This is a genomic window from Rhizobium sp. PRIMUS64 (assembly GCF_023006465.1).
Taxonomy (GTDB): Bacteria; Pseudomonadota; Alphaproteobacteria; order Rhizobiales; family Rhizobiaceae; genus Rhizobium; species Rhizobium leguminosarum.
In genome coordinates, this window is sequence record NZ_JALBGX010000025.1 from 1 (window position 1) to 56,408 (window position 56,408).

A 56,408-nucleotide genomic window follows, 5' to 3' on the forward strand; every position below is an offset into this window, starting at 1 on the left:
GAGCACGCCGCGGGGGTTGGCGCGCAGCGGAAAAATGTGGCCGGGGCGGGCGAATTCATCTGGCTTTGCGCGATCGTCGACGAGGGCGCGGACGGTGGCGGCGCGGTCGGCAGCCGAGATGCCCGTCGTCGTGCCCTTGAGATAATCGACGGAGACCGTAAAGGCGGTTTTGTGCGATTCCGTGTTGTTGGGCACCATCAGCGGAATATCGAGCGCATCGAGGCGCTCGCCTTCCATGGCAATGCAGACGAGGCCGCGGGCGTGGGTCATCATGAAGGCGATTGCCTCAGGGGTGACGGCATCGGCCGCGACCACGATATCGCCTTCGTTTTCCCGGTTCTGGTCGTCGACGACGACGACCATCTTGCCGCTGGCAATGGCTGATATGGCATCTTCAATTGTTGCAATAGTCATGCTGTCTGGCCTTTCAAGGGTTATGTCAGCGTACTGACATGGTCTGCTCGGCTCAATCCGTGAGCGAGCCTTCTGCCCTTGGGCGAACAAACGTCAGCCGACTCCAGGATGGAGTGCGACTGCCCGTGTTGTCCTCTTCCATCCGGACTATACCGTCGGCTCCGGCATCTCACCGGATCTGCTGACCTTCCAGCAATTCAAAGTGCTACAGCGTCGTTTGCGCGTCTGAAAGACGCGCGGCGCTGTGGTGCCGGAAGCGCTCGCGGGCTCCAGGATCACTCCTGATACCGCCGGTGGGGAATTACACCCCGCCCTGAGAACATTTCAAAGATAGGATCAAAAATAGGCAGATGGCAAGGTCAGTCGACCGGGCAAAAATGCAAAGCTGCCCTAACGCCGATGGACACACTGTTCACATGGAGGCGACGACCGGCTCGCCTTCAGTGCTTGGTTAGTGGTTTGGTCCTTCCATGCATGTCGTTGTCCCAAACCACTGCGCACTTTTAGGCGACATGCATCAGGACATGATCAGGCCGCCGTCGACATTGATCGTCTGGCCGGTGATATAGGCGGCGTCATCGCTGGCGAGGAAGGTGACCAGGCCGGCGACATCCTCTCCGGAGCCGGCCCGTTTCATCGGGATGCCCTCGACCCATTCCTTCATCAGTTCGCCGGGGGCGTAGTTGCCGAGCAGCTTGCCCCAGGCCTGGTCGTTATAGGCCCACATGTCGGTCTCGATGATGCCGGGGCAGAAGGCGTTGACGGTGATCTTCTCGGTCGCGACTTCTTTGGCCAGGCTCTGGGTGATGCCGACGACGCCCATTTTCGAGGCGGCATAATGCGGCGTGTAGATGAAGCCGTCGCGGGCCTGGCCGGAGGCGGTGTTGATGATGCGGCCGCCGCGCTTGTGCTTGCGCATTCTTGATATCGCCTCCTGGGCGCAGAGGAAAACGCCTTTGGTGTTGACGGCCATCACCTTGTCCCACTCGTTTTCGGTCAGGTCCTCGACCCGGGCGATGGTAATGACGCCGGCATTCTGGATCGAGACGTCGACCGAGCCGAATTCCTTCTCGGCGGCATCGTAGAGGGCCTTGACGCTTGCCTTGTCGGTAACGTCGCCGATGAAGGAGATCGCCTTGCCGCCTTCGGCCCGGATCTGTTCGGCAACGCCGTGGACCAGCTCCTCGTTGGCCGAAACGACGAGATTGGCGCCTTCGCGCGCAAAGCGTCTGGCGATGGCAGCGCCGATGCCGCGGCTGCCTCCCGTGATCACGACCGTCTTATCTTCGAAGCGTTTCATGCTCTTTCCGTCCCGGTAAACAGCAAATCTGGGCGTGACCTGCCCTGCGATGATTATTGGAGCTCAAGCGGTTGCCGAGATAATCTTGGCGAATTCAGGCAGTCTTGGGCGCCGTTCGTTCGACAGCCCGTTCGATCGGCGTGAAGGGCGGGCAGACGACGATATCGCACGCCGTCTTGCCCGTTATTCCCTTCAGCGCCTCGATCTCAGCTAGGGAGGAAGCGAGACCGTTCATTATCCAGTTGCCGGCAATGAGCTTTCGCCTCGCCATCACCAGCAGCAGAAACCGCCGTCGACGAGAAGATCGACGCCGGTCACGAAGCTTGCCGCATTCGACAGCAAGAACACTGCCGGGCCTACCATCTCGTCCACCGCTGCCATTCGCTGCATTGGCGTTTGCTCTTCGAAGAGCTTGGTCTGATGAACCATCTCCGGACGGGTGTTCATGGGCGTTGCCGTGTATCCGGGGGAGATGGTGTTGACGCGAATGCCGCGGTCGACCCATTCCATCGCCATAGACTTCGACATATGGATCACGCCCGCCTTGGAGGCGTTATAGTGCGCTTGGCTCAGCCCTCGGTTTACGATCACACCCGACATGGAAGCGATGTTGACGATGGAGCCGCGTCCATTCTTCAGCATGGCGCGAGCCTCGGCCTGGCAGGAAAGAAAGACGCCTTTCAGGTTGATATCCATCAACGTCTGATATTGGTCCTCCTCCATCTCTTCCGCCGCGTTCGCGTTAGCGATGCCCGCCGCGTTGACTGCAAGTGTCAATGCGCCGAGATCTGCCTCGGTCCGTGCTATTGCCTCTCCAAGGGAAGACTTGCTCGTGACATCCGCCGCGATCTGGATCGAACGGCGGCCAGCGGCGCGAATATGTTCAGCCGTCCTGGCCAGCCCGTCGTCGGTTCGACGGTCGAGTAACGCCACGTCGGCGCCGCACTGTGCAAGGCCGATGGCAATGCGCTGCCCGATGCCGCTTCCGGCTCCGGTAACGATGGCAACCTGGCCGCTGAGATCGAAAAGCTTCGGGGCGTTCAGAGTGATGTCGGACACCGCTCTTCCTTTCTCTGTCTGTTTAGATGGTGGCTAGCTCCATGACCGAAACGTCATTTGCCTGGTCACGATTGAGAATGCCTGCCTGTTTGCCTTGTGCAAGCACGAGAATGCGATTGGAGACTCCGAGAACTTCCTCGAGGTCCGAGCTTACGACGATGACCGCCACGCCCCGTTTGGCAAGATTGACGATGATGTCGTAGATGCCCGCTCGGGCGCCGACGTCGATGCCTCTCGTCGGTTCGTCGAGTACGACGACCTTAGGATCGCGCATCAGCCATTTCGCGATGACGACCTTCTGCTGGTTGCCGCCGGACAGGTCCGAGGCATATTGCTCCGCACGGCCCTTCACGCCGAACTTGGCAACCGCCTTCTCCGCAAACGAGCGCTTGACGCGCGGCGTAATCCAACGCCCGCCCAGCTTGTCAAGATTGGCGTATATAATGTTCTCGCCGATCCGGTGCCCGACAACCAAGCCCTGCTCCTTGCGGTCTTCCGGGACCATCACGATGCCCTTGGCGATCGCGTCCGCCGGATCGCGCAGCCTGAGTTCTTCGCCTTCCAGCTTGATCGAACCTGCACTGATTGGGTCCGCGCCCGAAATGGCGCGGACAAGTTCCGTGCGGCCGGCGCCGACCAATCCGGCGATCCCGAGAATTTCCCCGGCGCGCACATCGAAGGTAACGTCACGGAATGAGTTGTCCGGCGAGCTCAGCCCCGACACCTGGAGTACTGGATGGTCTGTCGGAACCGGCAGGGCAGGGAACAAGCGGTCAAGTGGGCGTCCAACCATGCTCTCGACGATCGTTCGCACCGGTGTCGCGCTGTCGGAGAATTCCTGCACGCGCTCGCCATCACGAAGAACAACGATCCGGTCGGTTATTCGCTTGATCTCTTCCATGCGGTGGGAAATGTAGACGATGCCGACACCCTCTGACCGAAGCTTTCTAACCTGTTGGAAAAGAGCTTCCGTCTCCGCGCCGCCAAGGGCGGCTGTCGGCTCATCGAGGATCAGGAGCTTTGCGTTGAGAGCCAGCGCCTTGGCGATCTCGATGAGTTGTTGATTTGCTGTGGAAAGGCCGGCGACCGTCCGCGTTGCGGGTATGTGAAGGTTCAAGCGAGCGAGCTGGTCCTGGGCCCGGCGAACCATTTGGGGACGATCGACGACGCCGTTCTTCATCGGCCAGCGTCCGATGAAGACATTTTCCGCGATCGACAGTTGCGGCAGAAGCTGCAGCTCCTGGTGGATCAGGACAACGCCCTTGTCGATCGCTTCCCTTGGGGTGGCTGGGGCATAAGGCTGCCCCAGCCATGTCATTGATCCTTCGGACGGTGTGCGGGACCCGGCGATGATGCCCGATAGCGTTGACTTGCCCGCTCCGTTTTCACCGAGAAGTGCAACCACTTCGCCCGGATAGACGTCCAAGCTGACATTCTTCAGAACCTGGAGCGGCCCATACCACTTGGATATGCCCCTCAGGGAAAGAACTGGATCAGTCATGGCACACCTCCTCAAGACCTCAACTTCATTACGGATGGTTGGCGATGAAGCCTGCGACGTTTTCTTTGGTTGTCAGCGTGGCATCCATGAGCTGGACCGGCGGCACCTTTTCTCCGGCGACAAGCTTGGCGGCGTTTTCAACCGCATCGCGGCCCATCTTCTGCGTCTGCTGGGTCGCAGTTACGTTGAAGACGCCTTTGCTGAGCGCTTCGAGAGCTGCGGTGTCACCATCGAAGCCGCCAACCACGATCTTCTGGGAAGGATTGGCGACCTTGATCGCCTGCGCGGCGCCAAGGGCGAGGCCGTCGGCCTGGGCGAACACGATCGAAACGTCCGGATTTGCCTGCAGCATATTCTGCATGATCTGGAATCCTTCGTCCTGGCTCCAGATGTTCGAGAACTGCTCGGCGACAACCTTGACGTCCGGATATGCCTTGAGAGATTCAGCGCAGCCCTTCGAACGATCGACTTCCGGCGTCGTGCCCTTCTGGCCGTGGATGATGACCATCTTCCCCTTGCCGCCGGCTTCCTTCAGGATGTAGTCGCACACGGCCTTGGCAGACGCGACGGAATCCGTTGCAAGGAATGTATCGCCGGGTGCTCCCTCGGCGTTGCGGTCAACGTTCACGACCGGAATACCAGCGTTCTTCGCGAGTTTGACCGGAACGGTCGCAGCGGCCGCACCTGCCGGAATGTAGATCAGCGCGTCGATTTTCTGGGTCAGGAGGTCCTGAATCTGATTGACCTGTGTCGGCCCGTCGCCCTTTGCGTCGACCGTGATGACTTCGATGCCGCGCTTCTTGGCTTCGGCTTCGACCGATTGCTTGATCTGGTTGAAGAAGTTTGCCTGAAGGTTGGCAACGGCCAAGCCGAGCTTCTTCAGTTCCGCCGCGTGTACGGGGCCGAGCATGAGACCCAGCAGTGCAGCAGACGCGAGCATGGTGCGCGCTATTTTCATTGTATTTCCTCCGTTGTTTGATGGAACCCTCGGGTATGTCCTCCCCCTCGGGGTATTGATCCGCCCCAAACCCTTGGAGCGGAATTCCAGGCCCGCCGACGCGGCGGACCCCGTTCGTCAGGCGCGACGCCGACGAATAGTCTCCGCGCCGACCGCAAGCACGATGACGATGCCGATGATCACTTGCTGCAGGAACGGCGAGACGTTGAGAAGATTGAGCCCGTTGCGAAGGACGCCGATGATAAGAACACCGATAAGTGTTCCTCCGATACCGCCCGCGCCCCCCGAGAGTGAAGTCCCGCCGATGACGACCGCAGCGATGGTGTCCAACTCATAGCCCAGACCGCTGGACGGCTGGACGGAATCCAGCCGGGCGGCGAGTACGATGCCCGCGAGCCCCGCAAGGACTGAACTTGCGACGTAGACGCCAATCGTCACGAGCGGGACGTTGATACCCGCCAGCCGAGCGACTTCCGGATTTCCTCCCACCGCGTAGAGCATGCGGCCTTCGGACCGGAAGTGCAGGAAAAGCCACGCCGCAAGAACAACCGCAAGCATGAGAAACACCGTGGCTGTCAACACACCGAAATGGCGATCGATTGCCAGCATCATGAACCAGTCGGGGAATCCGACGATCTGCTGGCCGTCCGTGATCATATTTGCGACGCCGCGAGCCGCGGACATCATTGCAAGAGTGGCAATAAACGCTGGAACCCTGAACTGCGTCACCAGTAGTCCGACGATCAGCCCCGAAACGCCCGATGCGACCAGAGCAAAAGCGATCCCGACCGGCAGCGGTAGGCCGGCGACATTCGCAGTCCAGCCCATGACCATCATCGCAAGAGCGAGTGCCGAGCCGACGGAGAGATCGATGCCGCCGATCAGAATGACAAAGGTCATTCCGACGGCCATGATGCCGAGAACCGTGATCTGATCGAGGATGTTGAGGCCGTTCCGAACCGACAGAAACGTGTCGGTGCTGACGCTCAGAAAGACGCAAAGCGCGAGCAGCCCCACGAGTGGGCCGGTGGCGCCCTTGAGCTTGCTCAACCAGGCGCCGGACGAAAGCCTGTGTTCATTGATATCAAGCGCCACCATTGTTCCTCCCTATGCGTAGGCTGATCGCTAATTCGTTCGTAGAATAAATATTCACCGATGCTGGAAAATTCATTAACAAGTTGCCTTCCGGCTGTCAATAGGATTTTCTGGGCCTGCAACTGCCGGTGCGCCGCTTAAGGGGCTTGACTAATCGGTGTCTTGTGCAAAAATATTGATAACTGAATATTTATGCATGAGAGGACTCCATGAATACGACAGAACTCGAGCGGGTCGCTCGCGAGATCCGATTGCGCGATCTCCAGGCGGTCTTTGAAGCGGGCGCCGGCCATATTGGCGGGGAGATGTCGGTTATCGACATTTTGACTGCCCTCTATTTTCGTGTGCTGAATGTTTGGCCCGATCAGCCGAAGCACCCCGACCGCGACAGGTTCGTTCTTTCGAAGGGACATACTGCATGCGCTCTGTATGTGACGCTCGCAAAACGTGGCTTCATCCCGGAGGAAGAGATTTCCACCTTTTTGCAGCCGCATTCGAGGCTGAACGGGCATCCAAATTGCAACAAGGTTCCTGGCGTCGAAACGAATACCGGGCCGCTCGGCCACGGTCTTCCAGTCGCAATAGGAATGGCAAAAGCCGCCAAGCTCTCAGGCGCGAAATATCACACCTATGTCGTCACCGGCGATGGTGAGATGCAGGAGGGCTCCAACTGGGAAGCGATCATGGCGGCCGCGCAGTTCAAGCTCGATAACTTGACGCTGGTCATCGACCACAACAGGTTCCAGCAGGGCGCGGCCCTGGCGGAAACCAACGATCTCGCCCCGCTTCGTCCGAAGCTTGAAGCTTTCGATTGGGAAGTCACCGAGATCAATGGGAACAATATGAGCGAAGTCGTTTCAGCTCTCGAACACCGAGGATCGGGACCGCATTGCATCGTCGCCCACACCAATAAGGGACATGGAATCTCGTTCATGCAAGACCGAGTCGACTGGCACCACAAGGTACCGAGCAAGGAACAATACGAAATCGCATTGGCAGAATTGTCGGAGGCACTGTAATGAACGCGCCAATAAACGCACCCAAGCTCTACGATTGCCGCGACGCATTTGCCACTACGCTTGAGCGGCTGGCAGCCGAAAACGAAACGATCGTTGCCGTCTGCAACGACTCCGTGGGTTCCTCCAAGCTCGGCGGCTTCAAGGCGAAGTTTGCAGAGCGCCTCGTCAATGTCGGTATCGCTGAGCAGAACATGGTGGGGGTTGGAGCAGGCCTCGCCAATGGCGGACGCCTTCCGTTCGTGTGCGCCGCCGCTCCGTTTCTAACGGGACGGTCGCTGGAGCAGATCAAGGCCGATATTTCGTATTCGAATGCCAACGTCAAGCTGGTCGGCATTTCTTCTGGAATGGCGTATGGCGAACTCGGCCCGACCCATCACTCGATCGAGGACTTCGCCTGGACGCGGGTTCTGCCTAATCTCCCGGTCATTGCGCCTTGTGACCGCAGCGAAACAGCTGCTGCGGTTGAGTGGGCCGCGGCCTACAACGGCCCCTGTTTCCTGCGTCTGTCTCGCGTAGGTGTGCCTGATCTCCTTCCGGAGGGTCACAAGTTCGAACTTGGCAAGGCAAATCTCCTTCGCCAGGGTTACGACGTCACCCTTATCGCAAACGGCACTTTGACTCATCGAATCTTAAAGGCTGCCGAGATTCTCGCAGAACGCGGCATCAACGCCAGAGTGCTCAACCTTGCAACGGTTCGTCCGATCGACGAGGACGCCATCATCGCGGCGGCGAAGGAAACCGGAGCGATCGTCACAGCCGAAGAGCATTCGATCTTTGGCGGGCTCGGTTCCGCGGTCGCAGAAGTGGTGGTCGACAATGCTCCAGTCCCGATGAAACGTCTCGGAGTTCCCGGCGTCTACGCTCCGACCGGTTCGGCAGAGTTCCTGCTCGACGAATTCGGGATGGCGCCGTCCGCAATCGCCGACGCGGCGCAGTCGCTGATCAGGCGCAAGTAACTGGGATCACGTGATCAGCCCGGACGCTTTTTGTCGTCCCGGCTGCCGTCTGATCTGGGGAGGATAGAATGCGGGCAATTCTGGCAATTGACCAGGGCACGACCAATTCAAAGGCAGTTCTCGTTTCCGAAAAGGGAGAAATTGTTGGCAGAGGTTCGGCTCCGGTCGGCATCGCCTATCCGAAACCAGGCTGGGTCGAACAAGACCCACACCGGCTCTACGCATCCGTCTGCGAGGCGATCGACGCCTGCCTGAAGGCCGCCCCCGACGTGGCTGTCGAGGCCGTGGCGATTTCCAATCAGCGCGAGTCAGTCACGGCCTGGGACGCCGAAACGGGAGAAGCACTTGGACCGCTGGTAAGCTGGCAGTGCCGTCGAACGGCACAGGATTGCGAACGTCTCATTGTCGAAGGCCACCTTGACCGTGTGCAGGCGCTCACAGGCCTGCCACTGGATCCGATGTTCCCGGGTTCGAAATTTCGATGGCTGCTCGACCGTATGCCGGCCGGGCGATCGGTGCGGCTGGGAACGGTCGACAGTTGGCTCGTCCACTGCCTGACGGGCGGGCGCCGGCATGTCTGCGATGCTTCCAATGCCGCCAGGAGCCAGTTGTACGATCTCCAGGAGCAGAGATGGAGCAAGGAACTTGGCGAGATTTTCGGCGTGGATATCGCGCTCCTCCCCGAAGTACTCGACAGCTCTGCCGACTTCGGCAGGACGCAAGGGTTGCCAGGCGTGGCGGATGGAACTCCTATAATGGCCGCGATAGGAGACAGCCATGCTGCGCTGTTCGGCCATGGCGCATTCAAGCCGGGTGATGGCAAGGTAACCTTCGGAACCGGCTCTTCTATCATGACGACGCTTCCGCGATTCATTCCCCCACGCAACGGCGTCACAACGACCGTCGCATGGCGTCTCCATGGAAAGCCGACTTTCGCTTTCGAAGGCAATATTCTCGTTTGCGCCGCCAGTCTCCCCTGGATGGCAGGCATTCTCGGCCTTTCAGACGTGGCGGCTCTTGTCGAACTTGCGGCGAGCGCCGAACCGGGCGGACCGGGCTTCGTGCCAGCATTCGTGGGACTGGGCGCACCCTATTGGAACTCGGACGCCCGTGCCCTGTTCTCCCAGATCAACTTCAATACGACACGTGCGCAAATGGCGCGGTCGGTAACCGATTCGATCGCCTTCCAGGTGCACGACGTGATCGCCGCCATGCGTGCACAAAGCGGCGGCGAGCTCGGGGCGCTCTATGTAGACGGCGGACCGAGCCAAAACCGGTTCCTGATGCAGTGTGTCTCGAACCTCATCGAACATCCCGTGATCCAATGCGAAGCACCCGAGGCGTCGGCTTTGGGAGCTGCATATCTCGCGGGTCTCTCACTTGGCTTGTGGAGCGATCTTCATGTTATCGCTGAGTTGCCCCGGAGCTCGCATATCATTGACCCGGAACCCGTGGATCGAGCGGTGCTTCTGAATACATGGAATGATGCACTTGCCCGCTCGACGTCCCGCGAAACAATGGCTAATGATGAATAAAAATTCACCCTAGGATTAGCGATGACTCGCCTCAATGAACTCCGCCTCATCTCAAGGGTCGCCCAGATGTACCATTTGGAGGGACGGCGACAGGCGGAGATCGCAGAGCACCTTCGCCTGTCGCAGGCGACAGTGTCGCGCATGCTCAAGCGCGCCGAGGCTGAAGATATTGTCCGAACCAGCGTGACTCCCCCCGTTGGCACCTACAGCGAGCTTGAGGGCGCGCTTCGCGAGAAATATGATTTGCCGGAGGCGATCGTCGTTGAGTGCACGGAAGATCGGGACGGAGCCATCATGGCCCGTATCGGAGAGGCAGCGGCTCATCTCTTGGAGGTGACGCTTGCGCCAGGGGAGATCATCGGCGTTTCGAGTTGGAGCCAGACCATCTCCAAGATGGTCGAGAACATTCATCCGCTGAAGAGCGCTCAGGCGAAATACGTCGTCCAAACCCTTGGAGGCATGGGCGATCCTTCAGTCCAGACGCATGCGACGCAGCTTACTACGCGGCTTGCTCGGCTGACCGGCGCTGAGCCAAAACTGCTCGCTGTGCAGGGCGTTACGACGTCCAGAGAGGCAAAATTTCTTATGCAGGCCGATCCATACGTTCGGGAGACGATGGACTTGTTCGGCAGCATAACGCTTGCGATTGTCGGAATCGGAGCAGTCGAACCGTCGGAACTTCTCGCACGGTCCGGCAACATCTTTTCGTCTCGCGAACTCTCTGATCTCGCGGAAGCGGGAGCCGTCGGCGATATCTCACTTCGCTTCTTCGATAAAAACGGCAAGCCGGTCAAGACACCCCTGGACGACCGGGTCATAGGGCTTCCACTCGAGGATCTCGAACGGGTGGACCGGGTCATTGCTCTTGCCGGCGGGTCCAAAAAGACTGACGCTATCGCAGGGGCGCTCCGCGTGGGGGTCATCGACATGCTTGTTACCGACAAGTTTACCGCGCAGCGATTGATCAACTGATGAGGCAGACTGATTTTGGCAGCCTCAATGCGCTGTCCCATCCACAATCACATGATCGTGGTCCATCGAGCATTTCTCCACCCGGGCCTCGACCCGGTAGATCTCCCGTAACATCTCGGCAGTGACGACGTCGCGGGGGGTGCCGCAGGCGTGCATGCGACCGTTGGCGATGACCAGGACCTTGTCGGCGAAGCGTAGCGCCTGGTTGAGGTCGTGGATGGCGATCAGCACGATCATGCCCTTGGTGCGGGCCTGGCGGCGCATGAAGTCGAGAACCTCGACCTGGCGGTGAAGGTCGAGCGCGCTTGTTGGTTCGTCCATCAGCATGATCTCCGGTTCGCGCACCAGAGCCTGGGCGATCGAGACCAGCTGGCGCTGGCCGCCGGACAGCGCGCCGAGATCGCGGAAGGCGATGGCGGTGATATCAAGCGCCTTCATGATCTCGTCGATGAAGCGCAGGTCGCTGTCGCTGACCGCCCAGGACTGGCCCTGCTTGCGGGCGAGAAGGATGGATTCGTAGACCGTCAGCACCGCGTTTGCAGAGGTATCCTGCGGCATGTAGCTGATGGCGTTTTTCGTCTTCGAGCCTTCGACGACGACATGACCCGGCCCCTTGAGCAGGCCGGTGATGCGTTTGAACAGCGTCGACTTGCCGGCGGCGTTCGGGCCGATCACCGCCACGACCTCACCCGACTTCATCATCGGCGTGGTCACGTCTTCGACGAAGAGCTTGCGGCCGTGATAGGCGCCGACCGACTGCAACTGTAGTGCTACCACGACCGGCTCCTGTTCGAGAGGATGAGCGAGAAGAAGAAGGGCACGCCGACCAGCGCGGTGATGATGCCGATCGGGAAGACGACGCCGGGGATGATCGACTTCGAGACGATCGAGGTCAGCGAGAGCAGCAGCGCGCCCGACAAGATCGATCCCGGCAGGAAGAAGCGCTGATCCTCGCCGAGGATCATGCGCGCGATATGCGGCCCGACGAGGCCGACGAAGCCGATCGTGCCGACGAAGCTCACAGGCACAGCGGCAAGCAGCGAGACCACAAGCATGGTTTCGAGCCGGATGCGGCGGACATTGACGCCGAAGCTTGCAGCCTTGTCCTCGCCGAGGCGGATGGCGGTCAGCGCCCAGGCGTTGCGGGCAAAGAGCGGAAGTGCTGCCAACAGGACGGCAAGCGTCACCCAGATCTTCGGCCAGGTGGCCTTGGTGAGGCTGCCCATCGTCCAGAAGACGACGGCCGACAGCGCCTGTTCGGAGGCCAGATATTGCAGGAAGGCGAGAGCCGCATTGAAGGTGAAGACCAGCGCGATGCCGAGCAGCACCACCGTCTGCACCGAGACGCCACGGGCTTGCGAGATGAAATGGATGAAGAGTGTGGCGATCAGCGCCATGATGAAGGCATTGACCGGCACCAGCAGCCCGGCCGCTACAGGCAGAAGCGGAACGCTGGTGACGATGGCAAGTGCGGCACCGAAACTTGCTGCTGCCGAAATGCCGAGCGTGAAGGGGCTGGCGAGCGGATTGGCGAGGATCGTCTGCATCTGCGCACCGGCGACGGAGAGCGATGCACCGACGACGATCGCCATCACGGCAACCGGCATGCGGATGCCCCAGACGACGGCGCGCACCTGATCCGAAACCGAGGAGGGGTCGAGAAGGGCAGCGACGACTTCATTGAGACTATAGCGGGCCGGGCCCCAGGCGAGATCGACCGCAAAGGACAGGCAGAGCGCTGCCGTCATGGCGGCAAGGATCAGAAGCTTGCGCCGGGCGAGGGCGCGGTAGCGCTCCTTCCCGGCTTCGGCTTCGATCGATATGGCGGCGATCTCGGCCATGTCGGGTTACTGACCCGCCTTGGCGTCGACCCAGTAACCCGGCTGGTAAGCGACCGGCAGGAATTTTTCGTGGAATTCCTTGAAGGTGGCGTCGGGATCGAGATCGGCAAAGAGGTTCGGATGGAACCACTTGGCCAGCTGCTGGACGGCGACGAACTGGTAGGGGCTGGTATAGAACTGATGCCAGATCGCATGGACATTGCCGCCGGCAACCGCCCTGGAGCCGGTGAAGGCAGGGTTTTCCATCAGCATGTTCAGCGCTTTGCGGCTGTCGTCGAAGGTGGCGGCAGCATTGGGACCGACATTCACATAATCCTTGGCATTCTTGGTCTGGCTCCAGTTGGAGCCGGTGACGACGATGACGTCAGGATTGGAGGCGACGACCTGCTCGGCATTGATCGAGCCGGTATAGCCCGGCAGGAAATCGGAGCCGAGATTGTGGCCGCCGGCCCAATCGACCATCAGGCCGAAATTGTCGGGACCGAAGGTGCCGCAGCATTCGACCAGGCCTGCGGCGCGATACATGAAGACATTCGGCTTCGGCGGATTGGCGGCCTTCAGCTTGTCGGTGACGCGGGCCATCTGCTCTTTCCAGATGCTGGCGACGGCTTCGGCGCGATCCTCATGGCCGAAGATCTGGCCGAGGATCTTCAGGCTCGGCTCGGTGTTGGCGAGGATATGCTCGCGGAAATCGATGTAGACGATCTTCACGCCGATGCCGTTCAGCATGTCTTCGAGCTTCACCTCGTCAGCGGCCGCCTTGTTGCCGATCGGCAGCAGCAGCACATCGGGATGAAGCTTGACGACCGTCTCGGTCTGCAGCGTGCCATCTGTGAGGTTACCGAGGAAGGGCAGGTCCTTGCCCTTCGGAAACTTCTCGACATAGGCGTTGAAGCCGTCCTTGTCGGTGGTCCAGAGATCGTTGCGCCAGCCGACGATCTTGGCGAAGGGATCTTCCTTCTCGATGGGTGCTACGGCGTAGAGCATGCGGCCTTCCCCAAGGATCACACGCTCCACCGGCTTGTCGAAGGTCACTTCGCGGCCGGCGACATCCTTGACGGTGAAGGATTGCGCCCAGGCCGAAAGCGGCATCAGGCTCGCAATCGCCGCTGCGGAGACTGCGAGTATTTTCACGAAATTCATCTGGAAATTCCCCCGAGGTCTGAATAATGTCCGCAGGCATAAGAAATATGACTTTATGAATCAAGTTATATGTTTTAGAGCGTTTCCAAAGTGATCCGATGCCGGGGTGCCTCAGATGAATTCCATGAACACGAACTACTCCATCCGCGATGAAATCCGCGACTTCTGGTCGGAACGGGCGGCGACCTTCGACCAGAGCGTCGGCCATGAAATCTTTTCGGAAGCGGAGCGGAAAGGCTGGCAGCGGCTGATCAGAAAGCATCTGGGTGAGGGCCAAGGGCGCGCGGCACTCGATCTTGCCTGCGGCACCGCCGTCATCTCACATCTGATGCGTGGTGCCGGCTTTGCAGTCACCGGCCTCGACTGGTCGGATGCGATGCTGGCGCAGGCGCGCGCCAAGGCGAAGAAACGCGGCACCGATATCCGCTTCGTGTCCGGCGACGCCGAAAACACGATGGAACCACGGGGAAGCTACGACGTCATCACCAACCGGCATCTCGTCTGGACGCTGGTGGACCCGGCTTCTGCCTTCAAGGAATGGTTCGCGGTACTGAAGCCGGGCGGTAAGGTGCTGATCCTCGACGGCAATATGGGTAGGGAAACCTGGGTCAAGGGCCTGCAGAAGCTCTGGACAAAGGTGACCGGCAAGCCGGCGGCGAGCCACATGACGCCGGAGATGATGGCGCGGCACCAGAAGATCCGCTCACGCGTGCATTTCTCCAGCCAGATGCCGGCCGAAGCAGTCGTCGATCTTCTGCGTCAAGCCGGATTTACAGACATCGTCGTCGACCGCAAGCTTGGGGATATCCATTGGGCTCAGGCCCGCAAAATGCCGTTCCTGCGCGGGCTCGAGCGCATGGTGCAGGAGCGGTTTGCGATTTGTGCGCGTAAGCCTGGGTGATGGGGTTGGTGCCGGCGCTGCGGCTTGCTCCCTCTTCTCCCCTCGGGGAGAAGGTGGCCCGCAGGGTCGGATGAGGGGGCCGCACGGCACACCATTCATTGCCCTTCGCTTGCGCTCAGTGCATGCGCTCCTGTCGTCGCTTACCCCCTCATCGCCTCGCTATCGCTCCGGCACTTCTCCCCGCTGGGGAGAAGAGATATGCGGCACCGACGCGCGTCCTCTTTTGGGTCTTGGTGCGGCGGCTATGGTTAGGGGCCCTTCGCGGGGCTCAGGGCGTTCGGCGCTGCGATCGATTCACTGGATCGATCGCTCCCGCTTTGCGGGACCGCGCCTCACCCACCGGTGACACTCATATGCCGCGCCACGGCAGGACGGTTATGCGTGCGGTCGATGATGAAGTCGTGGCCTTTGGGTTTGCGGGTGATGGCCTCGTCGATGGCGGCCAGGAGGAGGGCATCGTCTTCAGTGGCGCGGAGTGCCGCGCGGAGATCGGCGGCGTCGTTCTGGCCAAGACACATGTAGAGCGTGCCGGTGCAGGTGAGGCGCACGCGGTTGCAGCTCTCGCAGAAATTATGGGTCATCGGCGTGATGAAGCCGAGGCGGCCGCCGGTTTCCTCCACCCTAACGTAACGCGCCGGGCCACCGGTCTGGTAATCGATGTCGACAAGGGTGAACTGGTCTTCGAGATCGGCGCGCAGTTTCGAGAGCGGCAGATACTGGTCGGTGCGGTCTTCTTCGATCTCGCCCATGGGCATAGTTTCGATGAGGGTCAAATCCATGCCGCGGCCATGGGCGAAGCGCAGGAGCTCCGGCATCTCGGCATCGTTGAAATCCTTCAGCGCCACAGCGTTGAGCTTGACCTTCAGCCCGGCTTTCTGAGCGGCATCGATGCCTTCCATGACCTTGGCGAAATCGCCCCAGCGGGTGATCTTGCGGAACTTGTCGGGATCGAGCGTGTCGAGCGAAACGTTGATGCGACGCACGCCGCAATCATAAAGCTCCTCGGCATGGCGGGAAAGCTGCGAACCGTTGGTCGTCAGCGTCAGCTCATCGAGGCCGGAACCAATCTTCTGGCCGAGCTGGCGCACCAGATACATGATGTTCTTGCGCACCAAGGGCTCGCCGCCGGTCAGCCTGATCTTGCTGACGCCCTTGGCAATGAAGGCGGAACAGAGCCGGTCGAGCTCTTCCAGCGTCAAGAGATCCTTCTTCGGCAGGAAGGTCATGTTCTCCGCCATGCAATAGGTGCAGCGGAAATCGCAGCGGTCGGTGACGGAGACACGGAGATAGGTGACCGCCCGCCCGAAGGGGTCGATCATCGGGTCCGCACCTGCCACCAGCGGCGATGCATTGCCTATCGTTCCAACTCTGCTGTTCACCTGTATCTCCGTACTCCAGTCAATGTGGGCATATGCTATTGTCGCGTCAAGGGAAACAGCCCGCTCGAGCGTGCCAATTTCAGCTTGCGCTGAAAAAGATCAGCGCCTACTCCTCGCATGAGAAGAGGACAAAATGATGAGCGATATCTGGCCGAGCGAACTTCGCGTCTCGAAAGACAGGCAGCGGCTGGTGGTGACCTTCAACGACGGCCAGAGCTTCGACCTGTCGGCAGAGCTCTTGCGTGTGCTGTCGCCCTCGGCCGAGGTGCAGGGCCACGGGCCAGGGCAGAAGGTGACGGTGCCAGGCAAACGCAATGTCGCGATCATCTCGATGATGCCGACCGGCAATTACGCCGTTCGGATCGGCTTCGACGACATGCACGATACCGGCATCTACACCTGGACCTATCTGCGCGAGCTCGGCGAACGCGGCGCTGAGCTGTTTTCCGCCTACGAGGACGAGCTCAGCGAAAAGGGCATGAACCGCGACACGGCGGAGAAGCCGCGCTGAGGGCCACGAGGGCGCCGCTATCGCTTTCAATCCACACATAATTCCAGCCATCGGGGGGCCATATGGCGAAAACGAACGGAAAGAACTGGCTGCGCGCCAAGGGCAGCGCCAGCGGCAGCAAGGTGACCTTCCTCGAACTGTTCTTCGACCTGGTCTTCGTCTTTTCGATCTCGCAGCTCTCGCATGCGCTCGCCGCCCATTATACGCCGCTTGGTGCTGCCGAAGCGGCGCTGATGACCTTCGCCGTCTGGTGGGTGTGGATCTTTACCGCCTGGGTGACGAACTGGCTCGATCCCGAGAAAATGCCGGTGCGCGGCATGCTGGTGGCGCTGATGATGCTCGGGTTGCTGCTGTCTGCCTCCATCCCCGAGGCCTTTGGCGACAAGGGGCTGCTGTTTGCCGGCGCCTATGTGGCGATGCAGGTCGGGCGCTCGCTGTTTACGACCTATGCGATGACGCGCGTCGACCGCCCCAACACGCTGAATTTCGTCCGCATCACCACCTGGCTCGTGGCAGCATCGGTTTTCTGGATTGCCGGCGGGCTGCTCGAGCATGAAGCCCGACTGATCGCCTGGGTGATTGCGCTGGCGATCGAATATGCCGGGCCGGCCGCGGGCTTTGCCGTGCCGGGGCTCGGCCGCTCGACGGCGCGGGACTGGGACGTTTCCGGCGCGCATATGGCCGAGCGCTGTGCGCTCTTCGTCATCATCTGCCTCGGCGAAGCGATCCTCGTTTCCGGCCGCACCTTTTCGGAGCTGCCGTTCTCCGGGCTGACCAGCGTCGTGTTCGTCACCGGCTTCATCGGCACGGTCGCCATGTGGTGGCTCTATTTCCGCTTCGGCCACGGGCGCGCCGCCCACCGCATCGAGCATGAAGAGACGCCGGGCAGCTTGGCGCGGCAGGCCTTCACCTATGGGCATATCCCGATTCTTGCCGGCATCATCGTCCATGCGGTGGCGGTCGAGTTCATGTTCTCGCATCCGCATGAGACCGGCAATCTCGGCATCGCCGCGGCCGTGCTCGGCGGCTCCGGCCTGTTCCTGATCGGCAATCTCTGGTTCAAGGGCGCGACCAGCGGCCAGCTGCCGCTATCACATCTGGCCGGCCTCGTGTTTCTGATCCTGCTCGCCTTCGCAGCACCCTTCATCGAGGTCTATTTGATGGGCATTCTGGCGACGCTCGTGCTGATCATCGTCGCCGCCTGGGAATATCGCTCGCTGACCGGCACGACGGCCGCGCCGACGCTGCATTGAACATCAGTCCTCGTCGCGCAGATCTTTCATCAGCACCGTGACGATCCGCTCCATCGAATCGGCGGTCGCCATGCATTGCTCGATCGGCTCGTCCGATAGCACGCGGTCGATGAGGCCGGTCTGGATGGCCATGGCTTCCTCACTGAGCTTTCGACCCTCTGGCGTCAAATAGAGGCGCAGCACGCGCTTGTCGCGCTCGTCATCGCGGCGAAGGAGCAGACCGCGCTTCTCCATCTGCGGCAAGAGCATGCTCATATTGGAGCGGCCGACCAGCAGCTTGCGCGCCAGCTCCTGCTGCGAGATGCCTTCGAAACGGTAGAGATTGACCAGGATATCGAGGTGCGGCGGCTTGATGTCGAGATCGGCAAGCGAGCGGGCCAATGACTGCTGCATCAGCTGGCAGGCGCGAGCCACCGCGATCCAACTGCGAAAACGCGGATGATCCCAGGGAAGGGATTGATTTTTGTTCATCGTTGTACTTTATTGTTCAGTGTTGAACAGTCTTTTGGAATCCCACTATGACAAACTTTGCGCTTGACGTCACCCGCCTCGGGTTTTCGGCTCTACAGGCGGTTTCGCCTGATCTGGCAGGCAGAGCGGCGTTCCAGCTGTTCTGCCGGACGCCGTCGACAAAGCCGAAGGGAGCAAAGGCGAAGGCGGCGCATGCAGCGGGTGCGGCCCGGCTTGCCGGCGCCGAACGCTTCACCCTCAGGCTTGCCGGCGGGCGCCAAGCGCATGCCTATCGGCTGAACGGCGGGGCGAGGGGCAAACGCAAGCGCTACCTGGTGACGCATGGCTGGGGCTCTAGCGCCGCATATATGGCCGAACTCGTCTCGATGCTTTCGGCAACGGGAGCGGAGGTCATGGCGCTCGATTTTCCCGGCCACGGCCGTTCCGGGGGGCGCTTCCTGCATATGGGGCTTGCGGTCGAGACGATTGCGGCGGCCGAAGCGCGGTTTGGCGCATTCGATGCGGCGATCGGTCATTCCTTCGGCGGTGCGGCGCTGATGGTCTCGGCAGCGGGGCTGCTGCCTGGCGTGGCGCCTGTCACCGGCGAGAGACTGGTGCTGATCGGCGCGCCGAGCGAGATGGGCTGGCTGTTTACCGATTTCGGCGGGATGATCGGCCTTCTCCCTGCAGCGCAAGCGGCGTTGGAGAATGAGGTTCATCGCGTCACTGGACGGAGACTGGAGGACTTCGACGCCGGCGAGGCGGCGGGCGAGATCGGCCGCCCCGTGCTCGTCATCCATGCCGAGGACGACAAGGAGGTGTCGTCTCTCCATGCCAGGCGCTACGGCGCGGCGGGAAAGGGCGTTCGGCTTCTCTGGGCGAACGGCTTCGGCCACCGTCGCATCATCGGCGCCGCACCGGTTCTTGCCGCGATCGCGGCATTTCTCGAAGGCGATCGGGGCGTGGGTGAAGCTCTTGATGAAAGCATCAAAAAAGATGCGGAGATCATTCCGTTTTTTGAGCTTCCGGCAAGGCGCGCGGCATTGTAGCGTCGCGAAGATCAAGCCGCGGCGGGACGCCTCATGAAAATCATCACCAGCATCGAAGAGCTCAACACGATCTATGGCGCCGGACTTTCGCCGGCCTCCGTTACCAAGGTGACGAAGCAATTGACCCCGCTCTATCGTGAGATGATTGAGATCTCACCGTTTGCCGCGCTTGCGACCGTCGGGCCGGAAGGACTCGACTGTTCGCCGCGCGGCGATCTCGGTGGCGTGGTGCGTGTCATCGACGACGAGACGCTGCATCTGCCGGACTGGCGCGGCAACAACCGGGTCGATTCGCTCTCCAACATCGTGCGCGATCCGCGCTTGGCGCTTATGTTCCTGATCCCCGGCTCGAACACGACGATGCGCATCAACGGCCGGGGCGTCGTTTCCGACGATGAGGCGCTGCTTTCAAGCTTCGAGATGGACGGCAAACATCCGCGCACCGTCGTCGTCATTTCTATCGACGAGGTCTATTTCCAATGCGCGCGGGCCGTGATGCGGGCCGAGCTCTGGAATGGAGAACACTTCGCCGATCCGGCGACGTTGCCGACGCCAGGACAGATGCTGAAGGCCGCGACCGGCGATTTCGACCAGGAAACCTACGACCGGGAATGGCCGGGGCGGGCTGCAAAGACGATGTGGTAAAGCATCGTCACCGGCGGCTCCTACTGAAAAAGTCGGCCAACTTCTCTTTCATGCTCGGCCCTGCGCCGAGGATGATGCCGAGTAACAACGAGGTTTGTCGACAACACTAAACCGTCACCTGCCAGTGACAGCGTGCGTGCGGCGCGGGACTGCGGTCAGGTCTTGTAGATCAGCCAGCTCTTGGTGAAATCCTTCTGCATGCCGTCCTGATAGAGGATGGTGCAGTTGCGGCCGGCATTTTTGGCGCCGTAAAGGGCGATGTCGGTTTTGCTATAGAGTTCGCCGGCATCCCCGGCGCTGGATGCCATGCAGATGCCGATCGAGACGGTGACCGGACCGTAATTCACCCGTGTACGGGAGTTCTTGAAGGGCGTCGTCTCCAGCGTGCGACGAATGCGCTCGGCGATCGCGGTCACTTCCTCGGGCGTGTTGCCATCGATGATAAGGGCGAATTCCTCGCCGCCGGTGCGGGCAACGAAGATGTCACGGCGGACATTGCTGCGGATGACGGAGGCGACGGTGGCGAGCACCTTGTCGCCGACCGGATGGCCGTAGGTGTCGTTGATCTTCTTGAAATTGTCGATGTCGCAGAGCAGCAGTGCCGTCACCGGCCGCATGCTCGAATTGTCGAAAATGGCGGCGAGGCGGTCGTCGAAGGCGCGGCGGTTGGAAAGGCGCGTCAGCGAGTCGGTGTTGGCGATGCGCTTGTATTCGTCGAGTTCTTTGCGGACCTGATCCATCTCCTGCGAGCGCTGGACAACGTCCTCGACCGTGCGTTCGCCGTGCGCCATGGTGTCGCCGGTCGCCTGGCTCAGGAGATCGATGGCGTTTTCGATCAGTTCGACGCTGGCGTTGCTCTTGGAGGTGATGCGCTTGTGGGTCTCGCCGAGCAGTCTGGTGTAGCTTTCCAGCGAGCTCTGCTCCTGCCTGAGAATGCGCAGCAGGCCATCGAGTTCGCCGGCAATGCGCGTATGGGCATCGTCGAAGACACGGGCCGGGCTGTGGGTGAAGTGCTGCGCGCCGAGCGCATCGAGTTCGGCCTGGGTCACCTGGCCGCCGAGGGCCGCGAGCTCGCGGGTGAGGGCTGGATTGGAGCCGATATAGGCCTCGTAGAAGAGTTGGTAATTGCGCGGTATCGGCGCGACGCCCATGGAGCGCATGGCATAGGTGATCTGACCCGCAACGTCGGGAACCGGCACCTTTGGCGCGACAGCCGTATTCATCCGGCGAACTCCTCATATATTCAAAGGCAATATTCTATTTGTTAGCTTAAATTTCTTGGGAAAAGATTAAAGCGATATATACCAAGGATTACATACGACAAATGGCCCATGAGCTAATACTTCGATCAGGCCTATGATTCTCCATGGAAAAACGTATCTTTACTGAGGCAGTGCATACTCGCTGAGCGGGTACAGTGTCTGAAAAACTTACAGTTCTTCTCTGCCGGAGACCGTATTCATCTTGTCGACAGTTGGTTTTGGCCGTTTCGTATTGCAGTCTCGACATCTTTGGGATCGTATTTTCTGCAACGGACCCGATCGTAGCCCGCAAATCAGGGCGTGAGATCATGGAAACCTCCCGTCATATTTCTTTCGCCATTCTGACCTTCACCGTCGTCGCCGCCGGCGTCTTGCTGCTGGAGCACACCGGCTTCTTCGCCGGCGCTTTCCGCACGGAGATCCTGGCAAGGGTCGATGCCGGGGATGTGGTGAGCGTGGGCGAGGCGGTCACAGCGCGGAACACAAGCGCCTCGGATAAGGCGTCGCCGCGGTAGAGCTGGCGGCAACGCAGCCCGCCCACTCACCCCAAATTCAGTTCCTGGAAAAAATCATTCCCCTTGTCGTCGATGACGATGAAGGCGGGGAAGTCTTCGACATCGATCTTCCAGACCGCTTCCATGCCGAGTTCGGGATATTCGAATACTTCAACCTTGCGGATACAGTCCTGGGCAAGACGGGCGGCGGGGCCGCCGATCGAGCCGAGATAGAAGCCGCCGTGCTTCTTGCAGGCCTCGCGCACGGCGCGCGAGCGGTTGCCCTTGGCAAGCATCACCATCGAGCCGCCGAAGGACTGGAATTGGTCGACGTAACTGTCCATGCGCCCGGCCGTCGTCGGGCCGAAGGAGCCGGAGGCGTAGCCGACAGGCGTCTTGGCGGGGCCGGCGTAATAGACCGGGTGGTTTTTCAGGTAATCGGGCATGCCTTCGCCCTTTTCCAGCCGTTCGCGGATCTTGGCATGGGCGAGGTCGCGGGCAACGATGATGGTGCCGGTCAAGGACAGGCGGGTCTTGACGGGATGCCGGGAGAGTTCGGCGAGCACCTCGGCCATTGGCCGGTTGAGATCAATGCGCACCGTCGATTCCGACAGTTTCGCCTCGTCGATCTCGGGCATGTATTTCGACGGATCGGTTTCGAGCTGTTCGACGAAGATGCCGTCGCGGGTGATGCGGCCCTTGGCCTGACGATCGGCGGAACAGGAGACGCCGAGGCCGATCGGTAGCGAGGCGCCGTGGCGGGGCAGGCGGATGACACGCACGTCATGACAGAAATACTTGCCGCCGAACTGAGCGCCGACGCCCATCTGCTGGGTCAGTTTGTGGATTTCCTTCTCCATCTCGATGTCGCGAAAAGCGTGGCCGCTCTCGGACCCTTCGGTCGGCAACTCGTCGAGATAGCGGGTGGAGGCGAGCTTGACGGTTTTCAGGTTCATCTCGGCCGAGGTGCCGCCGATGACGATCGCCAGATGGTAGGGAGGACAGGCTGCCGTCCCTAACGTCAGGATCTTCTCCTTAAGGAAGTCGATCATCCGGTCATGGGTCAAGAGCGAGGGCGTGCCCTGGTAGAGAAAGGTCTTGTTGGCTGAGCCGCCGCCCTTGGCGACGAAGAGGAATTCGTAGGCGTCGGTGCCTTCCTCGTAGATGTCGATCTGGGCCGGCAGATTGTTCCTGGTATTCTTCTCCTCGAACATCTTGACCGGCGCGAGCTGCGAGTAACGCAGGTTCTTCTTCTCGTAGGCATCCATGACGCCGCGGGCCAGCGCCGCCGTATCCTCGCCCTCGGTCCAGACCCTGCGACCCTTCTTGCCCATGATGATCGCCGTGCCGGTATCCTGGCACATGGGCAGCACGCCACCGGCGGCGATATTGGCGTTCTTCAGGAGATCGTAAGCGACGAAACGGTCATTGTCCGTGGCCTCGGGGTCGTCGAGGATCGAGGCGAGCTGCCTGAGATGGCCAGGGCGCAGCAGGTGGTTGATGTCGGCAAAGGCAGTCTCGGCCAGCAGGCGGATGCCTTCCGGCTCGACGGTCAGGATCTCCTGGCCCTTGAACGTATCGACCGAGACATGGTCGCCACTGATCTTGCGGTAGGGGGTGGCATCCTTGCCGAGGGGGAAGAGATCGTCAGCCATCGAAGTGACCTTTCTGGTAGGGCGTCGCTAGATTGGAACCGGTCTAAATCCGCCGCGGGGCAAATGCAATCAGGATGCGGCGGACTCTGGAGTGGGGGCATGTCGTGCCGCGTTTTGCAGTCGGCAGGCCACTCGCGGTAAGCGAGTGAAAGAACAGGCAAAATCGACATTTTTCGCGAAACAGACGACTTCAGGTTGCCTTCTGTTCGAGGCCAGTTCATATTCCCGGCAGCGTTAACCTGCCGGGGCTTCGAATGACAAATGCAAAGCCAACTGCTGTCGACGACCTTCTCGTTTTTTTCGAAGACAATTGGATCCGCGGGAATCTGCTGCGCCTCTCCAGCGATCCCGAGGGAGCGGACATGTATGTTCGCTTCGTCAATGGCGTGCGCATCGACGCCAAACATGGGCCTGACCACGAAACGATCATAAGGGGCGAATACGGAACCTTCAGACTGAAACCTGACGGTCACTTCGAGTACGAGTTGGACTACACACTCGACGTCGTGAAAAATTTAACGAAATACGATCAGCTCATCGAGAAGTTGAGCTTCAAGATGTCCGATGGCTCAGGGGGCACGGACCTCGGCGTGCTGACGCTCGCGATCGACGGCGTCAACGAAGGCGATAAATACCACGAGGTCCTGGATTTCGACGATATGGGCGTCTTGTCGAGGGCCGATAATTTCTCTCTGCCTGACTATCGCAACTTTGCACTTTCGGTGAATGGCAGCCACGACCTGACGCTTCTGAACGGGTATGTCTATGATACCATCCCGGGTGTCGACGCCATCACCGAGGACGGTTTCAGCGATACCGTTCTATCGCCCGGTTCTGCGCCCGTAAGCCTGAAAATGCTCGATGGCGGGGAGTTCACCTTTCAGAGCGTTTCGATCGCCGAATTGTCGGCATCGCCGTTTCACCTGACGCTGACTGCGCTGAACGACGGCCAGATCGTCTATCAGCAGGATCTCGAGGTCACCGGCCCCACTCTCGAGGTCAATCTCGAAGACATCGAAGAAATCCGTTTCGACTTCATGGGCAATTCTGTCGTGATGGACAATTTTTCGCTGTTGGTTTGACGTCGGACACTCACGTCTGCGAAGGGGGATGTCGCATGGGAAGCAGATATTCTATCGCCGCGCGGCCTGAACCGGTCAGCTTCGATCCGGATCGAACGGCCGTCATGGTCATCGACATGCAGCATGATTTTGGCAGCCGCGGCGGCATGTTCGACCTTGCCGGCCTCGACATTTCGCCGATCACGCGCCTCGTCCAGCCGATCTCGCTGGTGCTTGACGCGGCGCGCAAGGCCGGACTGCTCATCGTCTACACCAGGCAAGAGCACAATTCCGACCTCTCCGACGCCGGAAACGATGATGCTCCGCACAGGATCAAACACAGGCGCATGAATATCGGGCGCACTGTCACGGCCCCTGACGGTAGCGCAAGCATGGTCCTGGTGCGCGATACCTGGAATACGGCGATCGTTCCGGCACTCGAGCCTCGGTCAGGCGACGTGGTGATTTCCAAGCATCGATACAGTGCGTTCTTCGAAACGCCACTCGACGCGATCCTGCGCACCAGGCGGATCAGCACGCTGATCTTCGTCGGCGCGACAACCAGCATATGCGTCGAGTCGACCGTGCGTGATGCAACATTTCGCGATTACCGTCCCATCGCGCTGCGCGACTGCACGGCGGAATTGATCGCCGCGGATGCACCACGCAGCAACCACGAGGCGTCGCTGCTCGCCATCGAGCTTCTGTTCGGCTGGACGGCTGATTCGAAGGATGTGATCGAGGCGCTGCTTGCGGGGTCTGCTGCAGCGTGAGCCTTCTCCCCTTGGCGGAGGGGAAAAGGCAGCGGCATCTAAGGCGTGTTCCCCGACCTTCTTATTTCGGGCCGATCATCGTTTCCGGGCGGACGATGGCGTCATATTCTTCCGACGTCACCAGGCCGCTGGCGAGGGCCTCTTCCTTCAGCGTCGTACCGTTCTTGTGCGCTGTTTTGGCAATCTTGGCGGCTGCGTCGTAACCGATCTTCGGGGCGAGTGCGGTCACCAGCATCAGCGAGCGTTCGAGGCCGGCCTTGATATTGTCTTCGCGCGCCTCGATGCCGACGACGCAATTGTCGGTGAAGGAGACGGCGGCGTCGGCGAGCAACTGCACCGACTGCAGGAAATTATAGGCCATCATCGGATTGTAGACGTTGAGTTCGAAATGGCCCTGGCTGTCGGCGAAGGTCAGAGCCGCGTTGTTGCCGAAGATATGGATGCAGACCTGTGTCAGCGCCTCGCACTGGGTCGGATTGACCTTGCCGGGCATGATCGAAGAGCCGGGCTCGTTTTCCGGCAGCGCCAGCTCGCCCAAGCCGGCGCGCGGGCCGGAGCCGAGCAGGCGGATGTCGTTGGCGATCTTGAAGAGGGCGGCGGCGGCCGCATTGATGGCGCCATGGGAAAAGACCATGCTGTCATGCGAGGCGAGCGCCTCGAACTTGTTCGGCGCGGTGACGAAGGGCATGCCTGTTATGGCAGCGATCTCTTCGGCGACCTTTTCGGCAAAGCCCACCGGCGCATTGAGGCCGGTGCCGACGGCAGTACCGCCCTGGGCGAGCTCGCAAAGGCCGGGCAGGGTCATTTCGATGCGCTTGATGGCGGAGCCGACCTGGGCGGCATAACCCGAAAATTCCTGGCCGAGCGTCAGCGGCGTCGCATCCTGGGTGTGGGTGCGGCCGATCTTGATGATGTGGCTGAATTCGGTGACCTTCATGTCAAGGGCGGCATGCAGGTGCTTGAGGGCCGGGAGCAGGTGATGGGCGATTTGCTCTGCGCAGGCGATGTGCATGGCCGTCGGATAGGTGTCGTTCGACGACTGGCTCATATTGACGTGATCGTTCGGATGCACCGGCTTCTTGGAACCCATGACGCCGCCGAGCATTTCTATTGCACGATTGGAGATCACCTCGTTGGCATTCATATTGGACTGCGTGCCCGAACCGGTCTGCCAGACCACCAGCGGAAAGTGGTCGTTCAGCTTGCCCTCGATCACCTCTTGGGCGGCGTCGACGATGGCTTTGCCGAGGCCAGGATCGAGCTGGTCGAGCGACATGTTGGCGCGGGCGGCCGCCTGCTTGACGATGCCGAGCGCGCGCACGATCGATAGCGGTTGCTTTTCCCAGCCGATCTTGAAATTGCCGAGCGAACGCTCGGCCTGGGCGCCCCAATATCGGTCGGCGGCGACGTCGATCGGGCCAAAAGTATCGGTTTCGGTGCGGGTTGCGGTCATCAGCCTTGCCTTCCCTTTACATGCTGTTTTCGGGCAGTTTCGAAAGATGAGGTCTTATAGGTTGGAAAGCCCGACAAGAAAACTGGACGCCGTGCGAAATATTGAAATCGGAAGTCATGTTTGCGCAGGCTTTTCGGCGTGCCTTTTAGGCCACTTTGGAAATTTTATGCATCCGGGCGTTTTCACCCCACTGGTCTGCCGGAGAAAATTCGGTAAAAAATTAACTAATAATTTCATAATTTTGTGTGAACTGCTGGGCGGCGCCATGCAGGATCTCCGTCACATAAAATTGAGTCCGCCGGCGCTGGCGGCGCAGGCCGGTTTCTGATCAATGAGGCCCTACGCTGCTTGAGTTTCGCGGGATTTGAGCTTGGGCCTTGCGCTCGTGACAAGAACAGCATGACACCGGGACTGGAAGATATATGACGTTCGTTTTGAAAAGCGCGGCATCCGCATTGGCAATTTCCTGCGGCGTGGCAGTGATGAGTGCCGCACCCGCGCATGCCTATACACTGATGGATATGCTGCGCGGCGACAGGCAGCGGTCCCAGAGCACCATCTTCATGGACCAGATGCCGCCCGGCCGTGTGGGCCAGCGCGGCGGCATTGGCGGATCGCTCGGCGGGCTCGACCCGGAAGCGCCGCTGCCGAAGGTGAGCGGTCCGCGTTATTACACCTACAAAACCGAGACGCTGCAATTCGTCGATACCGGCAAGTTTGCCGATCCCGTCGTCACCGGCGCAGTCGCCGATGTTTCGGGCAGCGGTGATGCCAGCGCCGAACCCGCCGTGCAGCGCCGCTTCCTGGCGCAGGCCAAGGTGCGCGCCAATGTTGACGTTGCAAAGGCGCTCGAAGCCTATTACGGCGACAGCCGCAATCCGCTCGTCTGGGTCGATGGCAACCAGATCAACGACCGCGCCAAGTCGGCGATGTTGGTGCTTGCCGATGCGGGCTTCGTCGGCCTCGACCCGGCGGATTACGTCGTCCAGACGCCTGATATCGACCCGGCCAATCCCGATCCCGCCTTCCGCGACCGTGCGCTGACGCAGTTCGAACTCGAACTCTCCGCCAAAGTGCTGGCTTTCGTGCAGGACACGGTGCGGGGCCGCATCGATCCGAACAAGATCTCCGGCTATCACGATTTCCAGCGCAAGGTGGTCAATCTGGCCCCGGTGCTGAAGCTTGCTCGCATGAGCCCCGACGTCGGCGCCTATATCGCCAGCCGCTCGCCCGATAGCCCGCAATTCCTGGCGCTGAAGGCAGAGCTTGCAAAGCTTCGTGCCGCCGACGGTGGCAACGAAGAGCGAATCGTCGTTTCGCTCGACAAGCTGCTGAGACCTGGCGAGAGCTCACCCGAGATCGCCAATATCGTCAAGGCAATCGGAAAGCACGGTTCCGAAACGCTGAGGACCGATCATGCGGCAACGATTGCCGCCTATGCCGGCAGCAGCGACTATTCGCCTGACATCGTTTCGCTGGTCGAGGACTTCCAGAAGGAGCGCGGGCTGAAGGCCGATGGCGTCATCGGCCAGGCGACGGTGCGCGCCATGACCGGCGGCGACACCAATGCTTCGAAGATCGACAAGCTCGTCGTCGCCATGGAGCAGGCGCGCTGGCTGCCGGAGGATCTCGGTTCACGCTACGTTATGATCAACCAGCCCGCTTACATGGTCTACTACCACAATGACGGCAAGGAACAGCTGTCGATGCGCGTGGTGGTCGGCGGCAAGAACAACCAGACCTATTTCTTCGATGACGAGATCGAGACGGTGGAGTTCAACCCTTTCTGGGGCGTGCCGCAGTCGATCATCATCAACGAGATGCTGCCGAAGCTGCGCTCGGATCCGAACTATCTCGACCAGCTCGGCTATGAAGTCGAGGTGAACGGCCATGCCGTCGCCTCATCGAGTGTCGATTGGTATGGCTCGACGGACAATGTCTCGGTGCGCCAGCCGCCGAGCAGCGACAATGCGCTCGGCGAACTGAAGATCCTGTTCCCGAACAGCCACGCGATCTACATGCACGACACGCCGTCGAAGAGCTTTTTCAAGCGCGACATGCGGGCTCTCAGCCACGGTTGCGTGCGCCTTGCCGATCCGCGTGCGATGGCGGCTGCCGTGCTTGGCACGACGGTTGACGATGTCGCCAAGCAGATCGCCAGCGGGCAGAACCATGCCGTACGCGTGCCGCAGAAGATCCCGGTCTACGTCTCCTACTTCACTGCCTGGCCGAACAAGGACGGCGTGGTGGAATATTTCGACGACGTCTACGGACGCGACGCCTATGTCGACAAGGCCTTCGATGCGACGACCAAGGCGCGTGGGGCGCAGATCTGATAGTCGGATCTGATTAGTGATGCTGGCGGGCGGTCTTTGGGCCGCCCGGTTTGTTTTGGGGTGTCTGCGTGCAAGAAATAAGAGGAGAGGGCGCGCCGTATGGCCCCCTCATCCGCCTGCCGGCACCTTCTCCCCGCTGGGTAGAAGGGACGTTGCGGAGACGCCTCGCTTCTGATCAAACTGTTTCATGCGGTTGCAGCCGTGCCGCTAGTTCCCCTCTTCTCCCCAGCGGGGAGTAACCATGTTTCAATTTTGCTGGTATTGTGGCGTCCATTCGGTGTTTCGAATGAGGATGGCATTGGCGAGGATGATGAGTTTGCGGGCGACGGCTATGACGGCGCACAGGTGTTCCTTGCCGTTGCTGCGCAAGCGCGCATAGAACGACGCGAGATCCGGATTGTGCCGGGTTGCCGTGAAGGCGCACATGAACAAGCTCTTGCGCAGGCGTTCGCGGCCACCCTGGATGCGGCGTCTGCCATGATGTTTTCCACTATCGTCGTCATAGGGTGCGACGCCGGCAAGGGCGGCGATCTCGGCACGGCCGGCATGGCCGAGTTCGGGCAGCCGAATGATCAGGCACAGCGCGCTGCGCAGCCCGATCCCTTTGATGGAGATCAGCAGATCGAGCCGCCGGGCCAGGTCACAATCGTCGCGAACCGTCTTTTCGAGCCGCAGCAGACGGGCCTTGCGGCAGGTTTCGAGCCGGGCGATCTCGCGCGCGTGACGGCGTTTGACGGCCTCCGACAAGGCGGTCTCGGCAAAGGTCTTCACCAGCGCGATCTGCTGCTCGATCTGTTCCACATAGGTCAGTTCGGCCGCCAACCTGTCGAAGCGTGCGTCCGGCAGTGCCGGCAACTGCTCGAGACTTGCAGTGAAGAGCGCAATCAGCGCGGCATCGAGCCGGTCGTTCTTTGCCCGCCGAAGCCGGCTCTTGGCGAAGAACCGCAATTGCGCTGGCTGCAGACGCGCCGCCGGTCGCTTGCCGGCCCGCAGATGCACCATCAGCCGCCATTCATAGCCACCGGAGGCTTCGAAGCCGATGCGACTGACGTCATGCTCTTGAAGGAAGGCGTCAAGCGCCTTCAGACCAGCGGTGTCGTACGTCACCCTCAGCCTTGCGTCGTCGGGATGGATGGCAATGTCGAGATGGCTTTTGCCGACATCGATTCCGGCACAGATCATGCTATTATCTGTCATCTTCGTCGTCCCTGTCTTGGATACGAACCCCAAGGTTCCTGCAACCACACGGGCCAGATGAAGAGCCGGTTGCGATCCTGCTCCCCACAGCCCCAAACGGCTAAGAAGGTGACGATCCGACAACCAGCTTCCGGGCGGGCGGCCACCCGCCCGGAAGCGTTAGTATCCTACATTCCTGTCATCCAAGCAGGTGGCCCGAAGGGTCGGATGAGGGGGCCGCGATTGCAAAGACATACGGCCGATCGCCAAACTTCAGACGGCAACCTTCTCCGCATATTCCTGTAGCAGCCTTTCTACCAGCTGTGGCGTCAGCTCATCGAAATGGGTAATGATAACATCCGGATCGAGGCTCGAAACCGGTACGTCAGAATAACCGAACGGCACGGCAATCGAGGGCACGCCGGCATTCTTGGCAACGGCGATGTCGTTGATGCTGTCGCCAATCATGACCGTGCGGGCGATGTCGCCGCCGGCGCGTTCGATAGTGCCGGTGAGGTGGCGGGCGTCGGGTTTGCGCACGGGGAAGGTGTCGCCGCCTGATATCGCGTCGAAATATCTGACGAGGTCGAGCTTGTCGAGCAGGCCGAGTGCCAGGCTTTCCATCTTGTTGGTGCAGACTGCGAGGCGGTAACCTTCGGATCTGAGCCGGTCCATGGCGGTGACCAGGCCGGGATAGGGCTCGGTACGGCCGGGCATGTTGCCGGCATAATGGGCAACGAAACGCTCGACCAGCAGCGGCAGGGCGTCGCCTTCGAGCGGATGGCCGCGCAGCCGGCAGGCGCGCTCGATCATCACGCGCGCGCCCTGGCCGACGAGATGGGTGAGGTCGTCGTAGCTGACCGGTTCGAGGCCGAGGGCCGCGATCGTGTGGTTCAGGCTCTCGACCAGGTCCACATGGGTATCGAGAAGGGTGCCGTCGAGATCGAAGACGACGAGCGCCGGGCGAGCGGGGGCAGGGGTCAAGGGCATGTCTCTTTGAGCGATGGTCGTCTTAAGGAGCGATGGATCGTCCTGAGGTAGGCGATCGCGCGGCGGAAAGCAACGTCCGGCGACGGCCGGGAAGGCCGCAGGCCTCTGTTTCGGCTTTTCATTTTCCGTGATGATTTTGACTTTCGTTTGCCAGGCGAGCCGTGTAAACAGCACATCCAACGCAATAATCGGAGCTGGCGGCGCATGGATGCCCGCGAAATGAAGATCAAGGCCGCCGAGGCCGCGCTCGCCCATGTCGAAAGCGGGATGCGTCTCGGAATCGGCACCGGCAGCACGGCGGAAGAATTCGTTCGCCTGCTGGCAGAGCAGGTCGCGGGCGGCTTCAGGGTCGAAGGCGTCCCGACCTCCGAAAGAACCGCGCGGCTCTGCGTCGAACTCGGCGTGCCGCTGAAGTCGCTCGACGAACTGCCGGCACTCGACCTGACCATCGATGGCGCCGACGAGGTCGATACGGGGCTCAGGCTGATCAAGGGCGGCGGCGGTGCGCTGCTGCGCGAAAAGATCGTCGCGGCCGCCTCCGAGCGAATGATCGTCATTGCCGACGAGAGCAAGCTGGTCGAAACGCTCGGCGCCTTCGCGCTGCCGATCGAGGTCAATCCATTCGGGCTCGTCTCGACGCGCATCGCGATCGAAAAGGTCGCGGCCCGGCTCGGCCTATCGGGTGAACTCGCTCTGCGCCAGTCGGGTGACGGAGAGTTTACCACGGATGGCGGCCATCACATCATCGATGCATCTTTTGGCCGCATTCCTGATGCAGAGGCGCTTTCGAGCGAGCTGAATTCCATACCCGGCGTCGTCGAACACGGGCTCTTTATCAATATGGCGGCACTTGCGATCATTGCCGGTCCTGCGGGTGTGCGCACACTGCAGGCAAACAGATAACAGGAGCGTATACTCATGATGAACATTGCAGGTCTTGGCCGTCTCGCCGCTGCGACCGTCCTTCTTTCCGGGCTTGCCTTCGGCTCCGCCGTCAACGCGCAGGAAGTCTCCGAGGAGCAGCTGAAGGCGTCTCGCGCGGCGATCGACGCCATCGGCGCCACTGCCCAGTTCGACAACATTCTGCCCGGTCTCGCCGAGCGCCTGAAGGCCGGCCTGATCCAGGATTCGCCGAACTACCAGGACATCATTTCGTCGACGGTCGACGCGCAGGCGCTGGCGCTGGCGCCGCGCCGCGGCGATCTGGAGAAGGAGGCGGCACTCACCTATGCCAAGACCTTCACCGTCGATGAGCTGAAGGCGATCGCCGACTTCTACAATTCCGACGTCGGCAAGAAGCTGCTGCGTGACGGCCCGGTCGCCTCGCGCGAGACGGCGAAGGCTGCCGACATCTGGGCGCAGGGCATTTCCCGCGACCTGGAAAAGCAGAGCAACGCCGAGCTTTCCAAGGTCATCAAGGCGCCGCCGCCGGCAACCGACAGCCCGGCCGCTCCGGCTCCCGCACCCGCTGCCCAGCAGTAAAGCTTGCCCATCAAATTTGCGAAAGCCCGGTATCGTCCGGGCTTTTTTGCTATGATGCGGCCAATGCCGCCGGCGAGGTTTCAGGTGACTGCAGATGTCCGATCATGACAAGGCTGTGCGAGTGCGGATATCCGGCAAGGTGCAGGGTGTCGGTTTTCGCTATTGGGCGCGCGATGAGGCGGTACGGCTCGGTTTGACGGGCTGGGTTCGCAATGAAGAGGACGGGGCCGTCGTCGCTGTGATCGCAGGACCCGACATCGCCATTTCGGCGATGATCGAGCGTTTCAGGCGCGGGCCTTCGGGGGCGTCGGTTTCGGGCGTCGAGACGGAAGCAGCCCAGCTTGAGAAGAACCCGACGGATTTCCGCATTACCCGCTGACAGCAACAATCGCTCGGCAGATGCAATTGGCATCGCATATGCGCCGGAACCCAGTCCCTATGGGTTCGGGTTCTTTGCAAGTTGCCACACACCGTCCTCATCCGGCTCCACGCGCTTGTTGCCGCGGTAGAAGATCGGCAGTCTCGTCTTTTTGTCGATCGAGAAGCGGCTCGGCGTGTATTTTTCGTCCTCATGGCCCTGAATGGCGAGGCCGAGCGCTTCCTTGAATTTACCAGCCCTGCACAGATTGGCGAAGAGAGTTTGATCCATCTTTTGCTCCGGCATTCTTTTTCATCCCGCGGATTGCCTGCCAGCCTTCGGCGACCGGGTCAATCGCAGTCGTTTACAATGAAGATTCAGCGATGGGAACGGGATGACGCAGGAGCGGGCTTTTGTTTTCGTGATGATCGCCCCTATATCAGCAATATCCTTCCTGCGATTCCCTTCCGGAGCTCCTCATGTCTTCCTACGACTACGACCTCTTCGTCATCGGTGGCGGTTCCGGAGGCGTGCGCGGCGCACGTGTCGCCGCCTCGCTCGGCAAGAAGGTGGCGATCGCCGAGGAATACCGCTACGGCGGCACCTGCGTGATCCGCGGCTGCGTGCCGAAGAAGCTCTTCGTCTACGCCTCGCAGTTCCATGAGCATTTCGAGGATGCAGCGGGCTTCGGCTGGACGGTCGGCGAAAGCAGCTTCGACTGGAAAAAGCTGGTGGCGGCCAAGGATGCCGAAATCGCCCGGCTGGAAGGCCTCTACAAGAAAGGTCTCGCCGGCGCCAATGCCGAGATCCTGGAAACGCGCGCAGAGCTCGTCGATGCCCATACGGTGCGGCTGCTGAAGACTGGACAGACGGTGACGGCCAAGACGATCGTGATCGCCACCGGCGGACGGCCGAACCCGCATGCAGCCCTTCCCGGTCACGAACTCTGCATCTCCTCCAACGAGGCCTTTCATCTTGAAGAGCTGCCGAAATCGATCGTTATCGCCGGCGGCGGCTATATCGCAGTCGAATTCGCCAATATCTTCCATGGCCTCGGCGTCGAGACGACGCTGATTTATCGCGGCGCCGAGATTCTGTCGCGCTTCGACGAAGATCTGAGGCGCGGGCTGCACGAGGCAATGGTCGCCAAGGGCATCCGCATCCTCTGCCACGACACGCTGCAGAAGATTTCCAAGGGTGAGGACGGCCTCATTCTGGAGACGCTGAACAACGGCACGCTGCAAGCCGGCGTCGTCATGCTGGCGCTCGGGCGCGATCCGAACACCCAAGGCCTCGGCCTCGAGGCGGCCGGCGTCGCGGTCGACGAGCGCGGCGCCGTTATCGTCGATGAATATTCTCGCACCAATGTCGAAAACATCTATGCGCTCGGCGATGTCACCAACCGGGTACAGCTGACGCCGGTGGCGATCCACGAGGCGATGTGTTTCATCGAGACTGAATACAAGAACAATCCGACCCGGCCGGATTACGAGCTGATCCCGACCGCCGTCTTCTCACAGCCGGAGATCGGCACTGTCGGCCTCTCGGAAGAGGATGCGGGCAAACGTTACGGCGAGCTCGAGGTTTACCGCGCCCAGTTTCGGCCGCTGAAGGCCACGCTTTCCGGCCGGGCCGAGCGGATGATCATGAAGCTGATCGTCGATGCGGCGAGCCGCAAGGTGGTGGGCGCCCATATCCTCGGCCACGATGCCGGCGAGATGGCGCAGTTGCTCGGCATCACACTGAAGGCCGGCTGCACCAAGGACGATTTCGACCGGACGATGGCGCTGCATCCGACTGCCGCCGAAGAGCTCGTCACCATGTATGCGCCGAGCTATCGGATCCGCGACGGCAAGCGGCTTTGAGCCGCGACGGGCTTTAGCTTCTTGTTTTATGCATGTCGTTGACCCGGAACCGCTGCACACTTCCGGGCGCATAGAGCCCCGTGCGTCCTTCCGGACGCACAAAGGACGCTCTAACACTTTGAACTTACGCATCGTGCTTTCCGAATATCGATTCCGATATCCGAGCCGATGCATTAGCTGGTGATGCGCGGCGCCCGGATGACCTTGAGGAAGAGCGCCTTCATCGCATCGGTGATACCTTGGGTCGGCGTCACCTCGAAATAGAGGCCGGGCGAGGCGCATGCCTGCATCTTCGTCGGAATCTCGCTCTGGAAGGGGCTGATCCATTTGTTGTACCAATCGTTGCTCGGCAACGGCAGGTAGGTGGTGTAGAGCACGGCGATCTTGACACCGCGATCCTTCAGCGGCTTGCAGAAGGAGGTGTCGATCGGTTCCTGACAGCGGCCGCCGGTCGTCTTCTTGGTGCATGTCGACGGCTTGTAGCTGTCGCCGACGCCATCGGAAACGAAGAACAGGATCTTTTCGGGGCTGATATTCGACGTGCCGTCACCGGCCGGATCGATGATGGTATTCATCTGGGTCAGGGCGCTATCGAAGCTCGTGAGCTGGTCCTGATTGTAGTTCTGGTAGGGAATGGTCATCAGGTCAACGGCGTCGGTGTAATTCTTCACCTTCGTCAGGTCGGAGGTGGGGCTGGAGATCGTCGTCAGCTTGGCGTCTTCGGCTTTGGTGCCGAAAGTATAGACGCCCATGCGAAACTGATCGCTGCTGACGCGTTCGGTCTTGGCCGTATCGGTCAACGCCTGGGTTGCCTGGCGCACGACGTCGATGCGCATGGCGACGCCGAGACTCTTGGCGATGGTATAATTGTTGGTGCTCTGGTCCATCTGATGACAGGCGAAGGCGCAGCCTGTTTTGGCCTGCAGTTTCGAAACATCGGTCGCGGTTGCGCCGACGCCCATAGAAGGCGTGTTGTCGAGCAGGATGTAGAAATCCATGAAAGCGGCAGTTTGATATTCGGCCGTCGCGGAGCCCGAGATCGTGATCGAGTCCCGGCCGAGGATGCGCATGAAGGTGGTGGGCACCGTCGCGCTGAAGGAAACCTGCGAATTCAGCTTGTTGGCGGTCTTGGTGACATCGATGCCGAGGTCGACATGAACGTCGGTCAGCTCCCCGGACATCTGAGAGATGAAGATACTGCGGGCGTCGTCCTTGCCAAGCGAGATCGTGCCGTTGCCGCTCATGGTCATCGCGGCTGCGACTGCGCCGGATTTTTCGGCGATCGAACCGACGGCGGCGGCATCGGCAGCGGCGTAAAGCTGTGTCCTCAGGCTGAGCGCATGGGCGAGATCCACGGCCATGCCGGCCGCACCGAAGAGCGGCACCACCAGCAGTGCCGTCATGATGCCGAAATTGCCCGAGCGATCCGATATGAAACCGGACGGAAGGATCGCCATGCCATGTCCCCGATGTTGAACTCTTTGCGGTTCTACATTGAAAGTCTAAAATATGGGGAAATCGACATGGTATATGCGGATTTAATCAGAGAATGCCGGGCGGCGGCGGTGAGGCGACAACTGTCGGCGATTGGTCTTTGCAAGCCTGACCTAAAGGTCTATAAGCCGCCGCATATTGAGGCATCCTAAGGTAAGGATGTGAGAACGGGTGAGTGAGATGGCAGACAATTGGACCCCGAGCAGCTGGCGGCAAAAACCGATCCTGCAGGTTCCCGAATATCCCGACACAGCCGCTTTGGCGGCAACGGAGGCCACGCTCGCCAGCTATCCGCCGCTCGTCTTCGCGGGCGAGGCGCGCCGCCTGAAGAAGCATCTTGCCAACGTCGCCGAAGGCAACGGCTTCCTGCTGCAGGGCGGCGACTGCGCCGAGAGCTTTGCCGAACACGGCGCCGACAATATTCGCGACTTCTTCCGCGCCTTCCTGCAGATGGCGGTCGTGCTGACCTTCGGCGCTCAACTTCCAGTCGTCAAGGTCGGCCGCATCGCAGGCCAGTTCGCCAAGCCGCGTTCGTCGAATGTCGAGAAGCAGGGCGACGTGACGCTGCCCGCCTATCGCGGCGACATCATCAACGGCATCGAATTCACCGAGGAGTCGCGCATTCCGAATCCTGAACGCCAGGCCATGGCCTATCGCCAGTCGGCCGCGACGCTGAACCTTCTGCGCGCCTTCGCGATGGGCGGCTACGCCAATCTCGAAAACGTCCATCAGTGGATGCTCGGCTTCGTCAAGGATAGTCCGCAGGGCGAGCGCTACCGCAAGCTTGCCGACCGCATCAGCGAAACCATGGATTTCATGAAGGCGATCGGCATCACCTCGGAAAACCATCCGAGCCTGCGCGAGACCGATTTCTTCACCAGCCACGAAGCACTGCTGCTCGGCTACGAGGAGGCGCTGACCCGCGTCGATTCCACGTCGGGCGACTGGTATGCCACGTCAGGCCACATGATCTGGATCGGCGACCGCACGCGCCAGGCCGACCATGCGCATGTCGAATATTGCCGCGGCATCAAGAACCCGATCGGCCTGAAATGCGGCCCGTCGCTGCAGGCAGACGATCTGCTGCAGCTGATCGACATCCTGAATCCGGCCAATGAAGCCGGGCGCCTGACGCTGATCTGCCGCTTCGGCCATGAGAAAGTCGCCGACAACCTGCCGCGCCTCATCCGCGCCGTCGAGCGCGAGGGCCGTAAGGTCGTCTGGTCCTGCGATCCGATGCACGGCAACACGATTACGCTCAACAATTACAAGACCCGTCCCTTCGAGCGGATCCTGTCGGAAGTCGAAAGCTTCTTCCAGATCCACCGCGCCGAAGGCACGCATCCGGGTGGCATTCATGTCGAAATGACCGGCAAGGATGTGACGGAATGCACGGGCGGCGCTCGTGCGGTTTCTGCAGAAGACCTGCAGGACCGCTACCACACCCATTGCGATCCGCGCCTCAACTCCGACCAGGCGCTCGAACTCGCCTTCCTGCTTGCCGAGCGCATGAAGGGCGGCCGCGACGAAAAGCGCATGGTCGCGAACGGCTGAAACTACAGCGCCGCGCGTCTGAAAAGACGCGCAAGGGACGCTGTAGCACTTTGGATTGCTGCATAATTTTACCCTTAAATCGATACCGATTTAGGGAATTATGCGGTGGCCCCAAATGGATGAAGAAAAGCCCGGCGATGCCGGGCTTTTTTATGCTGCGAAGGTGGAATTGCAGTCAGATGCTGGCCTGGACGCTGTGCAGGTTGGCGTAGACGCCGTCTTGCGCCATGAGCTCATCATGGGTGCCCTGTTCGACGATGCCATCAGCCGTCAGGACCAGGATACGGTCGGCGTGGCGGACGGTCGACAGGCGGTGGGCGATGACCAGGGTGGTTCGGCCGTTCGCCAGGCTGAGCAGTGCCTGCTGTACCGCCCGTTCGCTCTCGTTGTCGAGCGCGCTGGTCGCTTCGTCGAAGATCAGGATCTCCGGATTCTTGAGGAAGGCCCGGGCGATGGTGATGCGCTGGCGCTGGCCGCCCGAGAGCTTGACGCCGCGTTGGCCGATATCGGTGCCATAGCCATGGGGCAGGGCAATGATGAAGTCGTGCGCATTGGCGGCGCGCGCGGCCGCTTCCAGCTCGGCATCGCTGGCGTCGGGCCGGCCGTAGCGCAGGTTTTCCGCCACTGTGCCGGCAAAGAGGTAGACATCCTGCTGTACCACCCCGACATGGCGCCGGAGCGAGGCCAACGTCACCTCGCGGATATCGGTGCCATCGATGCGGATCGCCCCTGCTTCGACATCGTAGAAACGCGGGATCAGCGCGCAAAGCGTGCTTTTGCCGACGCCCGACGGGCCGACCAGGGCGACGAACTCACCGGGCGCGATGGTGAGCGACAGCTGCTCGAGCACCCGCGGGCCATCGGCCTCGTAGCCGAAGGCGACATCGGAAAAACTGATCTCTCCCCTGGGCGCCGGCATCGGACGCGCGGCCGGTCGATCGGTGATATCGGGGGCAATCTCCAGGATCTCCATGGCCCTGATGAAGCCGGTGTAGCCCTCCTGCCAGAGGCGCACGAAATTGGCGAGCCGCTGCACCGGATCGACCAGCACAGCGACACAGAGCAGAAAGGTCAACATGTCGGGGACGGTCAGTTCCGCCGTCAGGATGCGCAGGCCACCGACGACGATAACAATTATCGTGATGAGCTGGGCGAAGGTTTCGGTACCGACCGAAAACCAGGCTTCGCTGCGGTAGCCCTCGGCGCGGCTTTTGAGGAAGCGTCGGTTCTGCTCGGCGAAACGTTCCTTCTCCAGCGCCTCGTTGGCAAAAGACTGGACGACGCGGATGCCGGCAAGAGCATCCTCAACGCGCTCGTTGACGGCGGCGATCTGCCGTTTGCTGGCTTCGAGCGCGCGGTTCATACGCCGGTTGAAATAGAGCGCATAGGCCACCGCCACCGGGGTGAGCAGCAGGATCAGGGCTGCCAAGGGCGGATCGATGAAGAACAGCACCAGCATGGCGCCGCCATATTTCAGCACGGCGATGGAAAGATCCTCGGGGCCGTGGTGAAAGAGCTCACCCAGCCACAGGCTGTCATTGGTGATGCGGCTCATCAGCTGGCCGGTGCGCTGGCGGTCATAGAAGCTGAACGAGAGCTTCTGGCAGTGCTCGAATAGTTCCTGCCGCACCGTGGCCTCGATGCGGGCGCCCATGACGTGGCCGCGGTAGTCGACGAAGAAGATGGCGACGATCTGGACGGCCAGAACGGCGAGCATGATGCCGCCCATGGCAAGGATTTGCCCGAAGGCCTGCGGCGCATCGGGTAGAGCCAGAAGCCGGCTCGTGACGACATTGGCGCAGAGCGGCAGGGCGACCGCCGTGCCAGCAACGAGGATAGCACAAAGCAGATCGGCCAGCAGCAGAGGCAGATGCGGGCGATAGTAGGAGAGGAATTTGTACATGCGCGACCAGCGCCGCCCACGGTCGGCGGAAATCGAATCGCGAAGGAAGTTTACGAAGGGGTTATGGCGTCGCGAGTTTTTCCTCGCACGGGAGAACCGAATGTTCATGAAGCTGAGTGTCCTTGTGGGGGATGTTTCCTTTCTGTTTGGACAGGTTCGCTCTCATGTCAGTCTCCTGAGGTTGATTGAACCCTCAGTATCGCCGACAACCGCCGCCGATTCAATGCAGCGAAGGGACGAGGTTGGCGGGTGTTGTCGACAGGCAACAGATTCCCGCTGCAATTTTCGACAAGGTACGGGCGATGGAAGGGGTCTTATTGCACCAGCACCGATTGCTGGCAGCGTACGTCAGTGACGCGCACGTCGGCTTCGCCGACCTTGATGCCGAGCAGCGTCAGGAGGTTGAAGAGCAGCTCGTCGAGCGGCTTGGTCAACCCCGTGAGTGTATCGGCGACGGCGCTCTGCACCACTGTTTTCGATAGGCCGATGCCGAGGCCGAGAATGCTGACCTGGATATCGGTCTCCTTCACCAGCGACGCCATGGCAGAGGTCAGCGTGTCCTTGGTCGAAACGTTCTTGATGGTCTTTGCCGCGATGTCGGCCGGCTGGAAGGTCAGCTTGGTCTTGCTGAGATTGGTCAGGTTGACATGGGCGAGTCCGGAGACGCTGAGCAGCGGCGCGTTCATCATCGTGGCGCGGCTGACACGCGGCGCGCTGCCGAAATTGACGAAGGCGTTGGGATCGACGTCGCCGAGCGACAGTTCCGCGACGCCGGGCACGACATCGACGCCGACGCTGGCGTTTCTGGCGCTGCCGCCGAGACAGGAGATGCTCGCAAGCTTGGCCTCGGCATGGGCGACTTCGAGATAAAGGGGCACGCGCACCTTCAGCCCGGCAAGCGAATTGGCGCCGAGCGCCGAAACATCGAGAGCCAGGCGCACCTGTGCGGTGCGGACGGTGGCGCCGGTGGCGCCGATCCCGTTCGAAGCGGCGTCCTTCGGCATCTCGCCGATCGCAAGCGTCAACTTGACCGTGGCAAGTCCAGGCACGGAGCCGTTGAGATTGGCTGCGACCTGCTTCTCCTGGTTTGCCGCAACGGCTGCCGCCGAAACAATATCCATCACGCTCGCCTCGGCCGAGAGGTGAGAACCGCTGCCGATGAGGCGCTCGCCGGCCGGGCCGAGGTTGAAGAGATCCTCGAGCCTGATCTTGACCTGCGAGGTGCCGAGCGCCTTTTCGATCGCGTCGAGCGCCTTGGTGACGGTGAGTGTCAGGCCGCCGGACTTGCCGAGCGTTTTCAGCAGGCGCGGATAGGAGATGTCGGTTGCCAGCAGCTCGTCATAGGTGCCGGCGGTGAGGTTGAGATCGGTCGCCAGCATATCGAGGAAGGGGAGCAGCTTGATATCGGCTGACGTGAGCGCCTCGTAATCGGCGACCTTCAGCGAGAGACTGGTGCCGAGCAGGCTGCCGAGCAGCGTGTTCAGCACGCCGCCATTGAGGCTTGCCAGCCGCGAGCCGATCGAGAAGGCAGCGAGTTTGGAGGCCGAGGCGGTGCCGACCGCCCTGAGGTTGGGAGCGGCGGCGAAGGCGGTGGCGAAGATCAGCTCCGCCTTCTGAGTGATGCCGACCTTGACGGCGTCATAGGGCTGGATGCCGGCGGCAAAACGGCTGCCGAGCGGCACCGAGGCATCGGCGAGATAGGTGCCGGGAGTGAATTCGGCGACGGCGTCGAATTGCTTGAGATCAGCCGTTGCCGGCAGCGAGCCCGTCTTCGTCGCATAACCCGTGTTGGTGCGGACGGCGATGTTGACGCCGTTCTGATCGAAATTGGCGACGAGGTTGTCGGCGGCGTGGCTGATGTCGGCGGCGGCGACGATGGCGCCGATATCGCTCAGCTGCTGCAGGCGGCGCTGCTGCAGCGTCATCATGCCGTAATCGACGCCCAGGCCGAGCGAATAGAGGATGAGCGGGGCTGAGATCGCTGCCATGATGGCGATATTGCCTGATGCATCGGTGGCGAAGCGGCTCAGGCGGGCCCCGAACATCGGCATCTCACAGGCCTCCCATCCGGATGGTCGCGAAGCGCCGGATCATGTGGTCGGGCAGGGGAAAGGTGTAGAGGTTCCAGATCGGCAGGTTGACGGTGTCATATTCCGCCGTCACGGTGAACTGGTTGGCATTGCCGGGGTCGGTGGTAACGGTGACATGCAACTTGCTCTTTTCGAGCAGCGGATGGTCGATGGTCGACTGGCTGATGAAATCATCGACCAGCTGCGATCGCTCGTGGCTGGTCATGCCGGCAACGGCGGTGCGCGCGGCATCGGCGGTCAACTGCTGCACTGCATGGGATGCGCTCAGATAGATGCCGTAGGCGATCATCGTCAGTACCACCAGAAGGAAGAGCGGCGCGACAATGGCGAATTCGATTGCTGCGGCGCCACGTTCGTTCGAAGGGAAACGTTGGAAAATTCTCATTTTTCACCTCGCAGGCTGACCGTGCAGAGTATCGATCAACGGTTGTAACTCTAGAGCCGTGGAGGTTAATTTTGGATTATATAATAAACGTTTTGGATGTATTAGATCATTATGAAGTTCCTTTGTTTTGTTAGGAAAATAGCATTTTATTGAGGAATTTTCCTTATGTTGCAACCTATGGTGTGTTTCCGTGTTGGCTCGGGAGGTGCGCGCATAAGGAAATGCTACTTCCTGCTCCGTGCCGAAGTGTTGGCGTGATTGGCACAGGGCCGGCGGCCTTCAAGATTCCTGATGGTTCGTTCAGGGAAATGGATTTGACGCCGGAGCAGATCGGCGGCAACGTTCCCTTGGAAACAGCGGGGCGACGATGACCGAACAGCATACAGGCGGCTGCCTTTGCGGCGCCGTGCGATTTTCAAGTACGGCAAAGCCCGGACCTGTCGTCGGCTGCCATTGCTCGCAATGCCGCCGGCAGACGGGACTTTATTATGCCGCGGTCAATGTGGCGCGCGCGGCTCTGTCGGTAGAAGGCACTGAGGCGGTTCGCTGGTACCGGTCGAGCGAGGAGGCGCAGCGCGGCTTCTGCTCGAATTGCGGCTCCGCGCTGTTCTGGCAGGCGGACGGATCGGCGGAGATTTCGGTCATGGCGGGCGCCTTCGACACGCCGAGCGGCCTTGCCTTCGGCCATCATATCTACTGCGCCGACAAGGGCGATTTCTACGAGATATCGGACGGCTTGCCGCAATATGCGGTGAATCCGGCCTAAAGGGCGTCGCATCGGATTCATGCGACGCCCTTTAGGTCTTCATTTGATACATGTCGTTATCACCACCGCTGCACACTTTTGGGCGACATGCATTAACCCTTGGCGGCGAGCGCGGCACTGAGGCGGGCCACGTCCTCGCGTAGCCCCGTCAGCTCGGTCAGTACATGCATGTCGATCTTCTGATGCAGGGAGAGCACTTCGAGCTCGGCCTTGAGATTGACCTCATAATCCTTGGCGGCCTCGAAGCGGTCGCGCTCAGCCTGACGGTTCTGCGACATCATGATGATCGGCGCCTGGATGGCGGCGAGCATCGACAGGATCAGGTTCAGGAAGACGAAGGGATAGGGGTCGAAGGCGCCGCTCACCAGAATGATGGTGTTGATGACAGTCCAGGCGACGAGGAAGACAAAAAAGGCGATGATGAAGGACCAAGAGCCGCCGATGCGGGCGATGCTGTCGGCGATGCGCTCGCCGAAGGAGGCGTCGGCTGAGAAGGCGGCGTTGACGTCGGTCGAGATGACCTTGCGTTCGTGCGCTTTCGCCAGCACGCGCTTTTCGACGTCGCCGAGTTCGTCGGCCGGCTTGTCGAAATGATGGTGCACGAAGTCCGAAAGATTAGACATTGCCTGTTTCCGATGCCGGTTGTCGATACGGTCGCTTTCGGCGCCAGTATTCCGCTCCGCTAACAAATTGCAATGCGTATCGATGCCGCGCTGCGCCATGCGCGATCCGTTCATAAAAATTTCGTCGTCGCGAAGTGTCGCTTTCGACGCGAACGTGTTGCGGTCGCGAAAGGCGCAGGCTAAATAAATGACATGACACAGGAAAACGCTCTTTCTGATATCTTCCGCATCGCCATCGGCCAGCTCAACCCGACGGTCGGTGATGTCGCAGCCAATCTCGCGAAAGCGCGCGAGGCCCGCGCCGATGCGAGCCGGGAGGGCGCGCATCTGCTCGTCCTGACCGAGCTTTTCATCTCCGGCTATCCGCCGGAGGACCTAGTGCTGAAGCCCGCCTTTATCCGTGCCTGCTGGAAGGCGGTCGAGAGCCTGGCTGCCGACACTGCCGATGGCGGGCCCGGCGTCATCATCGGTTTTCCCCGGCAGGACGAGACCGGGCGCTACAATTCCGTCGCCGTGCTCGACGGCGGCAAGGTGATTGCGGTGCGCGACAAGATCGACCTGCCGAATTACGGTGAGTTCGACGAGAAGCGGGTCTTCGACCAGGGCGCCATGCCGGGGCCGGTGAATTTCCGCGGCGTGCGCATCGGCATTCCGATCTGCGAGGATATCTGGGGCGATCTCGGCGTCTGCGAGACGCTGGCCGAAAGCGGGGCTGAAATCCTGCTGTCGCCGAACGGTTCGCCCTATTATCGCGGCAAGGTCGATATCCGCCATCAGGTGGTGCTGAAGCAGGTGATCGAGACCGGGCTGCCGCTGATCTATGCCGCCCAGCTCGGTGGCCAGGATGAACTCGTCTTCGACGGCGCGAGCTTCGCCTTCAATGCCGACAAGTCGCTTGCGTTCCAGATGAGCCAGTTCGAAACCGCGCTGGCGGTGACGACATGGAAGCGCGGCGACAGCGGCTGGCACTGTGCCGAGGGACCGATGGCGCATATTCCAGAGCGCGAGGAAGCCGATTACCGCGCCTGCCTGCTGGGCTTTCGCGACTACGTCAACAAGAACGGCTTCAAGACCGTCGTGCTCGGCCTTTCCGGCGGCATCGACTCGGCGATCTGCGCGGCGATCGCCGTCGACGCACTGGGCGAAGAGCGGGTGCGCACCGTCATGCTGCCTTACCGCTACACCTCCGAGGATTCGCTGAAGGACGCGGCCGATTGCGCCAAGGCGCTCGGTTGTCGTTACGACATCGTGCCGATCGAACAGCCGGTGACGGGTTTCAGCAGCGCGCTCGCCAGCCTTTTCGAAGGCACGGATAGCGGCATTACCGAAGAGAACCTGCAGAGCCGGGCGCGCGGCGTCATCCTGATGGCGATTTCCAACAAGTTCGGCTCGATGGTGGTGACGACGGGCAACAAGTCGGAAATGTCGGTCGGCTACGCCACGCTCTACGGTGATATGAACGGCGGCTTCAACCCGATCAAGGATCTCTATAAGATGCAGGTCTATGCGCTTTCCCGCTGGCGCAACGAAAACGTACCGCCGGGTGCGCTAGGGCCGTCGGGCGAGGTGATCCCGCAGAATATCATCGACAAGGCGCCTTCGGCCGAGCTTCGTCCCGACCAGAAGGACCAGGATTCGCTGCCGCCCTATCCCGTTCTCGACGATATTCTCGAGTGCCTGGTGGAGAAGGAAATGGCGGTCGAGGAGATCGTCGCGCGCGGCCACGATGTTGCGACCGTCCACCGGGTCGAGCATCTGCTCTATCTCGCCGAATACAAGCGGCGGCAATCGGCGCCGGGGGTAAAGATCACCAAGAAGAATTTCGGTCGCGACCGGCGCTATCCCATCACCAATCGGTTCCGGGACCGCTGAGACCATAGAAATATCGGGAGGAAACATGCGCAGCTCGGTCGAGATCTACAACGTCAGGACGGGCAGGGCCCGCGAGGTCTGGCAGACGGAGAAACTGGTCGAGGCGCCAAATTTCTCGCCCGATGGTTCCTACCTGCTCTTGAACGGCGACGGGTTGCTCTACCGGTTGCCGCTCGATGGCGGCGAGATGGTCAGGGTCGATACCGGCTTTGCCGTCAACTGCAACAATGATCACGGCATTTCGCCCGACGGGACGAAGATTGTCATCTCCGACAAGACCGAATTCGGCAAGTCGGCGATCTATACCTTGCCGATCGAAGGCGGCACGCCGCGGCTTATCACTCAGAACCTGCCGTCCTACTGGCATGGCTGGTCGCCGGATGGGCGCCAGCTTGCCTATTGCGGCATCCGCGACGACGTCTTCGATATCTACACCATCTCCGTCGACGGCGGTGCCGAGACGCGGCTGACGCATGGCGAAGGCCGCAATGACGGGCCGGATTATTCCGCCGACGGGCAATGGATCTATTTCAATTCCAGCCGCACCGGGCTGATGCAGATCTGGCGCATCCACCCCGACGGCACCGGGCTCGAGCAGGTGACCTCCGACAATCAGGGCAACTGGTTCGCTCATCCGTCGCCTTCGAATGACAAGGTGTTGATCCTCTCCTACGACCCCTCGGTTTTCGACCATCCGCGCGATCTCGACGTGCGGCTGCGGCTGATGGACATGGACGGCGGCAATCTGAAGACGCTGTTCGAGCTCTTCGGGGGGCAGGGCACAATCAACGTGCCCTGCTGGTCTCCTGATGGCGAAGAATTCGCCTATGTCCGCTATTTTCCGGCTGACTAGGTCCGGCGCCGCTCCTGGGCGGATTTTGCCAGATCCTCCAGCACCGCGACCGACATATCCCAGTCGATGCAGCCATCGGTGATGGACTGGCCATAGACCAGCGGCTTGCCGGGAACGAGGTCCTGGCGGCCGGCGACGAGGTTGCTTTCGATCATCATGCCCTTGATGTCGCTGTTGCCGGCGGCAATCTGCGCGGCGACGTTCCTGACGACGAGCGGCTGGTTCATCGGATCCTTGCCGCTATTGGCATGGCTGGCATCGATGAGGATGCGCGGGGCGACGCTGAGCCTGACGGCTTCGCCGGTGACCGCTTCGACATCGGCCACTTCATAGTTCGGCCGCTTGCCGCCGCGTAAGATCATGTGGCAGTCGTCATTGCCAGTCGTCGAGGCAATTGCTGCCTGGCCGTCCTTGGTCACCGCCGGGAAGTGATGCGGCTGCGAGGCTGCGAGGATGGCATCCAGCGCGACGCGAACGCCGCCATCGGTGCCGTTCTTGAAGCCGATCGGGCAGGAAAGGCCGGAGGCAAGCTGACGATGGACCTGGCTTTCGGTCGTGCGCGCGCCGATCGCACCCCAACTGACGAGATCGGCAATATATTGCGGCGTGATCGTGTCGAGGAATTCGACGCCGGCCGGAAGACCCATCGCATTGATATCGAGCAGCAGGCGTCTCGCAATCCTCAACCCTTCCTCGATCCGGTAGCTGCCGTCGAGATGCGGGTCGTTCATCAGGCCCTTCCAGCCGACGGTCGTGCGAGGCTTTTCGAAATAGACGCGCATGACAATCTCGAGATCGTCGGCGAAGCGGCGTCGCTGTTCCTCCAGCCGTGCGGCATATTCCCGAGCCGCAACGGGGTCATGGATGGAGCAGGGGCCGATGACGACGATCAGGCGATCGTCTTCGCCCTGGAGGATCTTATGGATCGCATCACGGTTGCTGGTCACGGTGTCCGTGACAGTAGCATTGCGGTGAATTTCCGCGATGATATCGGCAGGTTTGGTGAGTGGGGTGATCTCGACGATACGCAGATCATCAATGGTATCAGACACGGTATGGCTCCTGTTTGGTCATACCGTGCGGAACAAAAAAGCCGCCAGGTAGACTAGCGGCTGTTCGGGTTGTCGTCGCGTCGAATTCAGTTACGCATGGACCCGCATCCGCTGAGAGCAGCGGTACCAATAAAATCCCAAGGCGTTGATTGATGTGATCGACATGGGGCGTATGTAGCGCCACGCCTGCGTGATGTCACGTAGAATTTTCTGTCTGAAAATCCAGCGCTCCGGGGGACGGCAACGGCTTCTACGGAGGGATACCCCGGCGAGGCAAGAAGCGCGTCGCGCTCGATCTCGTGCATGCGACGCGCTCTAAGCTTTGTTTAAACCTGTCGCTCTAAAGATGCTCTCGGGCGACGGTCATTCGCACTGTTCTAGAAAACGCAGTTCCTGAGATCACAGGGCGTCGACGTTCACGCCGACGGTGATGGCGCCGATCGGCGTTCCCGCGTCGTCTGATATCGTGACGCTTGCCTGCGACTGGAGCGTCTGGGTCGATTCATCCTTTTCGATCTCATCGACGAAGACGGCGTCCTTGCCGGCTCCGAAGGACTTCTGGAACTTGCCCTCATCGCCCTGCCAGTAATCGGATGTGGTGTCGCTTTGACCGACATTCAGCCCCTTTGCGTCCATGACGAAGATCTCGGTGATCTTGCCGCCAGAAGCTTCCTTCTTGCCCTGAAGGAATTTCGACAGCGCATTGTTGAGCACGCCGTCGATCATGGCGTGGTCGGAGCCATCGACTTCGGCACGCCACTTCTTGTCGAGGGCGTCGATATCGGCAGCGCTGAGATTGGCGTTGGCAGCATTCTGCGCCTTGACGGCCTCGATGATGGCAGGGTCGTTCAGCCAGGGCTTTACGTCGCTCGTCACGTAGTCGGAGATCGGGGCAAGCTTGGCATCCTGTGCCAGGGATACGCCCATCGGCATGGCAAATGCGGTGCAGGCCAAAAGAAATGCGGGCACGAGTTTCGTCATAACTGTTTCCTTCCTGATTATAGGTTGTTGAGAACTAAGGCTTATCGGGCGAAGACGACGTCAGAACTCCTCCCATGCCCCGGGAGCAGCGGCAACGGCGGCATTTCCTGCATGCCGCTGCACGGAGGCTCTCGGCTCGGGACGAGATTGGCGGGTGGGTTGAACGGCTTTGGGCTGGCTTGCCGCAGACGCGCCGACGATGAACCTGCCGGCCGAGTCCTGCAGCAGGCGTCCTTGCGACAGCAGTTCGTGGCAGGCCGCGTTGGTTTCCTCGACCATTGCCGCGTTCTGCTGTGTCGTCTGATCCATCTGGTTGATCGCGCTGTTGATTTCCTGCAGGCCCGTCGCCTGTTCGCGATAGGATTGGACGATGGAAGCGATGCTGTCGCTGATGCGGTTGATCTGCTCCTCGATCTTCAGGAGGGCATCGCCGGTCTGGTTCACCAGCCCGACGCCCGCAGCAACTTCGTCGCCGGACACATTGATCAGGTTCTTGATTTCCTTGGCTGCATTTGCAGACCGCTGGGCGAGCTCACGCACTTCCTGCGCAACAACCGCAAAACCCTTGCCGGCTTCGCCTGCACGCGCCGCCTCGACGCCGGCGTTCAGCGCCAGCAGGTTCGTCTGGAAGGCGATTTCGTCGATGACGCCGATAATGCGGCCGATCTGGCTCGACGAGGTTTGAATCCGGTCCATCGCCCCGATCGCATCACGCACCACCGTCGCCGAGACATGGGCGCTCCGCTTTGTCTCCTCGACCAACTGCCCGGCATTTTCAGCCCGTTGCGACGATGTTCTGACCGTCGTGGTCACCTCATCCAGTGCGGCGGCGGTCTGTTCCAATGCTGCTGCCTGTTGCTCGGTCCGCCTGGCGAGTTGATCTGCGGAGGTCGCCAGCTCGCTCGAGCCGGTTTCAACCGCCACGGAAGCGGTCTTGATCTCTGTCAGAGCGGCCGCGACCGCATCGACCATGTTGTTGAAATCCTGCCGCAATTTGTCGAATTCGGGACCGACATCGGCCAGGTGTATCGAGAAGTCGCCGGCGGCGAGCCCTTCCAATGCATTCGCGAGAGCGTTCATGACCAGTCGTTGCGTGTTGCTGGCCTCTTCGGTCAACAATGCGTTGCGCGCCCGTTCGGCGTCGAGCGAAGCACTCTGCTCGGCAGCGGCCTGCTCTCTCTCGACTTTCGCAATCGCCTCGTGACGGAAAACTTCCAGTGCACGCGCCAGAAATCCGATCTCGTCGCCATTTTCCCTGTAGGTGACGGGAGAGACCAGATCGCCTTTCTGCAACGCACTAATTCGTTCGCTGATCACCCTGATGGGCCGGCCGACCAGGCTGCGCATGGCGAGAAGGAAGGCAACGACGGCCATGGCGGTGATCGCGGACTGCGTGAGCAGCGAAATGAGAACTTTCTGCCTGACTTCGGAAGCGATTTTTTCGACAGACCAGTTCGTGACGATGTAGCCGGTGGCCTTGCCTGCCTTATCCAGCGGAAGCGGCGCGATGATCGTGACCACGCCGGCGGAGGTTCCGCTATCATCGACAGTCGTCTTTTCCGGTTTCGCGCTGAGACGCTTCGCCAGATCGGCGGGTGCAGGCAAACCGTTGATGCCGTCGCGTGTCCACGTATCGACGGAGGCCGGTTCCGCGTTGAATGCGGCAAACTGTACAAGATCGAGCGAGGGGTCGTCGCGGTAGAGCGAATAAGCCTCGCGAACGGCGTTCGCCTTCCCCCATTTCACGCCGCCGGCGGCCAGAGATGCAAACTGCTCCGCATCCTTGGACCAGTTCGCCTTGGCGCCATCGATCAACGCCCGGGTTTCGTACATCCAGGTATAGGTGGCGAAAGCGGAAATGCCGCAGAGGTTTACGGCAACGATAATCGCCGCCAGCTTGGCTGTCAGAGGCATCGTTTTCAAAAATTGGAACATTCCGCGGCGGCCTAGAATTGCGGCTCAGTCGGACATGTTCCCGACTGGCGTATCAATACGGGCATCGACGCTGACGGTCGCATCACGAGCGCTCATGCCCATGTCCAGATAGCAACCCAAAACGCGCAAACGCAGTGTGTATTTGATGTGTGAATAAATCATAAAGTAGAAAGGAATGCTGAGCACACGCGTGCCATTCGCGCCTGCTGCCGCCGGCGCGGAGCCTTGCGAACCGGTGGGTGCAGGAATGCTTCCGTGGCGTCAGGGAGATCAGCTATTTTCAGCCACGGCCTCTTCGGGTTCGGCGTGCCGGCGCTTGCGGCCGCGCGCCGTCAGTTCAGCGCCGGCATCTTGGGGCAGGCGCAGGAAGGTGATGCAGGCCAGCGCCGAAATCGCCGAGACGCTGAAGAAGGCGATGTGGAAATCCGAGACCAGCAGCCTGCCGTCGTGGAAGCTGCTGGAAATTTCGAGGATGCCGCCGGCGATCGCCACACCCATCGCCATGGAGATACGCTGGGCAACGGCATTGATTGCGGTTGCCTGGCTGCTGTCGGCATCATCGACGTCGCCGAAGGCCATGGCGTTGACGCCCGAGAAAGCCATGGAGCGGAACAGGCCGCCGATCAGCAGGCAGGCCATGATCAGGAACAGTGGCGTTTCGGCGGTGAAAAGGCCGTTGATGCCGAGGAAGATCGCCGCCAGCAAGGTGGTGAGGGAGATCACTGTGCGGAAGCCGAAGGCGTTGAAGGTGCGCGAGGCGGCGAATTTCGAACCCATGGAGCCGAGCGCGCTGACGAAGGTGACCGAGCCCGATTGCAGCGGTGTCAGGCCGAAGCCGAGCTGGAGCATCAGCGGCATCAGGAAAGGCAGGGCGCCAAGTCCCATGCGGAAATTCGAGGCGCCGAGGATCGCCGCCCGAAACATCGGGTAACGAAACATCTTCGGATCGAGAAGCGGATAAGGCACGCGGCGGGCATGCAGGAGGTAGAGGAGGCCGGCAAGGATGCCGATCGCAACCGTGACATAACCGTAGATAACGGGCACGGCCGGCAGGCTGATCACCGACAGGCCGAAGACGAAGCCGGAGAAGCCTAGGCCGCAAAGGAAGAAGCCGGGGAAGTCCATCGGCCGCAGAGTGCGCGGCTCGACCGCCGGCAGGAAACGGGTGACGAGGATGATGCCGAGCACGCCGATCGGGACGTTGATCCAGAAGATCCAGTGCCAGGTGAGGTAGGTTGTGAGGAAGCCGCCGATCGGCGGACCCATGATCGGACCGATCAACGCTGGAATGGTGAGCCAGGCCATGGCATCGACGAGTTCGTGACGCGGCGTTCCCCGGACCAGCAGCAGGCGGCTGACCGGCGTCATCATCGAGCCGCCGGCGCCCTGGATCAGGCGTGAGATCACGAAGGCCGTGATCGAATTGGAAAAGGCGCAGGCGATCGAGCCGATCATGAAAACGAAGATCGCCATGCGGAAGATGTTGCGCGCGCCGAAACGATCGGACATCCAGCCGCTGATCGGGATGAAGATCGCCAGCGCCACGAGATAGCTGGTAACGGCGAGCTTCAGCGCGATCGGCGAGGTGCCGATATCGGCTGCGATCGCCGGTAGGCTGGTGGCGATCACGGTCGAATCCATCTGTTCCATGAACAGGGCGACCGCAAGGATCATGGGCGTGAGGCGGGGCACGGGCAACCAAAGTGCAAAGAGAAAAAGTGCGGCGCCATGGGCGTCGGTCAGGATGGGTTTGTTTCTAAGGCAGCGATGCGCCTCTGTCCATGAAGTCGATGTCGCATGCAACGTGTCGGCGGTATGAGGGCCGGCTTGCCGCCGCCGCGCTTTCCTGAAATAGATGCGCCGTCAGGTGCCCGCCGTCCAGGCGGGAGAATCGGGAATCCGGTGCAAAGCCGGAACGTGCCCAACGCTGTAAGGCCGACGCTTGCCGCTTCATCACGCCACTGGCTTCTCGCCGGGAAGGCTGCGGCAGGCGGATGACGCCGAGTCAGAAGACCGGCCTGGCTAGATAGACCGATCCGCGCGGACGGCGGGGCGGTTGCGTTGTTGGGGATTTGACGATGCGACCCTTTGATGAGGATGCCCTTTCGGCGGCGTCCGGTTTTTCCTTGGCCGAACGCGAGGCCGTCTATCATGCGATCATGACGCGGCGCGACGTTCGCAGCGAGTTCCTGCCCGATCCCTTGCCGGATGACCTTGTGCAGCGGCTGCTGACGGCTGCCCATCATGCACCCTCCGTCGGCTTTATGCAGCCGTGGAATTTCATTCTGGTGAAAAGCGCAACCGTGCGGGCGCGCGTCCGGGATGCTTTTGCGAGGGCCAACGAGGAGGCGGCGCTGATGTTCGAAGGTGAACGACGGCAGGCCTACCGCTCGCTCAAGCTCGAAGGCATTGTCGAGGCGCCGCTCGGCATATGCGTGACCTGCGATCCTACCCGCAGCGGCAGCGTCGTGCTGGGGCGCACGCACAATCCCAGGATGGATAGCTATTCCACAGTTTGCGCCATCCAGAATCTCTGGCTTGCGGCGCGGGCGGAAGGGGTCGGGATCGGCTGGGTCAGCATCTTTCATGAAGGCGAGCTGAAGAGCATTCTCGGCATACCCCAGCATATCGAGGTGGTCGCCTGGCTCTGTGCCGGTTTCGTCGACCGGCTCTATGACGAGCCGGAACTGTCCGTCAAAGGCTGGCGGCAGCGGCTGCCGCTCGAGGAACTCGTCTTCCATGATGGATGGGGACTGAACACCTAGAGGTCGTCTTCTTCGGCACCGACAAAGGCGAGGTCACGATTCGCGACATCAAGATGCAACAGAACTTCGCTCGCAGCATGTCGCTCGCAGACGCGATGAACCCCGACAATCTGCTCTGCTACGAAATGAACGGAGCGACCCTGCCTGCCCCCAACGGTTTCCCGCTGCGGCTGATAACTCTGGGCTGGTACGGGATTGCCAACGTCAAGTGGCTGAAGGGCATCGAGGTTCGCGACACCCGCTTCATGAGCCTGCTGATGGGCCGCGACTATGTCACCATCCGGGAGGAAGAGCACAAAGGCGAGACTGTGCGGGCCGAGACCTCGGTCGGCCGGGCCTTGCTGAAATCCGCGCCCGCCAAGGTCACGCGCAACGACTCGGGTCACCGGGTCGTCGGCGCAGCCTGGGGTGCACCGATCGACCGGGTCGAACTGAAAATTGATCAAGGGCCCTGGATGCCGGCAGTCATCGATCACAGCGAGGAGGCCGAATACGCCTGGAAGATTTGGTCACTGGATTGGCCAAATCCCTCGCCTGGAGAACACACGGTGACCTCGCGCGCGATCAGTACCGCAGGGCAAATTCAACCGGCGATGGACGATCCCTTGATCGCCAAAAAGCACACATACTGGGAAAGCAATGGCCAGGTGACGCGCCGCATCCGCATCGTTTGAGAAACGTTGCTGCCTCGCACGTCGGCTGCTGAGTGAACGGAACGTTCCACCGAGAACCCTTCGCTTAGGATTGCGACATTTCGGGAGAAAGGCGCTAGCGGCCCTTCCGCTAGTCTGCCCCGTCTTTTTTTGCCCGCTCGATGAATTTCCCGGCGACTGCTTTGCCAAGTGCGGCACCGGCCCGGTTGTCCATTTCATAGTGGATGCCGGCCCAGATGCGGGAATCGCCCGCTTCCTTGCCGACCGTTCGGATGAACTCCGCCTGGTCGGGGAACAGATAGGCAAGCACCTCGCATCGGGCAGTCGACAACGTGGAGTGATTCGACGGATAACTGGGATGGGCCGGCACTGCGAACAGGGGAGTGATGCTCGGGTCAAGCATGTTGGGCCGCAGGTACCAATAAGCGTATTTCCCGTCGTTGCTTGCAATGTAGGCGTCGTAGTAGACCGTTGCGAGCATCGCGTAAGCCCGTGCGGCGCGCGGCGGGTTCGAATCCGTCTTGTCCTCGAACATCCACTTGCTGGCATAGTCATACCAGTCTGTGAACAGGCCGGATGGACTTTGCCAGTAGAACGCCTTGTAGCTGTTGGGGAATTTTCGCTCAAACTGGCGGACTGCATCCGTCTCGGCCTTCACGGCCGCAGACTTGCAGTCGGGCGGAGTCGGTGGCCTGAATTCATCGGCTGTCTCGAGCAGGATCGGCTTCCAGTTTGGCATGGTTGCATTGGCGGGTTTGTCTCCGACCCACATGCACGGCCCGGTCGGCACGGTGCCGGTCCAGACGGCATCGGAGCCGTCGGCCTTTGCCCGCGCAATCACTTGCTCTGCCACGCGTCGCCCCAGTTCCAGGCCGGCGGATGAATCGCTTGGGAACTGGACACCGGCAAGGACACGCGACTGTGCGGCTTCTTCGGCCATCGCCTGGAACGACGACGCCTCGTCGGGAAAGAAATAGGCAAGAACGGTCGCGGCGGCGGCGGCGGCGGCCGCGTGTTCGGATGGATAAGCGGGACTCCGAGGCGTAGGCAGCGCAGTCGGCAGTGTCGTATCCACCTCGCTCGGGCGGGGGCGATTGTAGAAGTATTTCGACTCCCAAGCCGCGATGGTGGCGTCGTAGACCGCCATCGTCAAATAGGTGTAGACGCGATGCGCGTTGGGGATCGTCTGGTTTGCGAGAAGACGGTTGTTGACCAGGTCGATCCATCGATAGCCGGGCGAACCGGCGTCCCAGAATGTGATCTTGGCGGCGACCTGCGCATCGTTCTTTGCGACAAGTTCGCGAACCTGCTCCAACTCGGTTGCGGAAGTATCCGGTGGGGGCGGGACTCGGAAGTCTTTGCCCGACGTGATTACCCACGTCTTCCACATTCCAGCGTTTGGCTCTATCTGATCCGATTGGGCGAAAGCGAAGTTCCCTGACAAAAGGATTAGCGCGCAGGCCCTGCTAAAGCCGCTAAGCATTTTCGACCCCCATAGTTGATCCCCGGCCCAAAGACGGAAGGTTTTCTGTTTTGACGGCCGTCCCATTTTCTATTTTAGCCCGCTCTAATTATACCGCGAAGCGCTGCCAAGTGAAAGGATCAATGAGAGCAGGATCAAGGAGGCCGCTCTAGCCAAGATCGATCCGTATAATGGACAATCGCCTGGCCGGTTCAGGGCTGGCGACAAGCTATTGGCGTTTTTAGACAAACTCTGATCCCTGCCGGAGCTAGGGACATCGCGGTGAGGGCCGCGACGTCCATGCCGACCCCACCAATTATCGAGGAACTTTCAGTAGGCAGGAAAGCGCCAATTGCAGTCATCGGCCTCAGGTCGATGACTGTCTTAGAGGATAGCTTTTCCGTTTATGCAGGTAACGACATTGCCGCCAACCCAAATATCTTCAGATTCGAGCTGGACATGTACCCGCCCTGACCTGCCCAAGACCGTCCCTTGCGCAGCGATGTATGAAGGCGGCGCGAGATTTGCGGAAATGAGCCATTTTGCCAAACCCGCATTTAGGCTACCAGTGACTGGGTCTTCGTAACCAGCGGCGGTGAAGGCGCGGACCTCGAAATCCACACCATCGACGTCCCCCAAACATGGTGCAATCAGGCCTACCCTTAGTCCGGAAATACTCTGGTAGTTCGGACGGACACGTAGGACATCGTCTCTGCTTTTCAGGAGCAAGGCCATCCAACCGGGACCGTTGTCTACCCAACTCGCATCGACTATCATCTCAGGTGACAGACTTAGACCGCTCATAACTCGTTTCATTAGATCGTTATCGATATGTCCAGTCTTGATCAAATCTGGAGCCAGAAATGAGAGGATATCGCCGTCTCTTCTGATCCGGATCAAACCCGCCTGACATTCCTGGATGACAACTGGCTGCTTTGGCTTTCCGCCCAAGGTCAGCCATGCGTGGCAGCTACCCAAAGTCGGGTGTCCGGCAAAGGGTAGCTCCTGATGCGGCGTGAAAATTCTGACGCGATAATCAGCATCCGGGACCGTCGGCTTTAGGAGGAAGGTCGTCTCGCTTAGATTGGTCCAGTTGGCAAACTTGGCCATCGTTGATGTATCAAGATCGTCCGC

At 60.8% G+C, this 56,408-nt stretch carries 52 protein-coding genes, 1 pseudogene and 2 riboswitches (1 of these 55 running past the window's edge); of the genes and pseudogenes, 24 read left to right on the forward strand and 29 right to left on the reverse strand.

The genetic code is table 11. The features are described 5' to 3' along the window. From MOV76_RS12865 to MOV76_RS12895, 7 genes are all read right to left on the reverse strand, one after another. Nucleotides 1-414, reverse strand: a 414-nt coding sequence (locus MOV76_RS12865) for a 3,4-dihydroxy-2-butanone-4-phosphate synthase (protein WP_247264655.1), incomplete at its 3' end; no start/stop codon positions are given. 126 nt (nucleotides 415-540) lie between these two features. Next, nucleotides 541-739: riboswitch (FMN riboswitch) on the reverse strand. 192 nt (nucleotides 740-931) lie between these two features. Next, nucleotides 932-1,714: a glucose 1-dehydrogenase gene (locus MOV76_RS12870; RefSeq protein WP_018446376.1), complete on the reverse strand. Its 783-nt coding sequence runs from the start codon at nucleotides 1,712-1,714 to the stop codon at nucleotides 932-934. Nucleotides 1,715-1,808: 94 nt separating this feature from the next. Beyond that, the gene (locus MOV76_RS12875) at nucleotides 1,809-1,949 is read right to left on the reverse strand and encodes a hypothetical protein (RefSeq protein WP_162710255.1); all 141 of its coding nucleotides are present in this window, start codon (nucleotides 1,947-1,949) and stop codon (nucleotides 1,809-1,811) included. Nucleotides 1,950-1,984: 35 nt separating this feature from the next. After that, nucleotides 1,985-2,773: an SDR family oxidoreductase gene (locus MOV76_RS12880; RefSeq protein ID WP_028733040.1), complete on the reverse strand. Its 789-nt coding sequence runs from the start codon at nucleotides 2,771-2,773 to the stop codon at nucleotides 1,985-1,987. A gap of 22 nt (nucleotides 2,774-2,795) precedes the next feature. Beyond that, complete coding sequence (locus MOV76_RS12885; RefSeq protein WP_130716515.1) at nucleotides 2,796-4,274, reverse strand: sugar ABC transporter ATP-binding protein; 1,479 nt, start codon at nucleotides 4,272-4,274, stop codon at nucleotides 2,796-2,798. A 28-nt stretch (nucleotides 4,275-4,302) separates the two neighbouring features. Further along, on the reverse strand, nucleotides 4,303-5,232 hold the full coding sequence (locus tag MOV76_RS12890; protein ID WP_018242297.1) for a sugar ABC transporter substrate-binding protein: 930 nt from the start codon (nucleotides 5,230-5,232) through the stop codon (nucleotides 4,303-4,305). Nucleotides 5,233-5,349: 117 nt separating this feature from the next. Continuing rightward, a complete protein-coding gene (locus MOV76_RS12895; RefSeq protein ID WP_018446373.1) occupies nucleotides 5,350-6,330 on the reverse strand; it encodes an ABC transporter permease in 981 nt (326 codons plus the stop codon). Nucleotides 6,331-6,536: 206 nt separating this feature from the next. On the opposite strand from MOV76_RS12895, the gene MOV76_RS12900 reads away from it, so the two are divergent. The 4 genes from MOV76_RS12900 (at nucleotide 6,537) to MOV76_RS12915 (ending at nucleotide 10,809) form a co-directional block, all read left to right on the forward strand. After that, entirely contained in the window at nucleotides 6,537-7,346 is an 810-nt protein-coding gene (locus MOV76_RS12900; protein WP_113542107.1) for a transketolase, read from the forward strand. Further along, a complete protein-coding gene (locus tag MOV76_RS12905) occupies nucleotides 7,346-8,302 on the forward strand; it encodes a transketolase family protein (RefSeq protein WP_247264656.1) in 957 nt (318 codons plus the stop codon). Before MOV76_RS12900 ends, MOV76_RS12905 begins: the two co-directional genes overlap by 1 nt. 68 nt (nucleotides 8,303-8,370) lie before the next feature. Next, on the forward strand, nucleotides 8,371-9,837 hold the full coding sequence (locus MOV76_RS12910; protein ID WP_247264657.1) for an FGGY family carbohydrate kinase: 1,467 nt from the start codon (nucleotides 8,371-8,373) through the stop codon (nucleotides 9,835-9,837). A 21-nt stretch (nucleotides 9,838-9,858) separates the two neighbouring features. Further along, on the forward strand, nucleotides 9,859-10,809 hold the full coding sequence (locus MOV76_RS12915) for a sugar-binding transcriptional regulator (protein ID WP_018446370.1): 951 nt from the start codon (nucleotides 9,859-9,861) through the stop codon (nucleotides 10,807-10,809). A 24-nt stretch (nucleotides 10,810-10,833) separates the two neighbouring features. On the opposite strand, the gene MOV76_RS12920 is transcribed toward MOV76_RS12915, so the two are convergent. The 3 genes from MOV76_RS12920 to MOV76_RS12930 are packed head-to-tail and all read right to left on the reverse strand — an operon-like array spanning nucleotide 10,834 to nucleotide 13,793. After that, a complete protein-coding gene (locus tag MOV76_RS12920) occupies nucleotides 10,834-11,586 on the reverse strand; it encodes an ABC transporter ATP-binding protein (RefSeq protein WP_247264658.1) in 753 nt (250 codons plus the stop codon). Continuing rightward, a complete protein-coding gene (locus tag MOV76_RS12925; protein WP_247264659.1) occupies nucleotides 11,580-12,650 on the reverse strand; it encodes an iron ABC transporter permease in 1,071 nt (356 codons plus the stop codon). The genes MOV76_RS12920 and MOV76_RS12925 overlap by 7 nt, the downstream gene beginning before the upstream one ends. A 6-nt stretch (nucleotides 12,651-12,656) precedes the next feature. After that, complete coding sequence (locus MOV76_RS12930; RefSeq protein ID WP_247264660.1) at nucleotides 12,657-13,793, reverse strand: ABC transporter substrate-binding protein; 1,137 nt, start codon at nucleotides 13,791-13,793, stop codon at nucleotides 12,657-12,659. A gap of 115 nt (nucleotides 13,794-13,908) precedes the next feature. Between MOV76_RS12930 and MOV76_RS12935 the strand changes: the two genes are divergently transcribed. Beyond that, nucleotides 13,909-14,694: a class I SAM-dependent methyltransferase gene (locus MOV76_RS12935; protein ID WP_247264661.1), complete on the forward strand. Its 786-nt coding sequence runs from the start codon at nucleotides 13,909-13,911 to the stop codon at nucleotides 14,692-14,694. A gap of 332 nt (nucleotides 14,695-15,026) precedes the next feature. Here the strand turns inward: MOV76_RS12935 and moaA are convergent, their stop codons facing one another. Beyond that, nucleotides 15,027-16,073: a GTP 3',8-cyclase MoaA gene (gene moaA, locus MOV76_RS12940; RefSeq protein WP_247264662.1), complete on the reverse strand. Its 1,047-nt coding sequence runs from the start codon at nucleotides 16,071-16,073 to the stop codon at nucleotides 15,027-15,029. Between the two features lie 136 nt (nucleotides 16,074-16,209). On the opposite strand from moaA, the gene MOV76_RS12945 reads away from it, so the two are divergent. Continuing rightward, entirely contained in the window at nucleotides 16,210-16,584 is a 375-nt protein-coding gene (locus tag MOV76_RS12945; RefSeq protein WP_032980674.1) for a gamma-butyrobetaine hydroxylase-like domain-containing protein, read from the forward strand. A 62-nt stretch (nucleotides 16,585-16,646) separates the two neighbouring features. Further along, complete coding sequence (locus MOV76_RS12950) at nucleotides 16,647-17,837, forward strand: low temperature requirement protein A (RefSeq protein ID WP_018446364.1); 1,191 nt, start codon at nucleotides 16,647-16,649, stop codon at nucleotides 17,835-17,837. Nucleotides 17,838-17,840: 3 nt separating this feature from the next. Here MOV76_RS12950 and MOV76_RS12955 read toward each other — a convergent pair whose 3' ends face one another. Continuing rightward, nucleotides 17,841-18,308, reverse strand: coding sequence for a MarR family winged helix-turn-helix transcriptional regulator (locus MOV76_RS12955; RefSeq protein ID WP_047621350.1), 468 nt, complete (start codon nucleotides 18,306-18,308; stop codon nucleotides 17,841-17,843). Nucleotides 18,309-18,355: 47 nt separating this feature from the next. Here MOV76_RS12955 and MOV76_RS12960 point away from each other — a divergent pair, with 47 nt between their 5' ends. Both MOV76_RS12960 and MOV76_RS12965 read left to right on the forward strand, forming a co-directional pair. Next, the gene (locus tag MOV76_RS12960) at nucleotides 18,356-19,336 is read left to right on the forward strand and encodes an alpha/beta hydrolase (protein WP_247264663.1); all 981 of its coding nucleotides are present in this window, start codon (nucleotides 18,356-18,358) and stop codon (nucleotides 19,334-19,336) included. 33 nt (nucleotides 19,337-19,369) lie between these two features. After that, a complete protein-coding gene (locus MOV76_RS12965; RefSeq protein WP_247264664.1) occupies nucleotides 19,370-19,981 on the forward strand; it encodes a pyridoxamine 5'-phosphate oxidase family protein in 612 nt (203 codons plus the stop codon). A gap of 155 nt (nucleotides 19,982-20,136) precedes the next feature. On the opposite strand, the gene MOV76_RS12970 is transcribed toward MOV76_RS12965, so the two are convergent. Then, complete coding sequence (locus tag MOV76_RS12970; RefSeq protein WP_018242281.1) at nucleotides 20,137-21,204, reverse strand: GGDEF domain-containing protein; 1,068 nt, start codon at nucleotides 21,202-21,204, stop codon at nucleotides 20,137-20,139. A gap of 347 nt (nucleotides 21,205-21,551) precedes the next feature. Between MOV76_RS12970 and MOV76_RS12975 the strand changes: the two genes are divergently transcribed. Further along, nucleotides 21,552-21,758: a hypothetical protein gene (locus MOV76_RS12975; protein ID WP_113542100.1), complete on the forward strand. Its 207-nt coding sequence runs from the start codon at nucleotides 21,552-21,554 to the stop codon at nucleotides 21,756-21,758. A 26-nt stretch (nucleotides 21,759-21,784) separates the two neighbouring features. Here the strand turns inward: MOV76_RS12975 and MOV76_RS12980 are convergent, their stop codons facing one another. Then, a complete protein-coding gene (locus MOV76_RS12980) occupies nucleotides 21,785-23,392 on the reverse strand; it encodes a fumarate hydratase (RefSeq protein WP_247264665.1) in 1,608 nt (535 codons plus the stop codon). A gap of 254 nt (nucleotides 23,393-23,646) precedes the next feature. Here MOV76_RS12980 and MOV76_RS12985 point away from each other — a divergent pair, with 254 nt between their 5' ends. Together MOV76_RS12985 and MOV76_RS12990 are read left to right on the forward strand one after the other, a co-directional pair. Continuing rightward, nucleotides 23,647-24,474, forward strand: coding sequence for a VCBS domain-containing protein (locus tag MOV76_RS12985; RefSeq protein ID WP_247264666.1), 828 nt, complete (start codon nucleotides 23,647-23,649; stop codon nucleotides 24,472-24,474). Between the two features lie 35 nt (nucleotides 24,475-24,509). Continuing rightward, the gene (locus MOV76_RS12990) at nucleotides 24,510-25,226 is read left to right on the forward strand and encodes a cysteine hydrolase family protein (protein WP_247264667.1); all 717 of its coding nucleotides are present in this window, start codon (nucleotides 24,510-24,512) and stop codon (nucleotides 25,224-25,226) included. A 61-nt stretch (nucleotides 25,227-25,287) separates the two neighbouring features. On the opposite strand, the gene fumC is transcribed toward MOV76_RS12990, so the two are convergent. Then, nucleotides 25,288-26,679 (reverse strand): class II fumarate hydratase, encoded by a 1,392-nt coding sequence (gene fumC, locus MOV76_RS12995; protein ID WP_247264668.1) that lies wholly within the window; start codon nucleotides 26,677-26,679, stop codon nucleotides 25,288-25,290. Between the two features lie 61 nt (nucleotides 26,680-26,740). Here fumC and MOV76_RS13000 point away from each other — a divergent pair, with 61 nt between their 5' ends. Next, nucleotides 26,741-27,007, forward strand: a complete 267-nt coding sequence (locus MOV76_RS13000) for a hypothetical protein (protein WP_130652526.1) — start codon at nucleotides 26,741-26,743, stop codon at nucleotides 27,005-27,007. A 94-nt stretch (nucleotides 27,008-27,101) separates the two neighbouring features. After that, nucleotides 27,102-29,015 carry a murein L,D-transpeptidase gene (locus MOV76_RS13005; protein ID WP_018242275.1) on the forward strand — a complete coding sequence of 638 codons (1,914 nt, stop codon included), beginning with the start codon at nucleotides 27,102-27,104 and terminating at the stop codon, nucleotides 29,013-29,015. A gap of 246 nt (nucleotides 29,016-29,261) precedes the next feature. Here MOV76_RS13005 and MOV76_RS13010 read toward each other — a convergent pair whose 3' ends face one another. After that, entirely contained in the window at nucleotides 29,262-30,212 is a 951-nt protein-coding gene (locus MOV76_RS13010; RefSeq protein WP_049735019.1) for an IS110 family transposase, read from the reverse strand. A gap of 252 nt (nucleotides 30,213-30,464) precedes the next feature. Beyond that, nucleotides 30,465-31,181 carry an HAD family hydrolase gene (locus MOV76_RS13015; protein ID WP_247264669.1) on the reverse strand — a complete coding sequence of 239 codons (717 nt, stop codon included), beginning with the start codon at nucleotides 31,179-31,181 and terminating at the stop codon, nucleotides 30,465-30,467. Between the two features lie 204 nt (nucleotides 31,182-31,385). On the opposite strand from MOV76_RS13015, the gene rpiA reads away from it, so the two are divergent. From rpiA to MOV76_RS13030, 3 genes are all read left to right on the forward strand, one after another. Next, nucleotides 31,386-32,084, forward strand: a complete 699-nt coding sequence (rpiA, locus tag MOV76_RS13020; RefSeq protein WP_018445131.1) for a ribose-5-phosphate isomerase RpiA — start codon at nucleotides 31,386-31,388, stop codon at nucleotides 32,082-32,084. A 15-nt stretch (nucleotides 32,085-32,099) separates the two neighbouring features. Next, complete coding sequence (locus MOV76_RS13025; protein ID WP_018242272.1) at nucleotides 32,100-32,663, forward strand: DUF2059 domain-containing protein; 564 nt, start codon at nucleotides 32,100-32,102, stop codon at nucleotides 32,661-32,663. A 94-nt stretch (nucleotides 32,664-32,757) separates the two neighbouring features. Beyond that, nucleotides 32,758-33,042: an acylphosphatase gene (locus MOV76_RS13030; protein WP_112906581.1), complete on the forward strand. Its 285-nt coding sequence runs from the start codon at nucleotides 32,758-32,760 to the stop codon at nucleotides 33,040-33,042. Nucleotides 33,043-33,099: 57 nt separating this feature from the next. On the opposite strand, the gene MOV76_RS13035 is transcribed toward MOV76_RS13030, so the two are convergent. After that, entirely contained in the window at nucleotides 33,100-33,312 is a 213-nt protein-coding gene (locus MOV76_RS13035; protein ID WP_026188416.1) for a hypothetical protein, read from the reverse strand. A 188-nt stretch (nucleotides 33,313-33,500) separates the two neighbouring features. Between MOV76_RS13035 and gor the strand changes: the two genes are divergently transcribed. After that, a complete protein-coding gene (gene gor / locus MOV76_RS13040) occupies nucleotides 33,501-34,886 on the forward strand; it encodes a glutathione-disulfide reductase (RefSeq protein ID WP_130652523.1) in 1,386 nt (461 codons plus the stop codon). A 173-nt stretch (nucleotides 34,887-35,059) separates the two neighbouring features. On the opposite strand, the gene MOV76_RS13045 is transcribed toward gor, so the two are convergent. After that, nucleotides 35,060-36,343, reverse strand: coding sequence for a pilus assembly protein TadG-related protein (locus MOV76_RS13045; protein ID WP_130652522.1), 1,284 nt, complete (start codon nucleotides 36,341-36,343; stop codon nucleotides 35,060-35,062). Between the two features lie 217 nt (nucleotides 36,344-36,560). Between MOV76_RS13045 and MOV76_RS13050 the strand changes: the two genes are divergently transcribed. After that, nucleotides 36,561-37,934 (forward strand): class II 3-deoxy-7-phosphoheptulonate synthase, encoded by a 1,374-nt coding sequence (locus MOV76_RS13050; RefSeq protein ID WP_130652521.1) that lies wholly within the window; start codon nucleotides 36,561-36,563, stop codon nucleotides 37,932-37,934. A 175-nt stretch (nucleotides 37,935-38,109) separates the two neighbouring features. Here the strand turns inward: MOV76_RS13050 and MOV76_RS13055 are convergent, their stop codons facing one another. The 3 genes from MOV76_RS13055 to MOV76_RS13065 form a co-directional block, all read right to left on the reverse strand. Next, nucleotides 38,110-39,945 (reverse strand): ABC transporter ATP-binding protein, encoded by a 1,836-nt coding sequence (locus MOV76_RS13055; protein ID WP_247264670.1) that lies wholly within the window; start codon nucleotides 39,943-39,945, stop codon nucleotides 38,110-38,112. Between the two features lie 206 nt (nucleotides 39,946-40,151). Next, nucleotides 40,152-41,882 (reverse strand): pilus assembly protein TadG-related protein, encoded by a 1,731-nt coding sequence (locus MOV76_RS13060; protein ID WP_247264674.1) that lies wholly within the window; start codon nucleotides 41,880-41,882, stop codon nucleotides 40,152-40,154. A 7-nt stretch (nucleotides 41,883-41,889) separates the two neighbouring features. Then, entirely contained in the window at nucleotides 41,890-42,312 is a 423-nt protein-coding gene (locus tag MOV76_RS13065; protein ID WP_130652519.1) for a TadE/TadG family type IV pilus assembly protein, read from the reverse strand. Nucleotides 42,313-42,679: 367 nt separating this feature from the next. On the opposite strand from MOV76_RS13065, the gene MOV76_RS13070 reads away from it, so the two are divergent. Further along, on the forward strand, nucleotides 42,680-43,078 hold the full coding sequence (locus MOV76_RS13070; protein ID WP_247264671.1) for a GFA family protein: 399 nt from the start codon (nucleotides 42,680-42,682) through the stop codon (nucleotides 43,076-43,078). A gap of 92 nt (nucleotides 43,079-43,170) precedes the next feature. Here the strand turns inward: MOV76_RS13070 and MOV76_RS13075 are convergent, their stop codons facing one another. Then, nucleotides 43,171-43,701, reverse strand: coding sequence for a DUF1003 domain-containing protein (locus MOV76_RS13075; RefSeq protein WP_026188414.1), 531 nt, complete (start codon nucleotides 43,699-43,701; stop codon nucleotides 43,171-43,173). 192 nt (nucleotides 43,702-43,893) lie between these two features. On the opposite strand from MOV76_RS13075, the gene MOV76_RS13080 reads away from it, so the two are divergent. Continuing rightward, nucleotides 43,894-45,573, forward strand: coding sequence for an NAD+ synthase (locus tag MOV76_RS13080; RefSeq protein WP_130652518.1), 1,680 nt, complete (start codon nucleotides 43,894-43,896; stop codon nucleotides 45,571-45,573). A 25-nt stretch (nucleotides 45,574-45,598) separates the two neighbouring features. Continuing rightward, entirely contained in the window at nucleotides 45,599-46,426 is an 828-nt protein-coding gene (locus MOV76_RS13085) for a hypothetical protein (protein WP_247264672.1), read from the forward strand. Here MOV76_RS13085 and MOV76_RS13090 read toward each other — a convergent pair. The 4 genes from MOV76_RS13090 to MOV76_RS13105 form a co-directional block, all read right to left on the reverse strand. Next, complete coding sequence (locus MOV76_RS13090; RefSeq protein WP_309506192.1) at nucleotides 46,423-47,478, reverse strand: 3-deoxy-7-phosphoheptulonate synthase; 1,056 nt, start codon at nucleotides 47,476-47,478, stop codon at nucleotides 46,423-46,425. The genes MOV76_RS13085 and MOV76_RS13090 overlap by 4 nt on opposite strands. A gap of 399 nt (nucleotides 47,479-47,877) precedes the next feature. Further along, a complete protein-coding gene (locus MOV76_RS13095) occupies nucleotides 47,878-48,459 on the reverse strand; it encodes a hypothetical protein (RefSeq protein WP_115157465.1) in 582 nt (193 codons plus the stop codon). Nucleotides 48,460-48,519: 60 nt separating this feature from the next. Further along, entirely contained in the window at nucleotides 48,520-50,394 is a 1,875-nt protein-coding gene (locus MOV76_RS13100) for a methyl-accepting chemotaxis protein (RefSeq protein ID WP_130652515.1), read from the reverse strand. Nucleotides 50,395-50,664: 270 nt separating this feature from the next. Further along, on the reverse strand, nucleotides 50,665-52,068 hold the full coding sequence (locus MOV76_RS13105; RefSeq protein WP_018242255.1) for an MFS transporter: 1,404 nt from the start codon (nucleotides 52,066-52,068) through the stop codon (nucleotides 50,665-50,667). A 174-nt stretch (nucleotides 52,069-52,242) separates the two neighbouring features. Beyond that, nucleotides 52,243-52,431: riboswitch (cobalamin riboswitch) on the forward strand. A 41-nt stretch (nucleotides 52,432-52,472) separates the two neighbouring features. Here MOV76_RS13105 and bluB point away from each other — a divergent pair. Further along, nucleotides 52,473-53,159 (forward strand): 5,6-dimethylbenzimidazole synthase, encoded by a 687-nt coding sequence (gene bluB / locus MOV76_RS13110; RefSeq protein WP_130652513.1) that lies wholly within the window; start codon nucleotides 52,473-52,475, stop codon nucleotides 53,157-53,159. Next, a pseudogene (locus MOV76_RS13115) lies at nucleotides 53,156-53,833 on the forward strand (molybdopterin-dependent oxidoreductase); the annotation flags it as partial. The gene bluB and the pseudogene MOV76_RS13115, both read left to right, overlap by 4 nt. 109 nt (nucleotides 53,834-53,942) lie before the next feature. Here MOV76_RS13115 and MOV76_RS13120 read toward each other — a convergent pair. Both MOV76_RS13120 and MOV76_RS13125 read right to left on the reverse strand, forming a co-directional pair. Then, nucleotides 53,943-55,127, reverse strand: coding sequence for a phosphatase PAP2 family protein (locus MOV76_RS13120; RefSeq protein WP_018242252.1), 1,185 nt, complete (start codon nucleotides 55,125-55,127; stop codon nucleotides 53,943-53,945). Between the two features lie 531 nt (nucleotides 55,128-55,658). Next, a protein-coding gene (locus tag MOV76_RS13125; RefSeq protein WP_247264673.1) for a PhzF family phenazine biosynthesis protein crosses the window boundary here: on the reverse strand, nucleotides 55,659-56,408 show its 3' portion. The gene runs 93 nt beyond the window's last position; 750 of the gene's 843 nt are visible here — the last part of the coding sequence; its start codon lies off the right edge, out of view — the gene reads right to left on this strand; it ends in the stop codon at nucleotides 55,659-55,661.

Excerpts from the sequence above, each read along its gene's own strand:
- MOV76_RS12955 (WP_047621350.1), bottom strand. The coding sequence starts at position 18,308 with ATGAACAAAAATCAATCCCTTCCCTGGGATCATCCGCGTTTTCGCAGT.
- MOV76_RS13045 (WP_130652522.1), bottom strand. The coding sequence starts at position 36,343 with ATGGCGATCCTTCCGTCCGGTTTCATATCGGATCGCTCGGGCAATTTC.
- MOV76_RS13010 (WP_049735019.1), bottom strand. The coding sequence starts at position 30,212 with ATGACAGATAATAGCATGATCTGTGCCGGAATCGATGTCGGCAAAAGC.
- MOV76_RS12965 (WP_247264664.1), top strand. The coding sequence starts at position 19,370 with ATGAAAATCATCACCAGCATCGAAGAGCTCAACACGATCTATGGCGCC.
- MOV76_RS12910 (WP_247264657.1), top strand. The coding sequence starts at position 8,371 with ATGCGGGCAATTCTGGCAATTGACCAGGGCACGACCAATTCAAAGGCA.
- MOV76_RS13085 (WP_247264672.1), top strand. The coding sequence starts at position 45,599 with ATGCGCAGCTCGGTCGAGATCTACAACGTCAGGACGGGCAGGGCCCGC.
- MOV76_RS13095 (WP_115157465.1), bottom strand. The coding sequence starts at position 48,459 with ATGACGAAACTCGTGCCCGCATTTCTTTTGGCCTGCACCGCATTTGCC.
- MOV76_RS12875 (WP_162710255.1), bottom strand. The coding sequence starts at position 1,949 with ATGAACGGTCTCGCTTCCTCCCTAGCTGAGATCGAGGCGCTGAAGGGA.
- MOV76_RS12870 (WP_018446376.1), bottom strand. The coding sequence starts at position 1,714 with ATGAAACGCTTCGAAGATAAGACGGTCGTGATCACGGGAGGCAGCCGC.
- MOV76_RS13005 (WP_018242275.1), top strand. The coding sequence starts at position 27,102 with ATGACGTTCGTTTTGAAAAGCGCGGCATCCGCATTGGCAATTTCCTGC.
- MOV76_RS13105 (WP_018242255.1), bottom strand. The coding sequence starts at position 52,068 with ATGATCCTTGCGGTCGCCCTGTTCATGGAACAGATGGATTCGACCGTG.
- MOV76_RS13050 (WP_130652521.1), top strand. The coding sequence starts at position 36,561 with ATGGCAGACAATTGGACCCCGAGCAGCTGGCGGCAAAAACCGATCCTG.
- MOV76_RS12950 (WP_018446364.1), top strand. The coding sequence starts at position 16,647 with ATGGCGAAAACGAACGGAAAGAACTGGCTGCGCGCCAAGGGCAGCGCC.
- bluB (WP_130652513.1), top strand. The coding sequence starts at position 52,473 with ATGCGACCCTTTGATGAGGATGCCCTTTCGGCGGCGTCCGGTTTTTCC.
- MOV76_RS12975 (WP_113542100.1), top strand. The coding sequence starts at position 21,552 with ATGGAAACCTCCCGTCATATTTCTTTCGCCATTCTGACCTTCACCGTC.
- MOV76_RS13035 (WP_026188416.1), bottom strand. The coding sequence starts at position 33,312 with ATGGATCAAACTCTCTTCGCCAATCTGTGCAGGGCTGGTAAATTCAAG.
- MOV76_RS12915 (WP_018446370.1), top strand. The coding sequence starts at position 9,859 with ATGACTCGCCTCAATGAACTCCGCCTCATCTCAAGGGTCGCCCAGATG.
- MOV76_RS12960 (WP_247264663.1), top strand. The coding sequence starts at position 18,356 with ATGACAAACTTTGCGCTTGACGTCACCCGCCTCGGGTTTTCGGCTCTA.
- MOV76_RS12885 (WP_130716515.1), bottom strand. The coding sequence starts at position 4,274 with ATGACTGATCCAGTTCTTTCCCTGAGGGGCATATCCAAGTGGTATGGG.
- MOV76_RS12925 (WP_247264659.1), bottom strand. The coding sequence starts at position 12,650 with ATGGCCGAGATCGCCGCCATATCGATCGAAGCCGAAGCCGGGAAGGAG.
- MOV76_RS13055 (WP_247264670.1), bottom strand. The coding sequence starts at position 39,945 with ATGAACATTCGGTTCTCCCGTGCGAGGAAAAACTCGCGACGCCATAAC.
- MOV76_RS13060 (WP_247264674.1), bottom strand. The coding sequence starts at position 41,882 with ATGTTCGGGGCCCGCCTGAGCCGCTTCGCCACCGATGCATCAGGCAAT.
- MOV76_RS12980 (WP_247264665.1), bottom strand. The coding sequence starts at position 23,392 with ATGGCTGACGATCTCTTCCCCCTCGGCAAGGATGCCACCCCCTACCGC.
- MOV76_RS13015 (WP_247264669.1), bottom strand. The coding sequence starts at position 31,181 with ATGCCCTTGACCCCTGCCCCCGCTCGCCCGGCGCTCGTCGTCTTCGAT.
- MOV76_RS12990 (WP_247264667.1), top strand. The coding sequence starts at position 24,510 with ATGGGAAGCAGATATTCTATCGCCGCGCGGCCTGAACCGGTCAGCTTC.
- MOV76_RS13100 (WP_130652515.1), bottom strand. The coding sequence starts at position 50,394 with ATGTTCCAATTTTTGAAAACGATGCCTCTGACAGCCAAGCTGGCGGCG.
- gor (WP_130652523.1), top strand. The coding sequence starts at position 33,501 with ATGTCTTCCTACGACTACGACCTCTTCGTCATCGGTGGCGGTTCCGGA.
- MOV76_RS12930 (WP_247264660.1), bottom strand. The coding sequence starts at position 13,793 with ATGAATTTCGTGAAAATACTCGCAGTCTCCGCAGCGGCGATTGCGAGC.
- MOV76_RS13030 (WP_112906581.1), top strand. The coding sequence starts at position 32,758 with ATGTCCGATCATGACAAGGCTGTGCGAGTGCGGATATCCGGCAAGGTG.
- MOV76_RS13075 (WP_026188414.1), bottom strand. The coding sequence starts at position 43,701 with ATGTCTAATCTTTCGGACTTCGTGCACCATCATTTCGACAAGCCGGCC.
- MOV76_RS12890 (WP_018242297.1), bottom strand. The coding sequence starts at position 5,232 with ATGAAAATAGCGCGCACCATGCTCGCGTCTGCTGCACTGCTGGGTCTC.
- MOV76_RS12895 (WP_018446373.1), bottom strand. The coding sequence starts at position 6,330 with ATGGTGGCGCTTGATATCAATGAACACAGGCTTTCGTCCGGCGCCTGG.
- MOV76_RS12970 (WP_018242281.1), bottom strand. The coding sequence starts at position 21,204 with ATGAATACGGCTGTCGCGCCAAAGGTGCCGGTTCCCGACGTTGCGGGT.
- MOV76_RS13080 (WP_130652518.1), top strand. The coding sequence starts at position 43,894 with ATGACACAGGAAAACGCTCTTTCTGATATCTTCCGCATCGCCATCGGC.
- MOV76_RS12945 (WP_032980674.1), top strand. The coding sequence starts at position 16,210 with ATGAGCGATATCTGGCCGAGCGAACTTCGCGTCTCGAAAGACAGGCAG.
- MOV76_RS13025 (WP_018242272.1), top strand. The coding sequence starts at position 32,100 with ATGATGAACATTGCAGGTCTTGGCCGTCTCGCCGCTGCGACCGTCCTT.
- MOV76_RS12905 (WP_247264656.1), top strand. The coding sequence starts at position 7,346 with ATGAACGCGCCAATAAACGCACCCAAGCTCTACGATTGCCGCGACGCA.
- MOV76_RS13065 (WP_130652519.1), bottom strand. The coding sequence starts at position 42,312 with ATGAGAATTTTCCAACGTTTCCCTTCGAACGAACGTGGCGCCGCAGCA.
- MOV76_RS12985 (WP_247264666.1), top strand. The coding sequence starts at position 23,647 with ATGACAAATGCAAAGCCAACTGCTGTCGACGACCTTCTCGTTTTTTTC.
- MOV76_RS12935 (WP_247264661.1), top strand. The coding sequence starts at position 13,909 with ATGAATTCCATGAACACGAACTACTCCATCCGCGATGAAATCCGCGAC.
- rpiA (WP_018445131.1), top strand. The coding sequence starts at position 31,386 with ATGGATGCCCGCGAAATGAAGATCAAGGCCGCCGAGGCCGCGCTCGCC.
- MOV76_RS12900 (WP_113542107.1), top strand. The coding sequence starts at position 6,537 with ATGAATACGACAGAACTCGAGCGGGTCGCTCGCGAGATCCGATTGCGC.
- MOV76_RS13070 (WP_247264671.1), top strand. The coding sequence starts at position 42,680 with ATGACCGAACAGCATACAGGCGGCTGCCTTTGCGGCGCCGTGCGATTT.
- fumC (WP_247264668.1), bottom strand. The coding sequence starts at position 26,679 with ATGACCGCAACCCGCACCGAAACCGATACTTTTGGCCCGATCGACGTC.